At 70.7% G+C, this 55426-nt stretch carries 58 protein-coding genes (2 of these 58 only partly in view); 41 read left to right on the plus strand and 17 right to left on the minus strand.

From position 1 onward, the window contains the following. Positions 1-293: the beginning of an ATP-grasp domain-containing protein gene (locus JYK02_RS24130; protein WP_207054355.1), read on the minus strand. The gene continues 727 nt to the left of window position 1, outside the view; 293 of the gene's 1020 nt are visible here — the first part of the coding sequence; it begins with the start codon at positions 291-293; the stop codon falls past the left edge of the window. Positions 294-370: 77 nt separating this feature from the next. Between JYK02_RS24130 and JYK02_RS24135 the strand changes: the two genes are divergently transcribed. The 8 genes from JYK02_RS24135 (at position 371) to ileS (ending at position 9753) form a co-directional block, all read left to right on the plus strand. Beyond that, a complete protein-coding gene (locus JYK02_RS24135; RefSeq protein ID WP_207054356.1) occupies positions 371-1804 on the plus strand; it encodes a sigma 54-interacting transcriptional regulator in 1434 nt (477 codons plus the stop codon). Positions 1805-1973: 169 nt separating this feature from the next. After that, on the plus strand, positions 1974-2780 hold the full coding sequence (locus JYK02_RS24140) for a TadE/TadG family type IV pilus assembly protein (protein ID WP_207054357.1): 807 nt from the start codon (positions 1974-1976) through the stop codon (positions 2778-2780). Positions 2781-2785: 5 nt separating this feature from the next. After that, entirely contained in the window at positions 2786-4450 is a 1665-nt protein-coding gene (locus JYK02_RS24145) for a pilus assembly protein TadG-related protein (RefSeq protein WP_207054358.1), read from the plus strand. Beyond that, positions 4450-5448 (plus strand): TadE/TadG family type IV pilus assembly protein, encoded by a 999-nt coding sequence (locus tag JYK02_RS24150; RefSeq protein WP_207054360.1) that lies wholly within the window; start codon positions 4450-4452, stop codon positions 5446-5448. The genes JYK02_RS24145 and JYK02_RS24150 overlap by 1 nt, the downstream gene beginning before the upstream one ends. 2 nt (positions 5449-5450) lie before the next feature. Further along, positions 5451-5780: a hypothetical protein gene (locus tag JYK02_RS24155; RefSeq protein WP_207054361.1), complete on the plus strand. Its 330-nt coding sequence runs from the start codon at positions 5451-5453 to the stop codon at positions 5778-5780. A 13-nt stretch (positions 5781-5793) separates the two neighbouring features. After that, the gene (locus JYK02_RS24160; RefSeq protein ID WP_207054363.1) at positions 5794-6483 is read left to right on the plus strand and encodes a hypothetical protein; all 690 of its coding nucleotides are present in this window, start codon (positions 5794-5796) and stop codon (positions 6481-6483) included. A gap of 24 nt (positions 6484-6507) precedes the next feature. Further along, positions 6508-6804: a hypothetical protein gene (locus tag JYK02_RS24165; RefSeq protein ID WP_207054365.1), complete on the plus strand. Its 297-nt coding sequence runs from the start codon at positions 6508-6510 to the stop codon at positions 6802-6804. Positions 6805-6858: 54 nt separating this feature from the next. Beyond that, entirely contained in the window at positions 6859-9753 is a 2895-nt protein-coding gene (gene ileS / locus JYK02_RS24170; protein ID WP_207054367.1) for an isoleucine--tRNA ligase, read from the plus strand. Here ileS and JYK02_RS24175 read toward each other — a convergent pair whose 3' ends face one another. Then, a complete protein-coding gene (locus tag JYK02_RS24175) occupies positions 9754-10482 on the minus strand; it encodes a Mut7-C RNAse domain-containing protein (protein WP_207054369.1) in 729 nt (242 codons plus the stop codon). 244 nt (positions 10483-10726) lie between these two features. On the opposite strand from JYK02_RS24175, the gene JYK02_RS24180 reads away from it, so the two are divergent. Continuing rightward, positions 10727-11884 (plus strand): endonuclease/exonuclease/phosphatase family protein, encoded by a 1158-nt coding sequence (locus JYK02_RS24180; protein WP_207054371.1) that lies wholly within the window; start codon positions 10727-10729, stop codon positions 11882-11884. 61 nt (positions 11885-11945) lie between these two features. Here JYK02_RS24180 and JYK02_RS24185 read toward each other — a convergent pair whose 3' ends face one another. After that, positions 11946-12320: a hypothetical protein gene (locus JYK02_RS24185; RefSeq protein ID WP_207054373.1), complete on the minus strand. Its 375-nt coding sequence runs from the start codon at positions 12318-12320 to the stop codon at positions 11946-11948. Between the two features lie 120 nt (positions 12321-12440). On the opposite strand from JYK02_RS24185, the gene lspA (JYK02_RS24190) reads away from it, so the two are divergent. From lspA (JYK02_RS24190) to JYK02_RS24215, 6 genes are all read left to right on the plus strand, one after another. After that, positions 12441-13073, plus strand: coding sequence for a signal peptidase II (gene lspA / locus JYK02_RS24190; RefSeq protein WP_207054374.1), 633 nt, complete (start codon positions 12441-12443; stop codon positions 13071-13073). Between the two features lie 32 nt (positions 13074-13105). After that, a complete protein-coding gene (lspA, locus tag JYK02_RS24195) occupies positions 13106-13720 on the plus strand; it encodes a signal peptidase II (protein WP_207054376.1) in 615 nt (204 codons plus the stop codon). A 17-nt stretch (positions 13721-13737) separates the two neighbouring features. Continuing rightward, a complete protein-coding gene (locus JYK02_RS24200; RefSeq protein ID WP_207054378.1) occupies positions 13738-15039 on the plus strand; it encodes a prolipoprotein diacylglyceryl transferase in 1302 nt (433 codons plus the stop codon). Between the two features lie 39 nt (positions 15040-15078). Then, positions 15079-16179, plus strand: coding sequence for an MXAN_5187 C-terminal domain-containing protein (locus JYK02_RS24205; RefSeq protein WP_207054380.1), 1101 nt, complete (start codon positions 15079-15081; stop codon positions 16177-16179). Positions 16180-16192: 13 nt separating this feature from the next. Then, positions 16193-16708 (plus strand): KdsC family phosphatase, encoded by a 516-nt coding sequence (locus JYK02_RS24210; protein WP_207054382.1) that lies wholly within the window; start codon positions 16193-16195, stop codon positions 16706-16708. Between the two features lie 159 nt (positions 16709-16867). Continuing rightward, entirely contained in the window at positions 16868-17242 is a 375-nt protein-coding gene (locus JYK02_RS24215; RefSeq protein ID WP_242588870.1) for a hypothetical protein, read from the plus strand. 14 nt (positions 17243-17256) lie between these two features. On the opposite strand, the gene JYK02_RS24220 is transcribed toward JYK02_RS24215, so the two are convergent. Further along, a complete protein-coding gene (locus JYK02_RS24220; RefSeq protein WP_207054384.1) occupies positions 17257-18090 on the minus strand; it encodes an SDR family NAD(P)-dependent oxidoreductase in 834 nt (277 codons plus the stop codon). A 119-nt stretch (positions 18091-18209) separates the two neighbouring features. Between JYK02_RS24220 and JYK02_RS24225 the strand changes: the two genes are divergently transcribed. Genes JYK02_RS24225 through JYK02_RS24235 form a run of 3 tightly spaced genes read left to right on the plus strand, consistent with a single transcriptional unit; the run spans position 18210 to position 20156 of the window. Then, the gene (locus JYK02_RS24225) at positions 18210-18464 is read left to right on the plus strand and encodes a hypothetical protein (protein WP_347402564.1); all 255 of its coding nucleotides are present in this window, start codon (positions 18210-18212) and stop codon (positions 18462-18464) included. Then, positions 18461-19381, plus strand: a complete 921-nt coding sequence (locus tag JYK02_RS24230; RefSeq protein ID WP_207054385.1) for a tetratricopeptide repeat protein — start codon at positions 18461-18463, stop codon at positions 19379-19381. The genes JYK02_RS24225 and JYK02_RS24230 overlap by 4 nt, the downstream gene beginning before the upstream one ends. Before the next feature lie 25 nt (positions 19382-19406). After that, positions 19407-20156, plus strand: coding sequence for an SDR family NAD(P)-dependent oxidoreductase (locus tag JYK02_RS24235; protein ID WP_207054386.1), 750 nt, complete (start codon positions 19407-19409; stop codon positions 20154-20156). Between the two features lie 3 nt (positions 20157-20159). Here the strand turns inward: JYK02_RS24235 and JYK02_RS24240 are convergent, their stop codons facing one another. From JYK02_RS24240 to JYK02_RS24260, 5 genes are all read right to left on the minus strand, one after another. Continuing rightward, positions 20160-21083, minus strand: a complete 924-nt coding sequence (locus JYK02_RS24240; RefSeq protein ID WP_207054387.1) for a DUF6929 family protein — start codon at positions 21081-21083, stop codon at positions 20160-20162. Positions 21084-21104: 21 nt separating this feature from the next. Then, positions 21105-22433 (minus strand): magnesium transporter, encoded by a 1329-nt coding sequence (mgtE, locus tag JYK02_RS24245; protein ID WP_207054388.1) that lies wholly within the window; start codon positions 22431-22433, stop codon positions 21105-21107. A gap of 212 nt (positions 22434-22645) precedes the next feature. Continuing rightward, positions 22646-23032, minus strand: coding sequence for a lactoylglutathione lyase (gloA, locus tag JYK02_RS24250; RefSeq protein ID WP_120525014.1), 387 nt, complete (start codon positions 23030-23032; stop codon positions 22646-22648). Between the two features lie 7 nt (positions 23033-23039). Next, complete coding sequence (locus JYK02_RS24255; RefSeq protein WP_207054389.1) at positions 23040-23903, minus strand: hypothetical protein; 864 nt, start codon at positions 23901-23903, stop codon at positions 23040-23042. Beyond that, a complete protein-coding gene (locus JYK02_RS24260; protein WP_207054390.1) occupies positions 23893-24921 on the minus strand; it encodes a hypothetical protein in 1029 nt (342 codons plus the stop codon). The genes JYK02_RS24255 and JYK02_RS24260 overlap by 11 nt, the downstream gene beginning before the upstream one ends. 235 nt (positions 24922-25156) lie before the next feature. Here JYK02_RS24260 and hemL point away from each other — a divergent pair, with 235 nt between their 5' ends. Further along, on the plus strand, positions 25157-26452 hold the full coding sequence (gene hemL, locus JYK02_RS24265) for a glutamate-1-semialdehyde 2,1-aminomutase (RefSeq protein WP_207054391.1): 1296 nt from the start codon (positions 25157-25159) through the stop codon (positions 26450-26452). Then, positions 26436-28967, plus strand: coding sequence for a serine/threonine-protein kinase (locus JYK02_RS39870; protein ID WP_242588871.1), 2532 nt, complete (start codon positions 26436-26438; stop codon positions 28965-28967). Before hemL ends, JYK02_RS39870 begins: the two co-directional genes overlap by 17 nt. Before the next feature lie 12 nt (positions 28968-28979). Here the strand turns inward: JYK02_RS39870 and JYK02_RS24275 are convergent, their stop codons facing one another. Next, positions 28980-29825, minus strand: a complete 846-nt coding sequence (locus tag JYK02_RS24275; protein ID WP_242588872.1) for an outer membrane protein — start codon at positions 29823-29825, stop codon at positions 28980-28982. A 105-nt stretch (positions 29826-29930) separates the two neighbouring features. Further along, entirely contained in the window at positions 29931-32609 is a 2679-nt protein-coding gene (locus JYK02_RS24280) for a GAF domain-containing protein (RefSeq protein ID WP_242588873.1), read from the minus strand. Positions 32610-32853: 244 nt separating this feature from the next. Between JYK02_RS24280 and JYK02_RS24285 the strand changes: the two genes are divergently transcribed. From JYK02_RS24285 to JYK02_RS24315, 7 genes are all read left to right on the plus strand, one after another. Beyond that, positions 32854-33132 (plus strand): PqqD family protein, encoded by a 279-nt coding sequence (locus JYK02_RS24285; RefSeq protein WP_207054392.1) that lies wholly within the window; start codon positions 32854-32856, stop codon positions 33130-33132. A gap of 572 nt (positions 33133-33704) precedes the next feature. After that, positions 33705-34325 carry a hypothetical protein gene (locus JYK02_RS24290; protein WP_207054394.1) on the plus strand — a complete coding sequence of 207 codons (621 nt, stop codon included), beginning with the start codon at positions 33705-33707 and terminating at the stop codon, positions 34323-34325. Then, entirely contained in the window at positions 34322-35638 is a 1317-nt protein-coding gene (locus JYK02_RS24295) for an MFS transporter (RefSeq protein WP_207054396.1), read from the plus strand. Before JYK02_RS24290 ends, JYK02_RS24295 begins: the two co-directional genes overlap by 4 nt. After that, positions 35635-37764: a carbohydrate binding family 9 domain-containing protein gene (locus JYK02_RS24300; protein ID WP_207054398.1), complete on the plus strand. Its 2130-nt coding sequence runs from the start codon at positions 35635-35637 to the stop codon at positions 37762-37764. The genes JYK02_RS24295 and JYK02_RS24300 overlap by 4 nt, the downstream gene beginning before the upstream one ends. 20 nt (positions 37765-37784) lie before the next feature. Further along, the gene (locus tag JYK02_RS24305; protein WP_207054400.1) at positions 37785-38627 is read left to right on the plus strand and encodes a class I SAM-dependent methyltransferase; all 843 of its coding nucleotides are present in this window, start codon (positions 37785-37787) and stop codon (positions 38625-38627) included. A gap of 4 nt (positions 38628-38631) precedes the next feature. After that, positions 38632-39462 (plus strand): DUF692 domain-containing protein, encoded by an 831-nt coding sequence (locus JYK02_RS24310; RefSeq protein WP_207054401.1) that lies wholly within the window; start codon positions 38632-38634, stop codon positions 39460-39462. Next, a complete protein-coding gene (locus JYK02_RS24315) occupies positions 39459-40055 on the plus strand; it encodes a hypothetical protein (protein WP_207054402.1) in 597 nt (198 codons plus the stop codon). The genes JYK02_RS24310 and JYK02_RS24315 overlap by 4 nt, the downstream gene beginning before the upstream one ends. An 18-nt stretch (positions 40056-40073) precedes the next feature. Here JYK02_RS24315 and JYK02_RS24320 read toward each other — a convergent pair whose 3' ends face one another. Next, a complete protein-coding gene (locus JYK02_RS24320; protein WP_207054403.1) occupies positions 40074-40580 on the minus strand; it encodes a YbhB/YbcL family Raf kinase inhibitor-like protein in 507 nt (168 codons plus the stop codon). A gap of 386 nt (positions 40581-40966) precedes the next feature. Between JYK02_RS24320 and JYK02_RS24325 the strand changes: the two genes are divergently transcribed. The 6 genes from JYK02_RS24325 (at position 40967) to ychF (ending at position 44918) form a co-directional block, all read left to right on the plus strand. Next, positions 40967-41233: an AtpZ/AtpI family protein gene (locus JYK02_RS24325; RefSeq protein ID WP_207054404.1), complete on the plus strand. Its 267-nt coding sequence runs from the start codon at positions 40967-40969 to the stop codon at positions 41231-41233. After that, positions 41230-41643, plus strand: a complete 414-nt coding sequence (locus JYK02_RS24330; RefSeq protein WP_207054405.1) for a hypothetical protein — start codon at positions 41230-41232, stop codon at positions 41641-41643. Before JYK02_RS24325 ends, JYK02_RS24330 begins: the two co-directional genes overlap by 4 nt. Next, on the plus strand, positions 41643-42695 hold the full coding sequence (atpB, locus tag JYK02_RS24335) for a F0F1 ATP synthase subunit A (protein WP_207054406.1): 1053 nt from the start codon (positions 41643-41645) through the stop codon (positions 42693-42695). Before JYK02_RS24330 ends, atpB begins: the two co-directional genes overlap by 1 nt. A gap of 145 nt (positions 42696-42840) precedes the next feature. Next, entirely contained in the window at positions 42841-43071 is a 231-nt protein-coding gene (locus JYK02_RS24340) for an ATP synthase F0 subunit C (protein ID WP_120529618.1), read from the plus strand. A gap of 143 nt (positions 43072-43214) precedes the next feature. Beyond that, positions 43215-43763 carry a F0F1 ATP synthase subunit B gene (gene atpF, locus JYK02_RS24345; protein ID WP_207054407.1) on the plus strand — a complete coding sequence of 183 codons (549 nt, stop codon included), beginning with the start codon at positions 43215-43217 and terminating at the stop codon, positions 43761-43763. A 45-nt stretch (positions 43764-43808) separates the two neighbouring features. Next, the gene (gene ychF / locus JYK02_RS24350; protein ID WP_207054409.1) at positions 43809-44918 is read left to right on the plus strand and encodes a redox-regulated ATPase YchF; all 1110 of its coding nucleotides are present in this window, start codon (positions 43809-43811) and stop codon (positions 44916-44918) included. Between the two features lie 7 nt (positions 44919-44925). Here the strand turns inward: ychF and JYK02_RS24355 are convergent, their stop codons facing one another. Together JYK02_RS24355 and JYK02_RS24360 are read right to left on the minus strand one after the other, a co-directional pair. After that, positions 44926-45213, minus strand: coding sequence for a hypothetical protein (locus tag JYK02_RS24355; RefSeq protein ID WP_207054410.1), 288 nt, complete (start codon positions 45211-45213; stop codon positions 44926-44928). A 78-nt stretch (positions 45214-45291) separates the two neighbouring features. Then, a complete protein-coding gene (locus JYK02_RS24360) occupies positions 45292-46593 on the minus strand; it encodes a citrate synthase family protein (RefSeq protein ID WP_207054411.1) in 1302 nt (433 codons plus the stop codon). Between the two features lie 101 nt (positions 46594-46694). On the opposite strand from JYK02_RS24360, the gene JYK02_RS24365 reads away from it, so the two are divergent. From JYK02_RS24365 to agmC, 3 genes are read left to right on the plus strand one after another with little or no spacing between them, the layout of a single operon-like run. Beyond that, positions 46695-47474 (plus strand): class I SAM-dependent methyltransferase, encoded by a 780-nt coding sequence (locus JYK02_RS24365; protein WP_207054412.1) that lies wholly within the window; start codon positions 46695-46697, stop codon positions 47472-47474. Positions 47475-47507: 33 nt separating this feature from the next. Then, the gene (locus JYK02_RS24370; RefSeq protein ID WP_207054413.1) at positions 47508-48008 is read left to right on the plus strand and encodes a hypothetical protein; all 501 of its coding nucleotides are present in this window, start codon (positions 47508-47510) and stop codon (positions 48006-48008) included. Positions 48009-48060: 52 nt separating this feature from the next. Next, positions 48061-50472, plus strand: a complete 2412-nt coding sequence (agmC, locus tag JYK02_RS24375) for an adventurous gliding motility protein AgmC (protein WP_207054414.1) — start codon at positions 48061-48063, stop codon at positions 50470-50472. Positions 50473-50477: 5 nt separating this feature from the next. Here agmC and JYK02_RS24380 read toward each other — a convergent pair whose 3' ends face one another. Continuing rightward, on the minus strand, positions 50478-50855 hold the full coding sequence (locus JYK02_RS24380) for a DUSAM domain-containing protein (protein WP_207054415.1): 378 nt from the start codon (positions 50853-50855) through the stop codon (positions 50478-50480). 7 nt (positions 50856-50862) lie between these two features. Next, positions 50863-51141, minus strand: coding sequence for a hypothetical protein (locus tag JYK02_RS24385; RefSeq protein WP_207054416.1), 279 nt, complete (start codon positions 51139-51141; stop codon positions 50863-50865). Positions 51142-51373: 232 nt separating this feature from the next. Here JYK02_RS24385 and JYK02_RS24390 point away from each other — a divergent pair, with 232 nt between their 5' ends. From JYK02_RS24390 to JYK02_RS24410, 5 genes are all read left to right on the plus strand, one after another. Beyond that, the gene (locus tag JYK02_RS24390; RefSeq protein ID WP_347402565.1) at positions 51374-52612 is read left to right on the plus strand and encodes a metallophosphoesterase; all 1239 of its coding nucleotides are present in this window, start codon (positions 51374-51376) and stop codon (positions 52610-52612) included. A gap of 122 nt (positions 52613-52734) precedes the next feature. Further along, positions 52735-53163, plus strand: a complete 429-nt coding sequence (locus tag JYK02_RS24395; protein WP_347402566.1) for a hypothetical protein — start codon at positions 52735-52737, stop codon at positions 53161-53163. Continuing rightward, positions 53123-53947 (plus strand): DUF4157 domain-containing protein, encoded by an 825-nt coding sequence (locus tag JYK02_RS24400; RefSeq protein ID WP_242588874.1) that lies wholly within the window; start codon positions 53123-53125, stop codon positions 53945-53947. Before JYK02_RS24395 ends, JYK02_RS24400 begins: the two co-directional genes overlap by 41 nt. Before the next feature lie 19 nt (positions 53948-53966). After that, positions 53967-54575 carry a putative glycolipid-binding domain-containing protein gene (locus JYK02_RS24405; protein ID WP_207054418.1) on the plus strand — a complete coding sequence of 203 codons (609 nt, stop codon included), beginning with the start codon at positions 53967-53969 and terminating at the stop codon, positions 54573-54575. 347 nt (positions 54576-54922) lie between these two features. Beyond that, the gene (locus tag JYK02_RS24410) at positions 54923-55297 is read left to right on the plus strand and encodes a helix-turn-helix transcriptional regulator (RefSeq protein WP_167497754.1); all 375 of its coding nucleotides are present in this window, start codon (positions 54923-54925) and stop codon (positions 55295-55297) included. Here the strand turns inward: JYK02_RS24410 and JYK02_RS24415 are convergent. Continuing rightward, positions 55294-55426, minus strand: partial view of a hypothetical protein gene (locus JYK02_RS24415; protein ID WP_207054419.1) — the 3' portion only. It continues 281 nt past the right edge of the window; 133 of the gene's 414 nt are visible here — the last part of the coding sequence; the start codon falls outside the window, past its right edge — the gene reads right to left on this strand; the stop codon is at positions 55294-55296. The two genes, JYK02_RS24410 and JYK02_RS24415, sit on opposite strands and share 4 nt — an antisense overlap.

The following is a 55426-nucleotide window of genomic DNA, read 5'->3' on the forward strand; positions in this document are numbered from 1 at the left end:
CGCGGAATCACCACGTCCACGCCCTTCACCTCCGCGCCGCGGTAGGTCATGCGCGGCTTGCCGCGGGCCAGCAAGAGGCAGCAGCGCAGCGTGTCGAAGACGAGCGGGCGGTGGCCCCGGGCCTTGATGGCCTCCACCAGCCGGCGCGTCGAGTACAGCGAGCGCTTGCGGGACAGGATGGCCACGGTCTTCTTCGCGCGGGGCCGCTTGGGTCGCGGCGCGTCACCGCGCTCGGGTGCCTGTGCGCCAGGCGGGACTGGCGCCTTCTTCGGCTTGGCTTTTCGGGGGGGCATGCGGGGCGCGGGACACTAGCACGCACGGGCGGGGAGGCACGGGAGGTGGGAACCCTTTGCTATCCTCGCGTTCACTGATGACCGCACCGAACCCGCATCCCGACGACATCCACACCAATCCAGGAGATGTCGGACTCGAGTTGTCCTCCCAGTCCTCGCTGCTGGGGGAGACGCAGGTGGTGGATCCGCGCGCCACCGTGAAGCTGCACAAGTGCCGGCTCCTGGTGACGCAGGGGCCGGACACCGGGCGCTCCATGGCCAGCGACAAGGAGCGGCTTCGCTGCGGCGCCCACCCGGGCAACGACCTGGTGCTGGTGGAGGACCGCACCGCCAGCCGCCACCACTTCGAGGTCCAGTACACCGAGCGCGGCTACCTCCTGGTGGACCTGAACTCCACCAACGGCACCTTCCTGGACGGCCGGCGCATTGAACGCGCCTACCTGTCCCCGGGCTCGCAGATCCGCGCCGGCTCCTCCGTCATCACCTTTGCCCCCCTGGACGAAGAGGTGGCGGTGGAGCCCGACCGCGAGGGCGAGCTGTGCGGCATGGTGGGCCAGAGCGTGAAGATGCGGCAGGTGTTCGGGCTCATCAAGCGCATCGCGCCCATGGACGTGTCCGTCATCATCCAGGGGGAGACGGGCACGGGGAAGGAGCTGGTCTCCAGCGCCATCCATGAGCTGTCCGGCCGCAAGAAGGGCCCCATGGTGGTGCTGGACTGCGGCGCCATCCCGCCCAACCTCATCGAGAGCGAGCTGTTCGGGCATGAGAAGGGCGCCTTCACCGGCGCGACGTCCAGCCGCCCCGGCGCCTTCGAGCGCGCGCAGGGCGGCACCATCTTCCTGGACGAGCTGGGCGAGCTGCGCCTGGACCTGCAGCCCAAGCTCTTGCGCGTGCTGGAGAACCGCGAGGTGCGCCGGGTGGGCGGCAACGACGTCATTGAAGTGGACTGCCGCGTCATCGCCGCCACCCACCGCGACCTGGTGAAGGAGATCGCCGCGGGCAACTTCCGCGAGGACCTCTACTTCCGACTGTCCGTCATCCACATCCAGTTGCCGCCCCTGCGCCAGCGCCGGGACGACATCCCGCTCATCCTCAAGCGGGCCCTGGCGGAGCCGGAGGTGGTGGACACGCACGGCCGCAAGCGCTTCTCCGCGGAGGCCCTGGGGCTGCTCATGGCCTACGCGTGGCCGGGCAACGTGCGTGAGCTGATGAACGTCCTCTCCCACGTGCTGACGTTCTCCGAGGGCGAGGAGATCCTCCCGTCCCACCTGCCCCCGCGCGTCCGGGGCCAGGCCCGCGAGGGGCCGCTGCCCTTCAACGAGCACCTGGCCTTCAAGGACGCCAAGGAGCAGCTGCTGGAGAACTTCGAGCGCGAGTACGTGACCAGCGTCCTCACCCGCTGCGAGGGCAACCTGTCCCGCGCCGCACGGGAGAGCGGCCTGCACCGCAAGTCCATCGAGCGGCTGGTGAAAAAGTATCAGCTCGACGCCAAGGGGCTGAAACCGCGCTGAAACATCGCCGTGGCATGGTTTTCACGGACGGTGCGGTTTCCCTGGGAAGTTTCCAAGGGAGGCCGACCTCTGCGACAATCCAGGCCCCCCTTCGGACCCCGACGCGGTGTGTCGGCGGTCACTTGACGGATACTGCGAGATTCCCCCGTCCCGCAGGATGCGCCTCTGTATGACCACACGATCCCCCCGTGAAGCAGGCGAGTCCGGCCAGGCCCTGGTGGAGGCCGCGCTGTCGCTGCCGCTGGTCGTGTTCCTGATTCTGGGCGCGCTGCAGCTGTTCCTGATGATGCAGGCGCGGGTGATGACGCACTACGCGGCCTTCCGCGCGACGCGCGCGGGCAGCGTGGCGCACGGGGACTGCGAGCGGATGACCCACGCGGCCATCCTGGCGCTGATCCCGACCTTCCACTCCTTCATGGGGCAGGGGACGGGGTCGCTCAACGGTCCCTTGGGCCGCGGCGCCGGCTCGGATGCGCCCCGGCTGCTGGCGGAGGCGTTCGCGGCGCGGGCGAACAACCGCTACGCGGGCACCGGCACGCCGGGCCCCGGTCTGGACGGCGCCCACAACCGCAGCATCGTGTGGATCCAGCGCGACATCGCCGGCGGCGGCGTGGACAGCCCGGAGGACAGCGACTTCGACCGGCCGGGGCACCTGCGGCGGCTGGAGGTGCAGCTGGTGTTCTGGTACCCGCTGCGCATCCCGTTCGCCAACTGGGTGATGTCGCGCATGTTCCTGGCGCACTTCAGCCTGCGTCCCTACACGGACGCGAACCCGCTCATCGTCGCCGAGCGCGATGCCGCCTGGAACGGCACCGACGTGACGGCGTCACACGTGCTGGACGGCGAGCTGGGCGCGGAGCTGGCGGAGCGCGTGAACAACCGGCAGTACGTCTTCCCCATCATCACCACGTTCACCATGCGGATGATGACGCCCGTGAAGTCGCGTTTCTTCGCCACCATGGCCTGCCCCCGGTGAGAACCATGAAGCGCTCCTCCCTCCAGCGCGGTCAGACCCTGGTGCTGTTCGTCCTCAGCATGCTGCTGCTGTTGCTGATGGTGGCCCTCACGCTGTCGTTCACCATGAAGGTGCGAGAGCGCATCGAGGTGCAGACGGTGGCGGACGCGGCCGCGTACTCCAACGCGGTGGCCACGGCGCGCACGTTCAACACCATCGCCGTGTCCAACCGCGCGGAGATCGCCCACATGGTGGCGAACGCCGGCGCGGCCAGCCTCCTCAACTGGGCCAGCCTCTACCGCGGCGAGTTGAACGCCGCGAAGCTGGGCTACGCGGCGTGGCTGCCCACCTACCAGGCCTTCGCCGCCGCGGGGTGCCCCTGCGCCTGGAATGGCTTCTGCGCCCGCATGTGCCAGTGCGGCCTGCGCGGGGTCGGGGACCTGAGCATGCTGATAGGCAAGCTGCAGGCGGAGGACGCGCGCGTGGAGGCGGTGTTCCAGACCTATGACCCCCTGGTGGGCCTGCAGATGCGCCTGCACCAGTTGGCGGCGGGCGCGCTGTATGCCTCCTCGTATGAGGACTTCAGGAGCCTCAAGGACAAGGTGAACGACCAGGGCTTCGCCAACGACATCCTGGGAGACCTGGCTCCGGGGAGGAACCCGCGCGACGCGGGATGGCTGGCGCCATCCGCGGGCAACATCTCCAAGAAGGAACTGTCGGACAACACGGCATGCCTGGGTGGCGGCGCGGCCTGTGATCCGCTCCCGTTGACGGTGGCCCATGCCGTGGACGCGGCCATGGGCAGCCGCGGCTTCACCTTCGTCACGTCGCGCACCATCGAGCAGTACATCGCGCACGAGGCGAACCTGGCCTTCGTCATCATGCCGCCGGACATCGTCACGCTGCCGTTCGCCGCCGGCACGTCCCACTTCGGCAAGCCCATCCTCCAGTACGGGCTCTTTCCCCCCTATGCGCCCGCCGTCACGGCGGAAGACCAGAGCGAGGTGGCCTTCATCTACAACCACATCGCGCATGGCGGTGGGCCGCCGTGCCCGGTGATGGTGGGAGGCGTCGTGCCAACCCTGGCCCTGTTCGCGGCTTCCGGCGGCATCATGCCCACGCCCACGCATATGTGGCTCGGTGGCACGGACCCCGCGCCCTTCGCGCGGCACATGCTGGCGCCGTGTCTGGGAGGCCCGTCCAGCTGCCCGGGCATCTGGCCGCCGTTCCTGGACTACAACCTGACGGAGCTGTGGCCCAACGGCGAGGGCAACAACTTCGGCCAGCCGAAGAACTTCGCCGTCATCCAGCGCGACCGCAGCAACATGCCCGCGGCGCAGCAGGACCCGTGGAACCTGGCGTTCCGCTTCCGCTTCGAGGCGAACAACCCGAACCCGGACGCGGGCAAGTTCGACAACCGCAGCGCCACCATGGCGGACGGCACGCCGCTGGGCATCCAGACGGCGCTGTCCACGGGCATCGCGTACTACCACCGCGGACGCAGCGCGAGCTTCTCCCACTGGAGCGAACCGCCCAACCTGCTCAACCCGTACTGGCGCGCCACGCTGGTGCCGGTGGACACGGACGACTCGGGTCTGGATGACGCCATCAACGCGCTGGGTGTCAGCTCCCCGGCTTCCGCCGCGACCATCCAGGAGCTGCGGCGCGTGGGCTTCAAGGGGTTCCAGTGATGAACAGCCATCCTCGTCGTCACCGGCAGGCCCGGGGCCAGTCCATCGTGGAGGCGGCCCTCGGCGTCACGCTGTTCATCACCATCCTGGTGTTCGGCATCCACTTCGCGGAGGTGGGCTTCCTGTCGCTGAAGGTGCAGGAGGCCGCGGTGTCCGCGCTGTGGAACGGCACGCACGGTGACATGCACGACATCCCCGTGTCCTACGGCTCGGCGCATGACTCCATGCGGAACGCGGGCGAGGACGCGCAGGCGCGCTACGCGGACTTCAATGGCTTGTCGTCCGTCAACCACGGCGACACCATCACCCAGGTGTTCACGCAGGGCTCGGGCCTGCGCGTGAGCTGCAGCCGCAATGGAGGCCTGGGCTGGAATGGTCCCGTGCTGACCCGGCTCATCTACCGCGACGAGGGCGGCACGTCGTGCACGTCCCAGGCGAGCCTCAGCGCGTGGAACATCCCCAGCCAGTTCCTGGACCAGACGCCGGAGACCGGGCTGTACAACGAGCAGCACCTGGAGGCCGCCAACGCCGCCATCCAGGTGTGTGGCATTGGCCGCGCGGTGGGGGGGACCTGCCGGGGCCGCTTCTCCATGCTCGTGGATGACTGGGGTCTGTCCAACGAGATCGAGTCCTCCACCTGCGTCCTGTTCCAGGACTATGCGCTGCCGTGCACCAACGTTCCGTTCTACACGGCCACGAAGGGCGTCTACGAGCCCACCACGCTGCCCATTCCCACCTTCGCCAGCTTCCTGGCGACGGGAGCGCTCTACATGAATCCGCTGCCGCCCCTGGTGCTGATGCAGCGCGAGAACACCTTCTGGATGAGCGCGGCGGGGGAGGAGACCAACTTCATGCAGTACTGGTTCAAGCCGTCGCCCCTGGGCAACCTGTGGAACACGACGCCCGGCGCGATGATTGGCATCACCACACCCCATTACGGTCTGGGCTATCTGGACCGCACCGGCAATGGCGGCTGTTTCCTGGGAAAGGATTGCTGAAGATGAAGATGCGAAGCCTGCTGTCGGGCGGAGTGCTGGCGTGGGTGCTGGGCGTGTGCCTGATGGCGTCTCCCGCGCGCGCGGACAGCAACTCGTGCAACACCGACTGCGCGACGAAGAACGGGGACACGCTCAACGCCTGCATCACCGCCTGTCCGGCGCCCAGCAGTCCCGGGTCGGCGAAGGACAGCAGCCGCACGTGCGCCGCGCGTTGTGCGCAGAAGTTCCAGACCCAGTTCAACCAGTGCAAGGCCCGCTGCCCCAAGCCGGAAGGGGACACGGGGCCGAAGTCGGGCAAGTCGGTCAAGGCCGCGCGTTCGCACCAGCAGTAGGGAGGAACCGTTGATGACGCGCGGAATCGGGCGCTGGGCCCTGCTGCTGGCACTCGCGGGCGCCTCCCCTGTGTGGGCGCAGCGGGCCAACTTCACCTGGGACATCCCGAAGACCGTCAGCGTGGTGGACGTGCCGGGCCAGGTGGACGCCAACGGCGTGCCGGTGAAGCTGCGCGCGGTGCGCAGCAAGGAGAAGGCGCAGATCATCCTCCAGAGCGTGGTGGACCGCTGGCTCTCCTGGGGCTTCGTGGTGCCGGAGGCGTACAAGCAGCCGCAGCTCCTGCGCGAGCCGATGGTGACCGCCGTCGACACGCGCAACTTCATCTCCTACACGGCCATCCTCCAGGTGAACCCGGACAGCACCACCACGGTGTTCCTGGGTGAGGCGAACCTGGGCGCGGCGAAGGCCCCGCAGCCCGCCGGGCTGCCCGTCTTTCCCGGCAGCTCCAGGGTGCTGACGGCGGAGACGGAGGGCTCGCGCACGGTGAGCTACTCGGTGAAGGGCAAGACGGTCGCCGAGGTGGAGGGCTTCTACCGCGAGGCATTCACCAAGGCGGGGTTCAAGGAGATCCAGCCGCGCGTGTTCAAGTCCGCGACGGAAGAGGTCTCGCTCAACCTGAGCGTCACCAAGGAGGGGCCGGTGGCGGTGCGGCTGGTGCGCCGGGCGACGGCGCCGGACGATGGATTGACCCCGGGCGAGTGACGCCCGCGGGAAGACAGGAACGACATGACGACGCGAATCGCGGTGCGAGGCTGGCTGGGATTGATGGCGATGGGCGCGATGCTGGTGGCGCCCCAGGCGCTCGCGCAGACGTGCGACGAGAAGTGCTCCATCAGCGCCGGTGCCACGGTCCAGGCCTGTGTGAGGAAGTGCCCCGCGAAGGACAAGTCGTGCAACGAGAAGTGCACGAAGGCGTTCCAGGCCGCGAAGGCCAAGTGCTCCAAGAAGTGTCCCAAGGGCAAGGGCAAGTCCACGCCCCAGCCGCACTCGCACGACCACGGCGACGAAGACCACGACGAGTGAGTCCGCGCGTGTGATTGAAGGACCGGCGGGAGGGTGTTACGGGCGCTGGAAGCCATGAGCGACGCCCCCTCCCGCAAGGACCTCGACGCCACCGTCCACCTGCCGCGCACGGAGTTCCCCATGAAGGGGAACCTGGGCCAGCTCGAACCGCGCCTGCTTGCCTGGTGGCGGGAGCAGGACGTGTGGAAGCAGTTGCTCGCGAAGAACGCGGGCCGTGAGCCCTTCGTGCTGGCGGACGGGCCGCCGTACGCCAACGGCCACCTGCATGCCGGGCATGCGCTCAACAAGGTGTTGAAGGACATCGTGGTGAAGTTCCGGAACCTCTCCGGGCGCCCGTGTGACTTCATCCCCGGCTGGGACACCCACGGTCTGCCCATCGAGCAGGCGGTGGAGAAGCGGCTCAAGGAACAGAAGCTCGACAAGCGCACGCTGTCGCGCGACGCGCTCCTGGAGCGCTGCCGCGAGTACGCGCTGGAGTTCGTGGACATCCAGCGCGCGGAGTTCCAGCGGCTGGGCGTCTTCGGGACGTGGGACGCGCCCTACCGGACGCTCGACTTCAGCTACGAGGCGCAGGAGGTGCGCGAGCTGGCCGCGTTCGCGCGCCGGGGCATGCTGTACCGGCGCAAGAAGCCCGTGGCGTGGTGCCTCCAGGACCAGACCGCGCTCGCGGAAGCCGAGGTGGAGTACGCGGAGCACACCTCGCCGTCCGTGTACGTGGCCTTCGACGCGGGGCCGTCGCTGCTGGAGAAGTTGCCGCAGCTCAAGGGACAGCGCGTGTCCTTCGTCATCTGGACCACGACGCCGTGGACGCTGCCGGCCAACCTGGCCATCGCGGTGAACCCCTCGTTCGAATACGTCTTCTACCGGCTGGAGGACCGCGTCCTCTGCGTCGCGAAGGACCTGCTGGCGAAGGTGCTGGCGGAGGTGAAGTCGGACGAGCTCGCCGTGAAGCACGTGCAGCTCCCGACGGGCGAGGTGTCGTCTCCGGCGCTGGTGGATCCGTCACGCATCCTCGCGTACGCGACGGGCGAGGACCTGGAGCACGTGACGTATCAGCACCCGTTCTATGAGCGGCAGGGGCGCGTGGTACTGGGCGAGCACGTCACGCTGGAGGCCGGCACGGGGCTGGTGCACACGGCGCCGGGGCATGGCCAGGAGGACTACGAGGTCGGCCTGAAGTACGGCCTGGACATCTACAACCCGGTGCGCGCGGACGGACGCTACGACGACACGGTGGGCGAGGTGCTCGCGAGCCGGCGCGTGTTCGACGCGAACCCGGTGGTGCTGGACCTGCTGGTGCAGCGGGGCGCGCTGCTCAATGACACGTCAGACACCATCACGCACAGCTATCCGCATTGCTGGCGCTGCCACCAGCCGGTCATCCAGGCAGCGACCTACCAGTGGTTCATCCCCATGGATGCGCCGTTCCATGGCACGCAGACGTTCCGGCAGGTGGTGCTGGAGCAGGTGGACAAGGTCCAGTGGGTGCCGTCGTGGGGACAGTCACGGATCCGCGGCATGCTGGAGGGCCGTCCGGACTGGTGCATCAGCCGGCAGCGCAGCTGGGGCGTGCCCATTCCCATCGCGTACTGCGACGGGTGCGACGACGCGGTGGTGTCCCCGGAGGTGATGGAGCGGGTGGCGGCGGCGGTGGAGAAGGAGGGCGCGGGCGTGTGGTACCGCACGCCGGTGAAGGAGTTCCTCGGGGAGGACTTCAAGTGCCCACGCTGCGGGAAGGAGGAGTTCCACCGCGAGACGGACATCCTGGATGTGTGGTTCGACTCGGCTTGCATGGCGCCCGCGGTGCTGGAGAAGCGGCAGCGCGTGCCGGCGGACCTGTTCCTGGAGGGGAGTGATCAGCACCGGGGCTGGTTCCATTCCTCGCTGCTGGTGTCGGTGGGCACGCGCGACGTGGCGCCCTACAAGGCCTGCCTCACGCATGGCTTCGTGGTGGATGGCCAGGGCGAGAAGATGTCCAAGAGCCGGGGCAACACGGTGGCGCCGGACAAGGTCATCCAGCAGTACGGCGCGGAGGTGCTGCGGCTGTGGGTGGCGGCGAGCGACTACCGCAACGACGTGCGCCTGTCGGACGCCATCCTCAAGGGGCTGTCGGAGGGCTACCGGAAGATCCGCAACACCCTGCGCTACGCGCTGGGCAACCTGCACGACTTCGACCCGGCGAAGGACGCGGTGCCCGGGGACAAGCTGCTGCCCCTGGACCAGTGGGCGCGAGGCCGGCTGGCACAGGTGGCCGCGCGCGTGCGCCAGGCGTACGAGGACTATGAGTTCCACCTCGTCTACGCGACGGTGGTGGACTTCTGCGCCAATGACCTGTCAGCCGTGTACTTCGACATCCTGAAGGACCGGCTCTACACGGCGAAGCAGGACGGGCCCGCGCGGCGCGGTGCGCAGACGGTGCTGCACGAAGTGCTCACGGTGCTGCTGCCGCTCCTTGCGCCGGTGATGAGCTTCACGGCGGAGGAGGCCTGGCAGCACCTGCCGGGTGAGCGCGCGAAGAGCGTGTTCCTGGCGGGCTTCACGGAGGTGAAGGCCGGGATGCCGCCGGAGCTGGAGGCGCGCTACGCGAAATTGTTCGCGGTGCGCAGCGCGGTGCAGGGCGTGCTGGAGGTGGCGCGGCGGGACAAGCGCATCGGAGCGTCGCTGGAGGCCCGCGTGGTGCTGAGCGCCACGGGCCCGATGCGGGAGCTGCTGGAGGCACACCTCACGGAGCTGCCCGGGCTGTTCATCGTGAGCCAGGTGGAGCTGGCGGAGACTCCGTCCGACGCCGCGAAGACGCTGGAGGTTTCACAGGCCTTCGGTGACGGCGCATTCCTGGCCGTCGAGGTGTTGCCGGCTCAAGGCCAGAAGTGCCCGCGCTGCTGGGTGTATTCCGAAGCGGTGGGGCAGGGCGACGAGGTCTGTCTCAAGTGCCGTGAGGCCTTGGGCTGATCAGGGACTGGCTTCCAGTCTGCGCAGCGTGTCCACCAGGTTCTGCATGCGTTCGTGGTGCGTGCCGGGCCAGAAGACGCGCTGGCAGCCGGGGCACTGTTGGAATTGGCGGTGACGCTGGGCCACGCCTTCCGGGATGCGGCCCTGCACTTCGTCGGGTGTCGCGGTGGACAGCGATGCGTTGCACGCGAGGCAGCGGGAGAAGGGCCGCATGCGCGACGTCAGGCCGTACCGCCGCACCACCTCCACCAGTTGGTGCGCGGGGTCGGTGGCTCTGGGGTAATAGCCCTGCACCACCTCCGAACGCTTCAGCAGGCCCAGGTCTCGCGTGAGCAGCACTCGCGACTCCTCGCGGGACAGGCGCGCCAGCAGGGCGTCCGCGGAGTCGTTGCGCCAGAGCGTGTCGAAGCCGAGCATCCGCAGGAAGCCCGACAGCCGCCCCAGGCCCACGTCCAGGACGAAGCGCGGCTGCTCCGGGAGTGGCACTGGAATAGAGGCCGGATGCACGTCCACGTGCGTGCCGGCTTCCGCGCGGTGCCCCAAGCCCACCGGCTGGCCGTCCACAAACACCCCGTCCACTTCCGGATGCGGCGGCCCCAATGACTCGATGAGGTCCTTCACCGAAGGGCTGCCTTGCAGCTCGTGCGTGAACACCCGGTCCCGGCGCTCCGGTGCGACGAAATCGTTCAGTGCGCCGTGGAACCGCACCGTGAGCTGCCGTGCCGACATCCTGGACTCCTCGCGTCCTGCTGCGTCGTGGCTGGGGCCCGTGATGCCTTTCTTCGAATCCGCGCCTTGCCCATCTCTGGGGCGCCAGAACTCTCGGATTCTTGAAAGGCGGAGGATGCAATCCTCACGGGCCGTCAGGGGACAGCCTTCCTGCAAACTTCTATAATCACGCGCCAGTCGGCGCGCCGAAGCCGGTGGAACACCCCCCCTCGACCCCCTCGGAAGCAAGGATCCAGGTCCCTGTATGGCCATGAAGTTCCCCCCGTACCTCCGCCCGCTCGTGGCGCTGGGTTTCCTGGCGCTCGCTTGCGGCGAGGGTGAAGAGCCTGTCGCGCCTGCTGACTCCGGGACCTCGTTTGATGCCGGCACCCGCACCGACGCGGGCACCACCGTGGACTCGGGACAGCCCACGGACGACGCGGGCACCGCCGTGGATGGCGGATCCGGTGTGGATCCGGGCACGGAGGATGCCGGCACCTCGGACGACGCGGGCACGACCGTCGACGCGGGTACGACCGTCGACGCGGGCACGACGACCGATGCCGGTTCGGCGACGGACGCGGGCACGACGACCGACGCGGGCACGATTGACGGCCCGGACTCCGATGGTGGTGTCACGCAGATCCGCCTGATGGCGGCCAATCTCACCAGCGGCAAGAACCAGAGCTACGACCCGGGCCACGGCATCCGGCTGATGCAGGGCGTGGATCCCGACATCGTGATGATCCAGGAGTTCAACTACAAGTCGAACTCCGCTGCGGACATCCGAGCCATGGTCGACACGGCCTTCGGCACGGGCTTCTACTACTACCGCGAGACCGGCGCGCAGATCCCCAACGGCGTCATCAGCCGCTACCCCATCATCGAGTCGGGTGAATGGACGGACACCCAGGTGTCCAACCGCGACTTCGCCTGGGCGCGCATCAACATCCCGGGCCCGCGCGACCTCTGGGTCGTCAGCGTGCACCTGCTCACCAGTGGCTCTGGCGTCCGCAACACGGAGGCCACCAACCTGGTGAAGTTCATCAAGGCCAACATCCCCGAGAGCGACTACCTGGCCATCGGCGGCGACTTCAACACCGACACCCGCTCCGAGCAGTGCCTCACCACCTTCAAGCAGGTGGTCGACACCGCGGGGCCGCACCCGGTGGATAAGTATGGCGAGGACGGCACCAATGCCAGCCGCAGCAAGCCGTATGACCACGTCCTCGTGGACGTGGACCTGCGCAAGTACCAGGTCGCCACCGTCATCGGGACCAGTACCTTCGCCAACGGGCTCGTCCTCGACAGCCGCGTCTACACGCCACTTGCGGACATCTCCCCTGTGCAGTTCGGCGACAGTAACGACCAATACATGCAGCACATGGGCGTCGTGAAGACGTACCTCACGCCCAACTTCTAGCGGGCGCGCAGCTCACGCGGGCCGGTCATCGGGAGTCTCCCGGTGCCCGGCCCGTCGCTTTTCAGAAGCTCCACTTGTGCTTGTTCTTCTCGATGAAGCGCCCCACCGGCGGGATGCGCGCGATGAGCGGCGTCAGCACGAACACCGCCGCCAGCCGGATGGGCTTCACCGCCTGCGACGCGATGTACGCCGCGCCCCACGCGCCCGCCTGCGCCCCCGTGCCTTGCGGCTGGAAGCCGGCCCGGATGGCCGCCCAGAAGCCCACGATGACCAGGCCGAAGATGAGGTAGTTCACCGCGATGGCCAGCGGGCCGTACTCCACCAGCAGCGTCTTGAAGCGCGCCATCAGCGACGGCTTCGCCGCCGGGGTCGTGGTGGTTCCGGGTGGGGCAATGTCGGGAGCGGAGGGCTTCACGTCGGGCTCAACAGGCGCCATGGGCGCACCATGCCCGAAACGGGCGGACTCCGGGAGACAGAGGACAGGCGGGCTGGCGGGCCCCGGCCCGGGTCCGGGTTGTCAGGGCTCCCGGGGGCACGATAGAGGTTCAGGCACCGCATGAAAGCCTCCCTCCGCCTCCTCCTCGTGGTGGTCCTCGCCGTGCTGGCGGCGGATCAGGTGACCAAGTACCTGGCCGTGTCCCGGCTGACGGAAGCGCTGGATGGGCGCAGCGGCCTGTCTCGCGTGTCCGGCTTCCTGAGCGAGCAGAACCTGGACAACGACCCGCCGGTGGAGGGCGTGTTCCGCAAGAACACCCGGCCGTACCGCTTCATCGAGGACTACTGGCACTTCCGCTACGTGGAGAACCCGGGCGCGGCGTGGGGCATGTTCTCCAACCTGCCGGACGCGGCTCGCAAGGCGTTCTTCCACGTGGTGAGCCTGGTGGCGCTGGGCTTCATCCTGGTGCTGTACCGCAAGACGGAGCCGTCGCAGAAGATGGTGCGCGTGGCGCTGGCGCTCATCACCGGCGGCGCGCTGGGCAACTTCGTGGACCGGCTCATCCGGGGCTACGTCATCGACTTCATCGACTGGCACTGGCGCAACCAGCCGGGCATGCGCTGGCCCACGTTCAACGTGGCGGACGCGGCCATCTGCGTGGGCGTGGGGCTGATGCTGCTGGACTCCTTCCGCGTGCGCCGGCCGGAAGCCGAGGCCTCGCCGCTGCCCCAGGGCAGCAGTCCGCAGCCGTGACGCGCGGGGGTGGGCTGGTATAAGCCCTCTCCGTGCCGCGCAAATACGCCATCCTCCTCGCCCTCACGCTGGGCGTCATCGTGCTGGACCAGTGGACGAAGTACCTGGTCGTGCGGGACCTCACCACCCGCTTCGACGGGGCCACCACGCTGTCGGAGCGGCTGGGCGCGTTCTATTCGCCCGCCGAGGAACCCGGCCGCCGGGGCCTGCACTTCCAGCCGAAGACGCACGTGGAGGTGGCGGAGAACTTCTTCCGCCTGCGCTACGCGGAGAACCCGGGCGCCGCGTGGGGCATGTTCAAGAACCTGGCCCCGAACGTGCGCGGCCCGCTCTTCCACCTGGTGAGCATTGGCGCGGTGGTGCTCATCGTCTTCTACTTCCGGAAGCTGTCCGGCACGGACCCCGCGGAGGTGTGGGCGCTGTGGGGCCTGCCGCTGGTGCTGGGCGGCGCGCTGGGCAACTACATCGACCGGGTGGCGCGGGCCTTCGTCATCGATTTCCTGGAGGCCCATTGGTACGACAAGGCCGCCTGGCCGTCGTTCAACGTCGCGGACATGGCCATCTGCATCGGCGTGGGCATGCTCGTGGTGGACGCCTTCGTTCGCAAGGAGAAGCCCCAGGCTTCCGCCCCCGCGAAGGCTTCGTGAAAGCCTAGAGGTCCCCCATGCTCCCCGTCCTGCTGCGCCTGAGCTTCACCAGCCTGTGGATGCAGCTGCTGCTGTACGCCGCCGCGGTGGGCGTCGTGGCCTCCGTCGCCGTCAACGGCTGGAAGGGCACGCTGGGGCCGGTGGATGAGAAGACGGGCAAGGAGGGGCCGGCGCCGCTCCAGGACAAGCTGCTGCGCGCGGCGGGGTTCGCGTTGGTGGGCGGCTTCCTCGCGTACTTCGGGCTGAAGTACGCGCTGCCCGCGGAGGCCTTCCCGGGCGGCAAGGGCGAGGGCATCCCGCTGCACACCTACGGCGTGCTCCTGGCGCTGGGCTTCATCACCGCGGTGTCCGTGGCGGGCCGGCTGGCGCAGGACGAGTGGCGCCGCGTGTCCTTCGTGGAGGGCCGGGGCCAGGTGGACACGGAGGGGCCCCAGAAGCGCGAGCAGGTGATGGACCTGGCGTTCTGGGTGCTGGTGGGCGGGCTCGTGGGCAGCCGCGTGCTGTTCGTGCTGGTGAACTGGCAGGACTACGCGCGCGACTGGACCCAGGCCTTCTCCCTGGGCGGCGGGCTGGTGTTCTACGGCGGCCTCATCGGCGCGGGGCTGGCGGCGTTCCTCTTCGCGCGCAAGCACGACCTGGACTTCCTGCGGCTCGCCGACGTGTGCATCCCCACGGTGTCGCTGGGGCAGTGCCTGGGGCGCCTGGGGTGCTTCTCCGCCGGGTGCTGCTGGGGCGACATGGCGGGCAGCCACTCGCACACGGGCGTGACCTTCCCGGGCTCCGGGCTGGCGCAGGACCTGTTCGGCCGGCTGGGGGGAGCATCCAGCCTGGCGTACGGCTCGCAGGCCGGGGATGACCGCTTCGTGGTGGAGGCCACCGGGCAGGTGCTGCACCAGGCGGCGCCGGGCGCGGTGCGCATCTCCGACTGGGTGGCCCAGCACGGCACCACGCTGCCGGTGTACCCCACGCAGCTCTTCGAGTCCGTGGGGCAGCTGGTGCTCTTCGTGGCGCTCCTGTACGCGCGCCGCTTCCGCCGCTTCCACGGGCACATCTTCGCCCTGTGGCTGATGGCCTACGCCGTCCTGCGCACCACGGTGGAGCTGTTCCGGGGCGACGTGGAGCGCGGCACCCTGCACGGCCTGCTGGAGTCGCTGGGGGCCCAGGGGCTGGCCGGGGCGGTGCCCCTGGAGGCCTGGTACAACGTCTCCACCAGCCAGTTCATCTCCCTGTGCATGTTCACCTTCGGTGCGCTGCTGATGGCCCGCCACCGCCCGGCGGGTGAGGCGGCTGGCCTGGGGCCGACACCGACGGCGGCCTGAGGTTGCGAGCCGCGCCCGGGTTGGGGACACTCCCGGAACATGCCGCCGCCCGACAACGCCCGGCCCGCCGCCAAAGGTGGGGCCCGGCCCGCGCAGGACGCCAGTTCCTCCAGCGAAGCCGCCCTTCACGAATGTGAGGAGCTGGAAGCGGCCATCGCGGAGCTGCGCCACAGCTACGAGCAGTACTTCATGGGCATGGAGCGCCAGGCGCCCGTCCGCGCGCATGAGGACTTGAAGAAGCGGATGTTGAAGCTCAAGGGGGCCTTCATCCGCAGCACGTCGGTGAAGTTCCGCGTGCAGAGCCTCCACAACAAGTTCCTCACCTACGAGCGGCTGTGGACGCGCACGCTCCAGGAGATTGAAGCCGGCACCTACCGCCGCGACCTGGCCAAGGCCCGCCGCCGCGCCGGGACGAAGCAGGCCGGTGCCTCCGGCGAGCGCCAGAAGGGCGTGGTGGAGCTCACCGAGGAAGTCGACGACATGGACTTCGAGGAGGTGGAGGAGCTCACCGGCCGCCGCCCCATCAACGAGCCGAAGCTCGCCTCGGAGTACCTGGCGGAGCAGCAGTCCGCGGGCGGGACGCCCTTCCGGGGCACGCCCACCGTCGCTCCTGTCGCGGCGCAGCCGGCCGGTGCGCCCCGGGGCACGCCCGCGGGGCTGGTGCCTCCGGCGAAGAGCATTCCGGCGGTGGCGCCCGTGGGTGGGCTGCCGTCCATCGCGCCCGTGGGGACCCCGGCGATGGGGACCTCGAAGCTGCCCTCGGTGACGCCGGCGGTGGCTCCGGGCGGGACTCCGGCGGCGGGGCGTCCGGCGGTGCCTCCGGGCATGGCCGCCAAGGCTCCGGCCGCTCCGCAGCAGCCCGCGCGTCCGGCGGCGGCTCCGGTGGCGGCGGCGCCCCGTCCCGCGGCGGCGGGCCCGGGTGGCGGCATGTCCGACGACAAGCTGCGCGCGGTGTACGACGCGTACGTCACCGCGAAGCGCCGCTGCCAGGAGGACACGTCCAAGCTGTCCTACGAGTCGGTGGCCGCCACGCTGCGCAAGCAGGTGCCGGAGCTGCTCAAGCAGCACAACGCGAAGGCCGTCGAGTTCAAGGTCGTCATCAAGGACGGCAAGGCCTCGCTCAAGGCCGTGCCCAAGTAGCGGAAGGCACGGCATGAACCAGGACCTGGAGTCGCTCAAGGCGCGGGTGGCGCGCCTGTCGGTGATGATCTTCGACATCGACGGCACGCTCACCGACGGCCGCATCTTCTGGGTGCCCAACTCCGGCTGGACGCAGATGTACAGCGTGCGCGACGGCATGGGCATCAAGCGCCTCCAGGAGGCGGGCATCGAGGTGGCCGCCATCTCCGGCGGCGACAGCCTCTCCGCGCAGATGCGCATGCAGTCGCTGGGCTTGCGCCACGTGCACTTCGGCAGCCAGGACAAGGTGGCGCACTTCGAGAAGCTGCTCGGCATCCTCAACGTGTCCGCGGAGCACTGCGGCTACATGGGCGATGAAGTCGTGGACCTGCCGCTGCTCAACGCGGTGGGCTTCTCCGCCACGGTGCCGGAGGCTCCGGACGAAGTGCGCGCGCAGGTGCACTACGTGGCCCAGCGCGCCGCCGGCTTCGGCGCCGCGCGCGAGGTGTGCGAGTTCATCCTGAAGCACCGCGCGCGCTTGGCCCCATAAGGGCTTCTTCACGAGCGCGCCCAAACGTTCGCTCCTGGAAACGCCTACCTCCCTGCCCTGCGTTCGGGTTGTCGCTCCCCGGGCCCGTTCCTACCTTGCGCTGCCTGAAGGCCGGTGGACGGCCCGAGACACGCGGGAGGCGACGTGGGGATGCGGCGGATGTGGCTCGGACTGGCAGCGGCCGTGGGGCTCGCCGTGTCCACCGGATGTGGACAGTCCCCCGAGGATTCCGAAGCGCGGCTCGCGGCCCTGGAGGCCGAGGGCAAGCAGATGGACCAGGCCCTGGACGCGGTCGAGGACCGGCTCCTGGGCAGCCAGGGTCGGCTCGCCATGTGGAACGAGCTGGGACGGCGTCACCAGGAGGTCAGCGCCATCCAGTGCAAGGTGGCTGACGCCCACATCGCCGCCATCCTGAAGCACGAGGACAAGCAGAACCAGAAGGCGCGCATCGTCAAGCAGCGCAACTCCATGGCGTCCGTGGACACCGCCGTCCTCACCTCCGGCAAGGCGCCCGCGCAGCAGCGCAGCAACTGAAGAAGCCGCGCGGCCTAGCCGGGGATGCGCGCGGTGCGCTCGCGCATGCGCTTCTCCACCGCGATGACGCCCTTCAGGAAGAAGCCGGGCGCCAGCCGCCGCAGCCGCCAGAACCAGCGCGCGTCCGCCATGGGCAGCACGTGCGGCGCGTCGCGGTCCACCGCCTTGAGCAGCCGCTCGGCGACCCACTCCGGTCCAATCTTCGACTGGTCCACCAGCTTCACGCTCATGCGGCGCGTCTCCGGGTCGGAGTAGGGCGCCGCGGCCGAGGCGATGTTGGTGCGGAAGAACGTGGGGCACGCCACCGTGACGCCCAGCCCCAGCGGGTGCAGCTCCGCGTAGAGCGTCTCCGACAGCGCGACGACGGCCGCCTTGGACGTGTTGTAGGCCGCGAGGTTCGGCGCGTACACGAGCCCCGCCGCGGACGCGATGTTGAGCACGTGTCCGGAGCCCTGCTTCTTCAGGCGCGGCACGAACGCGTGGCAGCCGTGGATGACGCCCCACAGGTTCACGTCCAGCACGCGCTTCCACTCGGACAACGGCAGCGTGCCCACCGCGCCGCCCGTGGCGACGCCCGCGTTGTTCACCACCAGGTCCACGCCGCCGAACGCCTCATCCACCGCGCGCGCCAGGCCCTCCACCGCGTCCGCGTTCGTCACGTCGCACGCGTGCACGCGCGCCTCGCCGCCCAGCGCGGTGACGCGGCGGGCGGTCTCCTCCGCGCTGGCCACGTTCATGTCCGACACCATCACCCGCGCCTGACGTGCCGCCAGGGCTTCACACAGCGCACGGCCAAGTCCACTGCCGGCGCCCGTCACCACCGCGCGAGGACGAGAGGGAAGGCTCATGGTTCCGGGACTCCTGGGAGAGGAAGGGAGGGCGTGACGCAGGCAGGGCTAGCATGACAGGCGGGCAGGCGGGCGCACGGTTCGTGACCCGGAGTCGGAAGTTGGCTAGAACCCGGGCCGTGCAACGCGCCTTGGTGGCAGCAATGGCGGTCGTGGCGGCGGGGCTCCTGGGCTGCAACGACCTGGAGAACTGCGGCTCCACGCCGGTGGACATCACCCGCACCGACGGGGGGCTCTACCGTTGTGTGACGTCCGAGGACTGCCCCCGGACCTCACGCGTCTCCGTGTGCGTGACGGACGTCTCCTCCGAGCGTGAGTGCGTGCGCTGCGAAGAGACGCACTGCGTGCGCCTCATCCCGGAGTCCTGTCAATGAAGCGTGGGGGGGCGCGTTGGGCGTGCGTGCTCGCGGTGGGGGCGCTCGCCGTCACCGGGTGCCGCGACAAGCCGGTGGACCACATGCAGCGCGCGCGCGACGCCATCTTCGAGAAGCGTCCGGACGAAGCGCTGGTGGAGTACCGCAAGGCCTACGACCTGCTGCTGCGCGACGAGTCCCCGGAGGCGCTGGTGATGCGCGCCCGGGCGCTCAAGGGCGCCGCCGACGTGTACTGGCTGGAGCAGCGCAAGGTGAAGGAGGCGGTGAGCGTCTACCGCCAGCTCATCCAGCAGTGCCCGGAGGCGCCGGAGTCGCTGGACGCGCGCATCATCCTGGCGGAGCTGTTGCGGGTGCACTACCGCGACCTGCGCGGCTCCATTGATCAGCTCACCGCCGCGCTGCACCGCAACCCGCCGCAGAGCGCGGAGCTGCAGTACCAGGTGGCCAAGACGTACTTCGAGCTGCAGGACTATCCGCAGTGCGAGCTGGAGGCGAAGAAGCTGCCGGACCGCTTCGCCACCAGCCCCTACGTGGACGACGCGCTCTTCCTCCAGGCGCAGGCGCTGGCCATGGTGGAGGGCAAGCGCCAGGAGGCGCTGCGCACCTACGCGGACCTGCGCACGCGCTTCCCGGACTCGGAGCTGGCGCCGTACGCCCTCTTCGAGATGGGCAAGCTGCGCGCCGACGCGGGCGACAACGAGAAGGCCATCGAGACCTGGGTGGAGTGCCTGAAGACGCACCCCGACCCGTCGCTGGTGCAGGACGCCATCGCCCGGGCCCGCCGCCGTCTGGCCAACCTCACGGTGGAGGGCATTGGCAAGAAGGAGGTGGCGTTCGACCGCAGCAAGCAGGCGCGCACCTCCGTGGAAGCCATGGGCGGCAGCGCCGAGGAAGCCGCCCGCGACCGCGGCGACTGACTTCTCTCTCGTGGAAGGCATTCACATGAACGTGCTGGTGACAGGGGCCACGGCGGGCATCGGGCAGGCCATCGCGCGCCGCTTCGTGAAGGAGGGGGCGCGCGTCATCGCCACCGGACGCCGGAGCGACCGGCTGGAGGCCCTCCACGCCGAGCTGGGCGAGCGGCTCTTGCCCGTGACGCTGGACGTGACGGACAAGGCGGCGGTGAAGGCCGCGTTCGCGTCGCTGCCGGCGGACTTCGCGCAGGTGGACGTGCTGGTGAACAACGCGGGGCTCGCGCTGGGGCTGGAGCCCGCGCAGACGGCGCGGCTGGAGGACTGGGACGTGGTGGTGGACACCAACGTGAAGGGCCTCCTGTACTGCACGCGCGAAGCGCTCACGGGCATGGTGGCGCGCGACCGCGGGCACGTCATCAACATCGGCTCCATCGCGGGCGAGTTCCCGTACCCGGGCGGCAACGTGTACGGCGCGACGAAGGCGTTCGTGCATCAGTTCACGCTCAACCTGCGCGCGGACCTGCACGGCACCTCGGTGCGCGTGACGGACATCCAGCCGGGCCTGCTGGGCGGCACGGAGTTCTCCAGCGTGCGCTTCCGCGGCGACACCGCGAAGGCCGCCGCGCTCTACGACAAGACCCAGCCGCTCACGCCCGACGACGTCGCGGACACCGTGTACTGGGTGGCCACGCGCCCCGCGCACGTGAACATCAACGTCATCTCCATGATGCCGGTGGTGCAGGCCTTCGGGCCGCTGCCGGTGAAGCGCGGCGGCTGAGCGTCACCCCGGCACGGGCAGCGCCGCTTCCAGCAGCGGCGCGGGCACCGACGGGTCGTCCGCGTCCGCCACCAGCAGCACGTGGACGCGCCCTCCCTCCACGCGCGCGTCCACGCCCTCCAGCTTCACGGGCACGTCCACCGCGTCCAGGTACACGGGCGTGCCGTCCGGCGCGAGCACGCCCACCGCCGAGCCCGCCACCGGCCCATCCGCCACGCGGTCCTTCGAGGCCTCCGCCGTGGCGGTGAACACCACGCGCCCGTCCGGCAGCGGCGACGCGTCCGTGAAGGACAGCCGGACGCCGTTGGCCTCGCCCAGCTCCCAGCGGCGCACGGTGCGCACCGCCTCCGGGCCCAGGACGCCCGCGTCCAGGCTGGCCAGCACGCGGTCCAGGTCCAGGTCCACCAGCGCGTCCACGCCGCCCTCGCCGTTGCCCCGGTTGAGCAGCCGCAGCCGCTTGCCCGCCACCGCCGCGCCCTCGACGTTGAGCGCCACCAGCTCGCGCTCCAGCTGCACGTAGAGCGCCGTGCAGTCCACCGTGCGCGGCCCACCCGCGAGCGTGCCGTCCGCGTTCAGGGGCAGCACCGACGCCCGGCGCCGCGCGGGCGTGGACCCCGAGGGCAGGGCCACGAGCGCCCCGTGCGCGAAGGACGCGGACGGGCCCAGCCGGCACAGCGCCTCCAGGTCCGGCTTCGCCGCCTTGCGCTCCGCGTGCCCTTCCGGAAGCTCCCCGGGGAAGAGGCGCACGGTGTGGCCCGGCGCGTCTCCCACCGCGGGGAACACGGCGAGGTGGAGCGCGTCGTCCGCGACGACGTAGAGCCAGTCCCCCGCGCGCACCAGGCCGCTGGCGGCGGAGACGTGCGCGGGGCGGCCCGGGGCTTCGGGCGCCGCGAGGGTGAGCGTGCGGCGGCGGGTGGTGGGAATCATGGGAGCCTTGAGCGTCGCCGACTACAGCAGCGTGCCGCGCAGGAAGAGGCTGGCCGCCGTGAAGTAGATGACGAGTCCGGACACGTCCACCAGCGTGGCCACGAAGGGCGCGGACGCGCTCGCGGGGTCGAAGCCCACGCGCCGGAGGATGAACGGCAGCATGGAGCCGGACAGCGTGCCGAACATCACCACGCCCACCAGCGACACGCCCACCGTCAGGCCGATGACGAACGCATGGTCGCCGTAGCTGTGGAACAACGCCTGCCACGCCATCACGCGCAGGAAGCCCACCAGCCCCAGCACGCCTCCCAGCGCCAGGCCCGTGGTCAGCTCCCGCCGCGCCACGCGCCACCAGTCCTTGAGCCGCATCTCCGACAGCGCCAGCGACCGGATGATGAGCGTGGTGGCCTGGCTGCCGGAGTTGCCGCCGGAGCTGATGATGAGCGGGATGAAGAGGCTCAGCACGACGGCGCGGGCAATCTCGTGCTCGAAGTAGCCCATGGCCGTGGCGGTGAGCATCTCTCCCAGGAAGAGCACCATCAGCCAGCCGGCGCGCTTCTTGAGCATGGCCATGAAGCCCACGTCGAAGTAGGGCGCGTCCAGGGCCTCCATACCGCCGACCTTCTGGATGTCCTCCGTGGCCTCTTCCTGGACCACGTCCACGATGTCGTCCACCGTGACGATGCCCTTCATGCGCCGCTGCTCGTCCACCACGGGCATGGCCATGAAGCTGTGCTCGGAGAAGGTACGGCTGACCGCCTCCTGGTCCGTGTTCTCCGCCACGGTGATGACGTCGCGAATCATCACGTCCGCCACGCGCTTGTCCGGCGCGGCCTGGAAGAGCTGGCGCAGGGACAGCACGCCCTGGAGGCGCTGCTCGGCGTCCAGCACGTAGGCGTAGTAGACGGTCTCCACCTTCTCGCGCGCCTGCTTGCGCAGGTACCCGATGGCCTCGTCGATGCTCATGTCCGGGCGCACGCGGGCGAAGCGCGGGTTCATCAGGCCACCCGCGTCGTCCTCCGAGTACGCCAGGAGGACGTTCACCTCGCGGCGGCTGGCGTCGTCCAACTGGGACAGGATGGCGTCCACCTGCTCCGGCTCCACGGCCTGGACCAGGTCGGCCAGGTCGTCCGGGGGGAGCAGCCGGACCCAGGTGCGGCGCTCGGCGGGGGGGAGGCTGAGGATGAGCTCGCCCTGTTCGCGCGCGGTGAGGCCCAGGAAGAAGTCGTCCGCCACCGCCGGGGGCAGCAGCCGGAACCCCTCCAGGCGCTCGTCCGCGGAGAGCACCGCCCAGGCCTCGTGGAGCTCGTCGGGGGACAGCGCGTTCTGGCTCTGGGGACTCTCCACCATGACGACGGCCTCGGAAGAAGAGGGGGAGGGTGCGCGCCTCGCTGCGACGCGCGCGGGCCTCTCTACACCCCTGCCGGGGGCGCGGCGAGCGGAAGGCGCGAAACATCGCAAGGAATTCGCGTTCGCCTGCCTGCCCACGCTGGCCGTGTCCGGGGGTGCACGGATGGGGGCAGGCATCCCCGGAGCCTGGGAGCCCGGGGGCCGGGGGCGGGTCAGGCCTTCTGCTGGATGAGCTCCACCTTGTAGCCGTCCGGGTCCTCCACGAAGGCGATGACGGTGGTGCCGTGCTTCATGGGGCCGGGCTCGCGGACGACCTTGCCGCCGGCCTGGCGGATGGCGTTGGCGGTGGCGTGGATGTCGCTGACGCCCAGGGCGATGTGGCCGTAGGCGGAGCCCAGCTCGTACTTCGCCGTGTCCCAGTTGTGGGTGAGCTCCAGCGCGGGGTGGGTGTCCTCGGGGCCGTAGCCGACGAAGGCGAGCGTGAACCGGCCGTCCGGGTAATCCTGGCGGCGCAGCAGCTTCATGCCGAGCACGCGGGTGTAGAAGTCGAGCGACTTCTCCAGGTCGCCGACCCGGAGCATGGTGTGGAGGATGCGCATGCGGTGGCTATAACCGCGGCGCCACGAGCTCCGCCAGCAGCAGCTTCACCGCGCCGCTGGCGTGCCGGGCGGATTGATCCGCATCGACACCCGGGGCCGCCACGAAGCGGGCGTACTTCCGCGCGCCCGCCGCGTCGAGGTCGGCGAATTCCTGCGCCAGGGCGACGAGGGCCTGCTGGAACAAGGGATCCGCATGAATGGGGCTCTCCCGGATGACCGGAGCGAGTCCCGCCTGTCCTCCGGGCCAGGACTCGACCAGCCAGACGATGTCGTAGGCATCCTTGTTCTTGGGCCGGTTCCGCAGGGCATCCACCTTGGCCGCGAGATAGGCGGCGGGACCGGCGACCCTCAGCCGTTGATGCGTGCGGCCGCCGCCTCCCGGAAGCTCGACGACGACCTCCTTCTCGATGAAGTCCCGGTCGATGAGGGTCCCGGTGGACAGGACCAGCGCGGAGAGCCTTCCTCCCACGACGCCTCCAGGCCGGTACAGCCGGCCTGCCTCGCGTCCGGGCGCCAGGGGGCAGAAGAACTCGACCGTGAGGGGATGGGTGACGCCCCCCGTCCAGCGCCAGCTCGAATGGGGAAGCGGGCAGAAGCCCGCGGACTTCAGGGTGCGCTCCAGCCGCTCGTAGTGGCCCACCTCGCCTTCCACGAGCGCGACCCGCAGACAGAGGTCGAGGTCCTGCGTGCCGATGTGGGGCTCGAGGCCGGGCCCTGGCTCTGGCACGAGCAGGGAGGGAACGAGTCCCCCGATGACGACGACATGGGCGCCCGCGAAGCCGAAGGCACGGACGACATGCACGGCCTCCGCGAGCAGGGCGGACCGGACCGAAGGGTCGTACTCGCCCAGGTGTCCGCCTTCAGTAACCAAGGACCTCCTCGCGGAACCGCCGCGCGAGGTCCTCGCCCCGGCGCTCCGACTGGACATCCAGGTAGATGCGCACGTGTGGCGCGAGCAGGACGCCATCCCGGGACGTGGACGCCCAGCTGCCGACCTTGCCCGTGTCGTGGATCAACATGAGGTTCGCTCCTCGCTCCGTCACTTCCGCATCCAGGTGCTTCGCCGCCTGCGCCAGGGGCACCTCGGGTGAGATGCGAAGGCGCGACATGGGAACGCTGGTGGGCCCGACGCCGAACATGCTGACCGCGGCGGCTCCCGTGAATGCATGGGCGATGCCTGCCTTGCCGAGCCGCGTGCTGGTCTGCAGCCACAGCTCCTCGGGACGCCGCGCGTAGAGGGCCACGTGCAGGGAGCGCTCCCAGCGCGTGGCGCGGGCCTGTCGCTCGAGCCAGTCGAGCAGTCCGGTCCGGTCCCGGACGGTGCGCCGCTTCGCGGGACCCCGGCCCTCCGCGCGGACCAGCTCCAACTGTTCGAGCCAGGTCAGGAGCTTGTGGGCCTGCCCCAGGGACACCGCGGCCTGCTCCGCGAACCGGGAGACGGAGAAAGGCTGCTCCTCCTGGAGGAGCACCTGCACGGCTCGGACGCCGTGGACACCAAGGATCGCGGAGCCCGCGGTCTTCTCCGGAGCGACGGTGCGGTCCTCCTCGAAGTGGAGCAGCACTCCCCGGGCGCGCAGGTGGAGATGTCCGCGCGAGTCCAGATAGCCCACCCCTTGCGCTTCCAGCGCTTCGCGAACGTCCTTCTTGAGCCAGGGGCCAACGACGAAGGGGAGGTCCCGGGACTGTCGCGTTGTCGCGGGACGGTGCGCCCCGAGCAGCAGCGGCAGCTGGTCCACACGGAGGCCGGAGGCGGCTTCCAGCAGGGTGAACGTCGCCACTTCGCGGCCCTCCAGCTCCAGGAAGGGGCGGGACGCGCCGCGGGCCTGGAGCCAGGACCGCGCTGGCAGCCAGCGAATCAGCCTGGGCGGAAGATGGAGGATGGCAGGCATCTTTCACTCGGGGTGGCCCGTGGAAACCCAGGAAGGCCAACGGGTTGGAATCCGTATCTTCATCCTCAACGAAGATTCATTCACGAGTGAAAATGGATTTCAGATGAAAATACACCCGGCGTACCCCATGCCTGGCCGTGCCCCAAGGGCCTGGACGTCATGTGGGGGGCGCTAGCGGCCAGGCGGACGAAGAGCGGCGGCGAGGCACGGCGGACCGCGTGTTATGGAACCCGCCATGAAACACGCTCAAAGCCAGGCCCTCTTCGCCCGTGCGCAGGCGCGCATCCCGGGTGGCGTGAACTCTCCGGTGCGTGCCTTCCGTGGCGTGGGAGGCGACCCCGTCTTCTTCAAGGAAGGCTCCGGCGCGTGGCTCACCGACGTGGACGGCAACCGCTACGTGGACCTCGTCGGCAGCTGGGGCCCGCTCATCCTGGGCCACGCGTACCCGCCCATCGTGGAGGCCATCCTGGAGGCCGCGCGGCGCGGCACCACCTTCGGCGCCCCTGTCGCCGCGGAAGTTGAATTCGCGGAGCTGCTCTGCGCCACGGTGCCCTCCGTGGAGAAGGTGCGCCTCGTGTCCTCCGGCACGGAGGCCACGGTGGCCGCCATCCGCGTGGCCCGCGGCTTCACCGGCCGCGACTCCATCCTCAAGTTCGAGGGCTGCTTCCACGGCGCGGGTGACCCGTTCCTCGTGAAGGCGGGCAGCGGCGTGGAGACGCTGGGCCTGCCGGACTCGCCGGGCGTGCCGGCCGCGCTGGCGTCGCTCACGCTCACCGCGCCCTTCAACGACCTGGAGGCCGTGGAGCGCATCTTCAGCGAGAAGGGCAAGGACATCGCCTGCGCCATCATCGAGCCCGTGGTGGGCAACATGGGCGTGCTGGTGCCGCGCCCCGGCTACCTCGAGGGGTTGCAGAAGCTCTGCCAGAAGCACGGCGTGCTCTTCGTGCTGGATGAGGTGATGACGGGCTTCCGGCTCGCGCGCGGTGGCGCGCAGGAGCTGTACGGGCTCAAGCCGGACCTGACCACGATGGCCAAGGTGGTGGGCGGCGGCATGCCGCTGGGCGCGTACGGCGGCCGACGCGACATCATGGCGAAGGTGGCGCCGGAGGGGCCGGTGTACCAGTCCGGCACGCTGTCCGGGAACCCGGTGGCGGTGGCGGCGGGCATGGCGTGCGTGAAGGCGCTGGCGGCGCCGGGCACGTACTCGCGGCTGGAGCACCTGGGCCTGCTCTTGGAGGAGGGCTTCCGCGCGGAGGCGAAGGCGGCGGGCGTGCCGGTGACGGTGAACCGCGTGGGCAGCATGCTCACGGTGTTCTTCACGGCGGAGCCGGTGTTCGACTACGCGTCCGCGAAGAAGGCGGACACGGCGAAGTTCGGGCGCTTCTTCCACGCGATGTTGCAAGAAGGGGTGTACCTGCCGCCCAGCCAGTTCGAGGCGGCGTTCGTGTCGCTGGCCATCGGCGAGCCGGAGGTGGCGCACGTGCTCGCCGCGGCCCGCAAGGCGTTCCGCGCGCTTGGCGACGCCCGTTGAACCGGAGGCCCTGACCGGGCCCGTGCGCTTTGGCCCCTACACCCTCGTGCGCCGCATTGGCGCCGGGGGGATGGGGGAGGTCTTCCTCGCGCGCGAGGAGGGCGTGCGGCGCGCGGTCGTCGTGAAGAAGGTGCTGCCCGGGCTGAAGGACACCGGGCAGTTCGTGGGGCGCTTCCGCGACGAGGCGCGCGTGGTGGTGCGGCTGGCGCACCCGAACATCGCGCGCGTGTACGCGATGGGCGAGGTGGACGGGCAGCTGTTCCTCGCGATGGAGTACGTGCTGGGCAAGACGCTCAGCCGGCTCGCGTACCGGCTGCGGCAGCGTCAGCGGATGATGCCCCTGGGGCCGCTGCTGCAACTGGGCATCCGGTTGTGCGAGGGCCTGGCGTACGCGCACGACGCGACGGATGAAGAGGGGCACCCGCTGCACCTGGTGCACCGCGACCTGTCCCCCGCGAACGTGTGCGTGAGCTACGCGGGCGAGGTGAAGATCATCGACTTCGGCGCGGCGCAGTCCACGCTGAAGGAGCAGCAGACGGCGCCGCGCGTGGTGATTGGCAACCTCACGTACATGGCGCCGGAGCAGGCCCGCAAGCGCACGGTGGACCGGCGCGCGGACCTGTACGCGGTGGGCGTGGTGCTGTGGGAGTTGTTCGCGTGGAAGCCGCTGTCGCAGCGGGGGGACCCGTTGGAGCGCTGGCGGCGCGCGGCCTATCCGCAGTGGGAGCCGGCGGGGCGCTACCGGCCGGACCTGCCGCGCACGGTGGACGCGTTCCTCGCGCGGGCGCTCGCGTCCGAGCCGAACGACCGCTTTCCGACGGCGACGGCGATGGCGGAGGCGCTGGGCGCGCTGAAGGAGAAGCTGGCGCCCAACGTGACGGATCAGGACCTGGTGCGCCTGATGTCGGCGGCCTTCCCGCGCGAGAAGGTGATTGAGCAGCAGGTGCTGGACGACCTGTTGCGCGAGCAGCCCGAGCGCGCGAGCACGCGGCAGGAGTTCCCGTCGGTGCTCGCGCCGTCGGGAGCGCAGGACGTGGCGGAGGCGCTCCGCGCGCAGGAGGACATCGCGACGGAGGCGCTGGACGCGGCGAAGCTGCGGCAGGCGGAGCGAGCCGGGGCTGGCCAGGAGACCGAAGCGCTCGAAGCCGTGAAGCCGCCGCCGGAGTACGCCAGCGTGGGTGAGCGGACCGAGGCGCTGGACGCGGCGAAGGTCGAACAGGCGCTGCGCGCCGCCGCTGCCCAGCGGGCCGCTGAGGACTCCGGGCTGCCACGCAAGGCGCCTCCGGCGCGGCTGCACAACCTGGAGATCACCATGGATGCCTGGCTCCCAGGCATCGGCGCCGCGGAGCCCACCGCACCGGGACTCCCGCCCCTGGCTCCGGGGCCGGGCTCGGGCAGCGGAGAGGCCACCGCGCCCGGACAGGCGCCCCCGTCCTCGTGGACTCCTGGTCCGGGCGAGGACGAACCCACCCCCCGGGAGCCTCCCGCCCTCCAAGGCTCCCCGGCCGGTCCGGGCTCCGAGGACTCCACCGACCCGGGGGCGGAGACCCGTGAGGGGCCGGATTCGCTTCCGGGCAGGCAGGCTCCGGTCGAACATCCGTCCCAGCCGGATTGGAATCTTCGCCCGGACGCGGAAGACTCCATTCCTCATCTTCGAGCGTTTCACCGTGACGGGCCCCCCCCGGCCCCGGAGGACTCACCCATGCAGAACCGCCCCTCGCGCCCGGGCTGGACTCCCGGCGCAGGCAGTGAGGACTCCACGACCAACGAGCGGCCCACGCGCAAGAGCGCGACGGGCCTGCCCGCCACCGGCAACTCCGGCTGGACCCCGGGCTCCGGAGAGGACGACGCCACCGAGGGCGCCGGCCCCATGGCCATGCGCCCCGACACCGACGACGCGGACGACGAGAGCACCGACGTCGAAAAGCCCGGCCGCGCCAAGGCAAACCCCGCACCGCGCGCCGCCCCGCAGTCGCGTCCCCCCGAGGCCTTCCCGGACGCCACCCGCCCCATGTCCCAGGACGAGCTGCCCGTCCCCTGGAAGCCCCAGGGCGCGGGCGAGGCCACCGAGGCCCTGGAGGCCGCGAAGATCTTCGGCGCCCTCTCCCAGACGACCGGCAGCATGCCGGCCTACCTCGAGGAGAAGGCGGCCCCGTACGTCCCGCCCAAGGAGGTCCCGCGCCGCAAGGCCCCCGTCGTCGACGAGCGCCCCCACGAGACCCGCCCCATGCAGGTGCGGACCAAGACGCGTGAAACGCTCGTGGGCTACGACATGGACATCTCCGCCGCCCTCAAGGAAGCGGAGCTGAAGCGCCGCGAGGCCGAGCTCGCCGAGCAGAAGCGCAACAAGAACAAGAAGAAGCCCGCGAAGCCCACGGGCGGCAACCCGCTCGCGGGCCTGTGGCCCATCCCGCCCCAGTACCGCTTCTGGGCCATGCTCGTGGTCGTCGCCCTGGCGTGCGCCCTGGGCTTCGGCGTGATGTGGCTCTTCCTCAGCGCCGACAGCGGCGCCTGACCCCCGGGGCTTTCAGTCCAGCGCCGGCAGCCGGTACTGGAGGCCCAGCGACACCGTGGCGGTGTTCAGCCAGTTGCTCGTGAAGCCGTCGCTGAACTCCTCCTCGTTGTCGTCGGACGTGCCGCGCGCGCCGCCGCCCAGGTAGCGCAGGTTGAGGAACACGTCGACGGTGTCCGTGATGCGCACGCCGCCGCGCAGGCTCGCGTCCAGCAGCGCTCCCTCCGTGGCCGAGTCGTCATCGCCGTTGATGATGGCCGTCGGCGCGTAGCTGCCATCCGCCTCCAGGCCCACCCACCAGTTCTGGCTCAAGGGCCACCGCACGCGCACCTTGAGCAGCGGCACCGGCCCCACGTCCCGGTTGGCCCGCCGCAACGTCCCGTCCGCGGACGTGAAGACAAACGTCGCGTTGCGAAGCTGGAGGGACGCGCCCACCGACAGCTCCCGCTCGGGGTCGTCCAGCAGGTCGTAGAGGTAGCTGGCCCGGTAGAACGGGAACGCGTAGCGCACGTCCAGCGGCGTGTTCTGCGGGAACGTCAGCCCATCAATCGTGACGTCCCGCCGCAGCACCACCTGCGTCTGGATGTCCAGGGGCTGCACCAGGAACACCAGCGTGTGCCGCCCGCGCAGGGACAGCTCCGCGCTCAGGCGCACGAACGTGTAGAGGTTGTCCTGCCCGCCGTCCTCGGGGAAGCGGAAGAGGGTCCCGTCGCTGCCCTCCCGGATGCTGTGCGAGAGCACGTCCAGGAAGCCCAGCTCCGCCACCGCGCGCAGCTCCACGCGCGGCTCCTCCGCGCGAGCCGGGCCCGCCATCCCGAGCAGCCCCGCCACCACGCCAGCCGTCATCTGGAACCGGTTCATCGTCCCTCTCCGGAAAGTGCGTCCTTGAGGCCGGGAGAAGACACGAGCCGGGAGCACGGAGGGAGTCCGCGCGAGGGAACTGTTCAATCCCTGCTCACGCGTCTGTCATGCGCCCGTCAGGGGCACGGGCGGCGCCACGGGCGGCTCCAGCGGGAGGAAGAGCCGGAAGATGGTGCCCTTGCCCGTCTCCGGCGTGTCCAGCGACACCTGGCCCAGGTGCGAATCCATGATGCGCTTCACCAGCGCGAGCCCCAGCCCGGTGCCCTGCGCCTTGGTGGTGAAGAAGGGCTCGAAGACGCGCGCGCGCAGCTCCGCGGGGATGCCCGGTCCCGTGTCGCAGATCTCCACCTGGACGCCGGCCCGGTCCATCCACGCCTTGCGCGCCACCACGCGCAGCGTGCCGCCCTGGGGCATGGCCTGCACGGCGTTGAGCGCGATGTTGAGGAAGCACTGGCGGATGAGCCGCTCGTCCACCGTCACCGGCGGCACGTCCTCCTCCATCATCCACTCCACCCGCACCGGGTGCGGCAGGGTGGCGCCCACGTCGGAGAGCGCGCTGCCCACCGCCTCCTCCAGGAGCTGCGACACGGACACCGGATACGGGTGCGGCGACGGAGGCCGCGCGAAGGTGAGCAGGTCCGCGACCATGCGGTCCAGCCGGTCCGCCTCCTCGCCCACGATGTCCAGCAGCGCCGTCGCCGCGCTCTCCGGACCGACGATGCGGCGGATGGTGGCCACGGAGTTGAAGATGGCGCCCAGGGGGTTTCGCACCTCGTGGGCCACCACCGCGGACAGCTCGCCCAGCGCGGCCAGCCGCTCGCGGTTCACCAGTTGCTCCTGCGTGCGCGCCAGCTTCGCGTAGCTCTGCTTCAGGTCCTCCACCAGCCGCGCGCCCTCCAGCGCCAGCGACAACTGGTTGGCGATGGCGTCCGCGCGCTCCAGTTCCGCGGGCGTGAAGCGGCGCTGCCGGCGCGTCTCCACCATCACCGCCACGCCCACCATCTGGTCGTGCACGGCGAGCGGCAGCACCATGTACGACATGCCCTCCGCGGCCTGGCGCAGCTCGTCGTTGAGCCGCACCTCCGTGCTCGCGTCCTCCACCCGCAGCGGCTGGCGCGAGCGGAACACCTGGCCCGCCAGCGAGCTCGACGACAGGTCCAGCGGCACCTCGCGCCCCAGCAGCTCCGGGTGGCTGCCCGTCGCGGCGCGGATGGCCAGACGCTGGCCTTCCGCGTCCGGCAGCAGCACGTACGCGTCCGGCACGTCCACGATGCGCGCCAGGCTGGTGACGCCCGTGGCCAAGAGCCGGTCCAGCTCCAGCGTGGCGGCCAGCGCCTTGCCCACCTCGTGCATCAGCGCCAGGTCCTCCGCGCGGCCGCGCACCTCGTCCAGCAGCCGGTGGGACTCGATGGCCGCCGCGAAGTGCGTGCCCATGGCCTGGAGCGTCTCCACCTCCAGCGCGGTGAGCCGCCGGCGCGCGTGGAACAGCACGCTCAACGTGCCCACGCCCCGCGAGCGCACCCGCAGCGGCACCGACACCAGCGTCTGGAACGCCAGGGCCCGGAGCGCGTCGCGCGTGGGCGCGGGACACGCCTCCGCGTCCAGCACCTGCACCGCGTCCGGCATCCCGCCCGGACGGGGCAGCGAGCCCAGCCGCGCGCGGCGCACGCGCGCCACCGCGTCCTCGGACAGGCCTCGCGAGTAGACCAATTCCAGCGGCTCGCCCGGCTCGTGCCGCGTGTCCGCGGGCAGCAGCAGGCACACCGCGTCGCAGCCCAGCAGGCCGGAGATCTCCTCCGTGCCGGAGCCGAAGAAGGCGCGCGGGTGTGGCGCCGCCGCGGCCTGCGCCGCCAGCCGTCCCAGCGCGGTGAGCGCGGTGGCGCGCACGCTCAGCCGCTGGATGGTGCGCGCCGCGTCCAGCGCGGAGGACACCTGCTGTCCGAACAGCCGCACCGCGGCCACGTCCTCCTCGCTCAGCCACTCCGAGGCCAGCACCAGCATGGCCATGGGCGCGTTCTCCACGTCGATGCGCACGCCCACCGCCCGGTGCGTCTCCGCGCGGCGGAACACCGCCAGCACCGCGTCCATGCGCGCCTCGGACACGAAGCGGGACGCCTCCACGCCCAGGTCCTCCACCCACGCGTCGCCGTCGCGCCAGGTGCGCACCAGCGCGGGCGCCCAGCCGCCGGGGGCCTCCGCGCGCACGCGGCCTCCCAGCGCCGGCGCGTGCGGCACCAGCCGGGGGGACAGCCCCGCCACGGACAGCTCCACGCCCACGCCCCGGGGCGTCAGCCACGCGAAGCCCAGCTCCAGCGCCTCCAGCCCGCGGAACACCTCCTCGCGCACCGCGTCCTCGGAGTGCAGCGCGCGCACCGCGCTGCCCAGCTCCGCCAGCCGCCGCAGCACCATGCGGCGCCGCACGCGCGAGGTCACGTCGCGCACCTGCACCACCCAATCCCGGGCGTGCGGATGCACCGTCAGCTCCACGCGCACCCCGCTGCCCGCGACGTGCAGCCATGCCTCGTAGGTGCCCGCCACCGGAGACGTGCCCAGCCGCCGCGCCAGCCGGTCCGCCGGGTCCTCCAGGGGGCCCGGCTCCCACAGCAGCGACGTCACCGGCTGGCCCACCAGCAGCTCGCGCGCGACGCCCGTCAGGCGCGACATCGCGGCGTTGGCGTGCACGAGCAGACCGTCCCGAAGCACGAACACGCCCAGGGGCATGTCGTCGAAGAGGCGGTACACCGCCCCCGGCTCCTCGGAAACCGTCCCCACCCGACGGTTCATGCGCTCTGTGCTCCTCACCGCTCCACCTTCGCACCCCTCGCGCCCGCGGTGAAGCCACCCCCGCCGGTCAATCGCCCACCAGCGCACAACACTGGCCCCCCTCTGGCCCGGCGCGTCGTCGCGAGACCCGGCACGTCCGCAAACCCTCTCATGGTCCCCCAACCCAAATCCTTGCATGTGTTGACAGTGTTGGTGAGAGCCTTTAGAAACATGGAAATGTAACAACGCAAGGAAAGGGGATGTCTTGAACCTGCCCCACGCGACTTCCGGCGTCATCGTCCAGCAGCAGGACGGGGCCTTCTTCCTCCTGGACACCGAAGGGGGAGAGGTCTTCCGGGTGAACGAGACCGCCGCGCGCATCTTCGAGCTGTGCCAGGGCGGCACGTCCCTGGAGGGGGCGGTGGCGTCACTGGCGCAGCGGCTGAACGCCACGGGTCAGGAGGAGGCCATCCGCGCGGACGTCCAGCGCACCGTGGCGCAGTTCCAGGAACTGGGGCTGTGCCAGCCCTCGCGTCCCGTCTGATTTCCGCCGTCCGCTGAGCTGTCTTTTGCCCCGCGTGAGGGGACTGGCCGGGTCATGTCCTGGTCATTGGGAATCCCGTGTGCCCGGGTCGCCCCGGGTGCGCGTGATGCCAGACGTGAGACGTCTTTTCACGGCTGGAACGAAGCACGGTGTGTCGACAGGCAATGTCAGACCCCCTGTCCACACTCCGCCATGTTTCACCGCAGTGGCTGTGAATGCAGCAATCCATCCCAGGAGAAACACACCATGTACATCCAGTCCGAGATCGTCCGCGTTTCCGCCGCCACCGACAAGTGCACCTGCTCCATGGGCATGGGCGTCCTCACGACGACCACGAGCGCCGAGTAGTCACGGCCGCCGTTTCCCAGGCCTCAACACCCATCTCAGGAGAACCACCATGTACATCCAGTCCGAGATCGTCCGCGTTTCCGCCGCCACCGACAAGTGCACCTGCTCCATGGGCATGGGCACCGTGATCGTCAACGCGGAGTAACGCGTTTCATGGCCGGGAGGAGGGCCTCGGTCCTCCTCCCGGCTGTGTCTTTCCTCGAGCGCGCCGACACGCCCCGCCCATGCTGCCCGCATCCACGCAGTTGCTGCTCTTCACCCAGGCGGACGTCGGCGGACACGCGCTCTTTCGCGTCGTGCCCGTGGAGGTGTCCGTGCGCCCCGGCCAGGGACGGCTGTGGACGGACGTGTCACGGGGCAATGCCTTCACCCCCGCGTGGCAGGACCATGCGCGCCACCTGGCGGCGGTGGGCCGCGAGCGCTACGCGCTGCCGTGGGATGAGACGGACCTGCACGTCTCTCCGCGCGGCCGCAACGTGACGCTGGATGGCCGGAGCGCGTCGCTGCCGCTGTTCGTCGCGTGGGTGGCGCTGCTCTCGGGCGTGCCGCTGCCGTCGCCCTTCCTGGGCACGGGCGTGGCGCTGGAGGCGCATGGGGAAAAGCTCGCGCCCGCGCCGCGCGAGTTCCTCCAGGGAAAGCTGGGCGTGGCGCAGGCCTATGTGACGCAGGTGTTTCCGCGAGCGGGGCGGGTGGCGGTGTTCGTGCCGGAGGGCAGCGGGTTCGACCCGGCGCCCCTGACGGCGCTGGACGTGCGGCCGGTGCCCACGCTCACGCGGGCGGTGGACGCGGTGCTGGGGCTGAAGCGTCACGCGGATGAGGCCGGCGCCGGAGGGGTGGGGGGATGATCCGCCAGGGCGCCGGTGCCATCCGGGAGATGTACGGGCTGACGCGGGGGCTGGGAAATCTCAGGGTGATGCTGGGCTCGGGGCTCCTGGGCATGGCGGCCTCCGGCCTGCTCAACCCGGTGATGCCGCTGTACCTGCGCTCGCGCGGGCTGGGCTTCCAGGAGATTGGCGCGCTCTACACGGTGGGGGCGCTGCTGCCCATCTTCGTGCAGCCGGTGCTGGGGGCGCTGTCGGACCGCCATGGGCGCAAGCCCTTCGTGGTGGGGCTGTCGCTCGTCACGTCGCTGATGGTGCCGGCGGTGGCGCTGGTGGATGACCCGCAGCCGCTCGCCGCCGTGATGATCCTGAAGATGCTGCTGTCGCGCAGCGCGGCGCCGGTGTCCAACGCGATGGTGGCGGACTTCGCGCCCGCGAAGCAGCGCGCCACCCTCTTCGCGCTGCTGGACGCGACGTCGAACCTGGTGTTCGTCGCGGCGCTGTTCGCGTCCTCCGCCGTCATCCGCGCGCTGTCGGTGGCGGGCACCTTCTTCCTGGCGGGCGGCCTGTTCCTCGCGGGCAGTCTGCTCCTCCTGGGGCTGGATGAACCGGCGCGGCCGCCGCGCGCGGAAGCGGGACGGGCGAGCGCGGGCGCGGGGTGGGGGCTGGCGTTCCGGGGGCTGCTGTCGCCGTTCACCTACGTGAAGGACCGGCCAGGCGCGGCGGCGCTGTTCCTCTGGCAGTTCTTCTTCACCTTCGCGCTGGCGCTGTTCCCCACGTACCTGCCGCTGTACGCGGTGGAGCTGGGCGCGCCCCGCGAAGCGGTGGGCCCGCTGGTGGCGGCGTCGTGGCTCACGTACGCGTTCGCGCAGCCCTTCGGTGGGCGGCTGTCGGACCGGATGTCCCGGCGCGTGGGGCTGATCGCGCCGGGCCTGGCGGGCATGGCGGTGATGGCCGCGGTGCTGGGGGCCTGCGGGTGGCTGCCGGACGGCGCCGCGCTGCTGACGCTGGTGGCGGCCTGGGTGCTGCTGGCGGTGCCGGATGGCCTGCACCGCTCCTCCGCGTCCGCGCTGGTGGTGGAGCAGTCCCCCGGCCCTTCCGAGCGCGGCCGGTTCATGGGCGCGCTGGGCTCCTGTTCCGCGGTGGCGTCCGTGCTCGCGCCCGTCACGTATGGCTTCGTCGCGCAGGCCGCCGGCATCGGCTGCGCGTTCCTTCTTTCGTCGGTGTCCCTCGTGCTGGCGCTCGGCTGTGTGTCGCGCGTGCGCGAGGCGTCCGCCCACGCCCCGTCTGAACCGGCCCCCGTGGCCGCCCTCACCCCCACCTCGGAGCCCGGATGAGCCCCCTTCGCCACGTCTGTCGCTGGGGCACCGCGCTGTTGGCCGCGCTGGTGCCCACGCTGGGACACGCTGATTCAACGTACAAGGTCACCGCGACGCGCACGCAGGAAACCATCACCATCGACGGCAAGGGGGATGAGCCCGCGTGGCAGGCGGCCCCGGAGATCTCCGGCTGGTACCTCACGCGCGTCAACTACGGCAAGCCCGCGCCGGACGACACGAAGGTCCGCATCCTCTACGACGAGGACAACCTCTACTTCCTCTTCCACTGCCTGGACACGAAGCCGGAGCGCATCACCGGCTACACGGTGCAGAACGAGGGGTTCCTCCACCAGGAGGACAACATCACCATCATCCTGGACACGTTCCTGGACCACCGGAACGCGTACTACTTCTGGACCAACCCGCTGGGCGTGCGCACCGACGGGCGCATCGTGGATGACGGCGAGGCGTTCTCCACCAACTGGCGCGGTGAGTGGGAGACGAAGTCCACCATTGTGAAGGACGGATGGATTTCGGAGGTGCGCATCCCCTTCGCCAACTTCCAGTTCGAGACGAAGGACGACATCTCCTTCGGCATGCTCCTGGACCGCGAGCAGTCCCGCAACCAGGAGTGGAGCAACTGGACGCCCGACGGCGTCAACAGCGCGAAGGTGAGCCGCTACCCGCACCTGGAGGGGTTGAAGGGCATCAAGCCGCGCTCCATCTTCAGCATCACCCCGTACGTGGCCACCACGGTGGCGCTGAAGACGACGGACGACCGGGGCACCTTCCGTCCCAACGTGGGCGCGGACGCGCGCATCGACCCGACGCCCTGGCTGTCGGTGAAGCTCACCGCCAACCCGGACTTCAGCGACGCGGAAGCGGACCAGAGCTTCCTCCTGCTGGACACGGATCAGCCGCTGCTGCCGGAGCGCCGCTCGTTCTTCACGGAGAGCGAGCACCTCTTCATCGCGCCCATCAGCATCTTCAGCTCCCGCCGCATCGCGCTGCGGCCGCATGACCGGGTGTGGGGCGGCCTGCAGCTCACCGGCAAGGTGAGCGGCCTCAGCTTCTCCATGCTGGACGTGCAGCACCGCGACCTCTCCGGCCGCGACGCGCAGGGGCGCGAGGCCTTCGAGAACGTCAACTCCGGCGTGCTGCGGTTGCAGCAGGACATCGGCAAGCGGTCGATGATTGCCCTGGTGGCCATCAACCGCAGCGGGCGGGGCGGGCTGTACGGGGACTCGGACTTCCAGACGGTGGGCGTGGACGGCAACTTCCACCTCTTCGAGGAGTTCTTCATCCAGGCGCAGGCGCTGAAGAGCTGGAGCCCGCTGGGCAACGAGGACTCGGACGCGTACCACGTGGGCCTGCACCGCTTCGACACGCTGTCGGAGGTCTGGCTGCAGTTCGAGGACATCGGGAAGAACTACGCGAACCCGTTGGGCTGGACGCCGGTGGTGGACAAGCAGGGCTACAACTCGCGCGTGTTCCTCAACCCGTTCCCCAAGTGGCGCTTCCTGCCGCGGCTGGACGTGACGTGGGACTCGCTGTGGCGCCGCAACCACGAGCACGAGCGCACGCGCTGGCGCAACCGCCTCAACGTGCAGCCCTACCTGCACCACGACTTCGCGCTCTACCTGGAGGGCATCTACGACGACAACCTGGGCTTCCGCGACCGGCTGGGCACGTTCGGCTTCACCCTGTTCCCGCACGACTGGCAGAGCTACACGCTGACCGCCGTCGCCGGCCGCTTCCTGGGCGGGGAGATCCGCGGCTTCAACGGCTCGGCGAACATCAAGATTGGCCCGCACATCGTCGCGCGCTTGAGCGGCTTCTACACGCGCAACTTCAACGTGCCCACGAACAGCGACCTCTACGGCACGTCCGGAGACGGCTACAGCTTCTCCGGCTACGCGCAGCTTCGCTACCACTTCAGCCCGGACCTCTACGCGCGCGTGACGCTGCAGAAGGGCGGCGTGTACGAGCTGGCGGACTACAACGCCGTGAAGGGCACGTTCCTGGACGCGATGGTGGGGTGGCACTACCGCCAGTGGAGCGACATCTTCCTCGTCTACACGGATCAGCCCTTCGGCGGCTCCCAGGAGCGGCGGATCCTCTCGAAAATCTCCTTCAACTACTGACCTGCCCGAGGGCTTCTCGCATGACCGCCGCCGATCCGCAGAGCCTCAAGCGCCGCTACGACGAGGTGTCCCCGAAGTACGACCAGGGCGCGCCCAACGCCATGGCCATCAAGCTGTTCTGGCTGACCTACGAGCACCTCACCTGGAAGCCCGTGGAGGCGCTGCTGCCGGAGGACGGCACGGCCTGGCGCGTGCTGGACGCGGGCGGCGGCGGCGGCAAGTTCGGCACGCGCTTCGCGGAGAGAGGGCACCACGTCACCGTGCTGGACATCTCTCCGGGCATGCTGGACGGCGCGAAGGCGCAGTTCGCCGCGAAGGGGCTCCTGGACCGCGCGGCCTTCGTGGAGGGGAACGTCGCGGCGCTGGAGCTGCCGGACGCGGCCTTCGACCTGGTCTTCTGTGAAGGCGACCCGGTGTCGTACTGCCTGGACGCGTACCCGCGCGCGGTGAAGGAGCTGGTGCGCGTGGCGAAGCCGGGCGCGCCGGTGGTGCTGGGCGTGGACAACCGCTACGAGGCGTTCTCCGGCTACCTGAAGCAGGGCAAGCCGCAGGAGGCCTTCCGCACGCTCCACGACGGCCGCACGACGTGCCCCTACGGCCTGCCGGTGCACGCCTTCACCGTGCGCGAGCTGGAGCGCGCGGTGGCGGACGCGGGCGCGGAGTTGATCGAGATTTTCGGCAAGCCGGTGATGTTCTTCGACATGCTCCACGCGATGACGGCCGCGCACGGCGGCACCGCGGAGAAGCCGTGGGACGCGTGGTCCGCGCGCGAGGAGATACTGGCGCTGCAGGAGAAGCTGGCGCACGAGGGCTTCGCCGTCCTGGGGCAGCACCTCCAGGTGATGGCGCGGCGGAAGGCCTGACGCCATGGGCCTTCCCTTCCTGGGCGTGGGGCTCAGCTACCGCTGGGACCTCAATCCGCACCTGGCGCGAGGCAACCCCGGCGTGGACTGGCTGGAGGTGACGCCCGAGCACTTCCTGCCGCTCACGCCGGACTCGGAGCGGCGGCTGGAGCTGCTCGCGAAGCGCTATCCGCTGGTGGGCCACAGCCTGGAGCTGTCGGTGGGCTCGGACGGCGTGGACGCGCCCGGCTACCGCGAGGGCCTGAAGCGCATCCGCCACGTCACGAAGAGCGTCTGGCACGGGGACCACCTGTGCTTCACGCGCGTGGGGAACGTGCCCCTGCGCGCGCTGACGCCGGTGCCGCTGACGGAGGAGGCGGTGGCCACGTGCGTGCGCAACCTGAAGGCGGCGCGGGCGGACCTGGACGTGCCCTTCGTGGTGGAGAACATCGCGTATCTCTTCCACACGCCGCTCAACACGCTGGACGAAGCGCAGTTCCTGCGCCGCGTGGTGGAGGGCGCGGACTGCGGCCTGCTGCTGGACCTGCACAACCTGTATTGCAACGCGGTCAACCACGGGTTCGACCCGTATGCCTTCCTGGACCGTCTGCCTTTGGAGCGCGTGGTGCAGGTGCACCTGGCGGGCGGTGTCACGATGGAGGGATTGAGATTGGACAGCCACTCCGCGCCGTCGCCGGAGGAGGTGTGGCGCCTGCTGGAATACGTGGCGCCACGCAGCCCGGTGCGCGGGGTGAACTTCGAGATGGACAGCGGCTTTCCTCCCTTCGCGCGGCTGGTGGAGGAGCTGGCCCGTGCGCGCGCCATCCTCCAGCGCTGCGGTGCGAGCGCGGCATGAGCTACCCACGAACGTTGGAGGTCCTGGCGCGGCTGCACGTGGATCCGCGCTTTCGTGAAGCGTGGCGCCACGATGCCCGCGCGGCCCTGGCCCCGCTGGACCTGACGCCGTTGGAAGCGCAGGCCCTTCAACGGGTGGAGCCCGTGGTGGTGGAGCGCGCCGGCCGGATGATGGACTTCCACCGCACCGAGCGCGTGCGCGAACAGCTCCCCTGGGTGGACGAAGCGAAGCGGCCGGAGCTGGCCCCGCTGCGAGCGCGCTTCCTCCAGGACGTGCCGCCGGAGGTGCTCAACCGCGAGGAGGCCATCGCGTACTGCCACTTCCTGGAGGCAGGGGAGCACGCGCAGCGGCTGCCCGCGTACGTGCCGCAGTTGGCGCGGTGTGAACGGCTGCGCCTGTCGCTGGCGTGGGGCCTGGTCCCCCTGCCGGCGTCAGGCCCGCGCGTGGAGTCCTTCGATTATCCGGTGCTCACGCTGCTCGCCGCGCTGGACGCGCCGGGCTGGCCCCCGGTGGCGCCGAAGCCCACGCGCGTGGAGTACCTCAAGGTGCCGAACCTGCCCGCCGTGATGCTGCGCGAGCTGCCGTCACCTTGAGGGCTCCAGGACGCCTGTTCAGTGGGGGTGCTCCGCCCGCCGGTGGTGCGTCTTCTCATAGGTGCCCATGAGCTGCGTCTCCCCGACGATGTGGCCCTCCATCGCCTGGAGCAGCTGCGTGCGGGTGGGCTGCTTCAGGTCCGGCAGCACCGTGTCCAGGGCGTACAGCTTGAAGAAGTACCGGTGGTTGCCGATGGGGGGCATGGGACCGCCGTAGTCCTGCCGGCCGAAGTCGTTGCGCCCCAGCTTCACCCCCTCCGGCAGCACGTCCAGGGTGGCCCCGTCCGGCAGGCTCTGGGCGTTCACGGGGAGGTTGTAGAGGACCCAGTGGCAGAAGGTGCGCTGGGGGTTCGCCGGGTCCGGCGCGTCCGGGTCCTCCACGATGAGGGCCAGGCTCTTGGCCCCGGCGGGCAGGTTCTCCCAGTGCAGGGGCGGCGCCCGGTCTTCCCCCTCGCCGGTGTAGGCGATGGGGATGGGCGTTCCGTCCTTGAACTTCGGCGAGGTGAGTTCGAGCGGCTTCGGCATGCGTGGACTCCTTGGGCATGAGTGGCCAACGTGCCCCCTGCCAAGCTGGCGATGCCGTCCGCCCGGTGCTGAGAGGCAGCGGGCGCGACGCCCGGCCGCCCGTCACCCCCGTTCGTGCCTCCCCCGTCGCTGATCCACCGGGCGCCCCCCGGGCCGCCTGCTACAGGACCCCATCCCTTAGAGGAGAAACACCCCCCATGGACCCCTCGAGGTGGTAGCTGCGCTTGCGGGTGCCGCAACCGCTGCTGGCACCCTGGAGCCCCGCGTCCCCGTACCGGTTGCACGCGCCGCGCATTCGGTGCTAAGCGGCGCCCGCGCGTGTATGGGCGGGGTCGGGGTTGGTGAAGGAAACCCAAGACTTTCCCGGGGTTTGGTGAGGCGTCCGCATGGCAGACCAGGAGCCTCGCAAGCAGGAGGACGCGCCGGGCAGTGAGCTGGGCGAGACGGCCCGGCAGATGCGGGCGGCGGAGCCGTACATCTCCGCGGTCTGGAAGCTGGTGGGCGGGGCGGTGGTGGGGGTCCTGGGAGGGTACTTCCTGGACAAGTGGCTGGGGACTGCGCCCTGGCTGCTCCTGGGGCTGAGCCTGGTGGGGATTGGCGTGGGGTTCTACGGCTTCCTCCACGCGATGAGCCAGCTGGGGAAGCGCAAGTGACGGGGAAGGGTGGGCAGCCGAAGCGGGATGCGTTCTGGACGCACGCGGGGCTGGCGGCGGCGGTGATGGGCGTGGGGGCGGTGGTGGCGGCGGCGCTGCCCAAGGAGACGGACGACCGGGTCTCAGCGCTGCTCGGAGTGGGGATCGCGGCGGTGACGGGCGTGCTGGCGCTGGTGCTGAAGCGGCGCGCGGCGATGCAGGCGGATTTGAAGGCGGCGTTGAAGGTGGTCGGTGTGGTCTTCGCCCTCAGGGGCGTGGGCGTCGGGCTGGGGTTGGCGTGGGTGGTGTCCCGGGGTTTGAGCGCGATCGCGTTCGTGGGCGGCTTCTTCGGCGTCTACTTCGCGCTGCAGTGGATTGAAGTCAGCTACGTGATGGCCACGTCGAAAGACGCGGCGGGCGGAGACGAGTGATGCGCAAGGCAATGGTGCTGTTCGCCTGTCTGTTCGCGGGCACCGTGTGGGCCTCCAGTCAGGCCGGCGAGCACGGCGTGGCGAACGAGGACAAGGACGCCGAGGGCGAGGACGTCGCCGGCTACATCCTCCATCACGTGTCCGACTCGAACGAGTACGAGTTCGAGGTCCCCCTCAGCCACAACCACATCCCCATCCACCTGCCGCAGATCCTCATCCCGTTCCACGAGGGTGCCTGCACGCCGGTGGCGGATCCGCACGGCGGCCACGGTGAGGTGTACCCGGGCCTGGGCCAGGGCTGCCTGGACCTCTCCATCACCAAGCACACGGTGATGATGTGGCTGGCGGCGCTGCTGCTCATCGGCGCGCTCATGATCTGGAGCAACCGCGACAAGACGAAGCTCGTGCCGCGCGGCGCCGGTGCGAACCTCTTCGAGATGCTGGTCCTCTTCGTTCGCGACGAGCTGGCCATCAAGAACATCGGCAAGGAGGAGGGTCCCCGCTACGTGCCCTACCTGCTGACCGCGTTCTTCTTCATCCTCTTCATGAACCTGCTGGGCCTGTTCCCCTGGATGGCGACCGCCACGGGCAACATCGCCATCACGTGCGGCCTGGCGCTGTGCACCTTCTTCGTCACGCAGGCGGCGGGCATCCGCGCGGCGGGCATCGGTGGCTACCTCAAGCACCTGACGGGCGGCGTGGCCCCCTGGCTGTGGCCCATCATGATTCCGGTGGAGTTCCTGGGCCTGTTCACCAAGCCCTTCGCGCTCACCATCCGCCTCTTCGCCAACATGCTGGCGGGCCACATCGTCATCTTCTTCCTGCTGGGCCTCATCTTCATGCTCCGCAACCCCGCGGTGGCCCTGGTGAGCGTGCCGTTCGCCTTCGGCATCTACCTGCTGGAGCTGTTCGTGGCCTTCGTGCAGGCGTACGTGTTCACCATGCTGTCGGCGCTGTTCATCGGGATGAGCGTGGCCATGGGCCACCACCACGATGACCACCACGAGGGTGGCGCCAGCCACGACCACGGCAAGGCCCACCACCTGGGCTGAGACAAGTTGACGGGGCGCCCGCCGGAAACGACGGCGCGCCCCGGTTGAAGACCCGGCGGTTCGAAAGGCCGCCGGAGGTTGTCCAAAAGGGCCCCCACGACCCCCCCACAAGCGGGTCCCGCCTCACGAAAGAAGACGTGCTCCCATGACCAACCTCGCTCTTGCCTTCCTCGCCGCCGGTATCGGCGCTGGCCTCTCCATCATCGGCGCCGCCCTCGGCATCGGTAAGCTGGCCGCCGCCGCCATGGACGCCACGGGCCGTCAGCCGGCCGCTGGTGGCGACATCCGCACCACGATGATCATCGCCGCGGCCCTCATCGAAGGCGCCACGCTGTTCGCGCTGGTCGTCTGCATCCTGCTCGCCATCAAGGCTTAAGGCCGGCAGGTCGCAACGGGAGCCGGCGTCCTCTTCGGGAAGAAGGGGCGCCGGCGTTCCGGCTTCACCGCCTCACGCTGTCCCTGTCTCACCTGAAGTCTCCCGCATCCTCCCTCTGTCTTTCCGTTTCACCGGGACCCGCCATGTTCCTGCCCTCTGTCCTCGCCGCCAGCAGCTTCGTGGAGGTCCGTCCGGGCCTCATCTTCTGGACCATCGTCACCTTCGTCATCGTCCTGCTGGTGCTGCGGGCGAAGGCCTGGGGGCCCATCCTGTCGCTCGTGGAAGAGCGCGAGAAGCAGATCTCCAACGCCATCGAGAGCGCCAAGCGTGAGCGCGCCGAGGCGGAGAAGCTGCTGGCCGACCAGAAGACGGCCATCGCCGAGGCCCGCCGCGAGGCCGCGGAGACCACCCGCCGCGTGCAGGCGGACATGGAGAAGTTCCGCGACGAGCTGATGGCCAAGAGCCGCAAGGAGGCGGAGGAGCTGAAGCTGTCCGCCCGCCGCGAGATCGAAGACCAGAAGGCCAAGGCCATCGCGGAGGTCCGCTCCATGGCCGTGGACCTGGCCATGGAAGTGGCCGGCAAGCTCATCAACGAGCGCATGGACGACACGAAGCACCGCGCCCTCGCCGAGCAGTTCGTGCAGGGCCTGCCCGGCGCCACGAGCGCCTCGGCGACCCGCCGCTCGGCCTAACGGCCGGGAGTCTTCCGCCGCGCCCGCCTGTTCCAGGAATCCATCATGGCTCTCTCCATCGGCATCGTCGGTCTGCCCAACGTGGGCAAGTCCACCCTGTTCAACGCCCTGTCCGCCGCGGGCGCGCAGGCCGCGAACTATCCGTTCTGCACCATCGAGCCGAACGTGGGCGTGGTGCCGGTGCCGGACGACCGCCTGGACCAGCTGTCGGCGCTCGTCAAGCCGCTGAAGAAGATCCCCACGTCGCTGGAGTTCGTGGACATCGCCGGCCTGGTGCGCGGCGCGTCCAAGGGCGAGGGCCTGGGCAACCAGTTCCTGGGGAACATCCGGCAGGTGAACGCGGTGCTCCACGTGCTGCGCTGCTTCGAGGACGACAACGTCACCCACGTCGAGGGAGGCGTGAATCCGGTGCGGGACCGGGACGTGGTCGACACGGAGCTGTGCCTCAAGGACCTGGAGACCGTGGAGAAGCGCCGCGAGCGCTCGCTGAAGAACACCAAGGTGGGCGGCAAGGCGGGCGAAGAGGCCAAGGCCGAGGTCGCGCTCCTGGAGCGCATCAAGGCCAGGCTGGATGAAGGCATCACGGTGCGCGCGCAGAAGCTCACCGACGAAGAGAAGGCGGCCATCCAGGACCTCTTCCTGCTGACGGACAAGCCCGTGCTGTACGTGGCGAACATCAGCGAGAAGCAGATTGGCAAGGAGGACGCCGACCCGCGCGTGCAGCAGGTGCGCGAGATGGCCGCCAAGGAGGGCGCGGGCGTGGTGGTGCTGGCGGCGGCGCTGGAGTCTGAAATCCAGCAGCTCCCCGAGTCCGACCGTCCGGGCTTCCTGGCGGACTCCGGCCTGACGGAGCCGGGCCTGCACAAGGTGGTTCGCGAGGGCTACAAGCTGCTGGGCCTGTGGACGTACTTCACGGTGGGCGAGCAGGAGTGCCGCGCGTGGACCATCCACAAGGGCTTCAAGGCGCCGCAGGCGGCGGGCGTCATCCACTCCGACTTCGAGCGCGGCTTCATCAAGGCGGAAGTCTTCTCGTGGACGGACCTGGTGAAGCTGGGCAGCGAGTCCGCGGTGAAGGAGAAGGGCCTGCTGCGCGTGGAAGGCAAGGAGTACGTCGTGCAGGACGGTGACTGCATGCACTTCCGCTTCAACGTCTGACCCGCTTCTAGCTGGGGCCGCTCATCCACGTGTAGCCCCAGAGGCCCACGGCGAGCACGGCCACCACGGTGGAGAGGATGGCATGGCGCTTCGTGCTGCCCGCCGGGTCCGGGTGGCTCAGGGCGTACTTCCACGTGCCGCCCACGCGCAGGGCCAGGAAGAGGGCCAGGAGCACGGGGCCCACGACCTGCCAGCCTTCCGGGCGCTTGAGGATGACGATCCACGAGGCGACGAAGGCCACGTTGCCGAGCAACATCAGGGCGGGGTAGGGCAGGGCCGGGCGCGGGGTGTTCACGGGCCGCCAGTGTGTGCACGGGGCGCCAGGGTGCCAAACGGAAACCCTCACGGCGTGCACGGCATGTAACAGCCGGTGTTATCGGGGCGGAGGCTCCACGTAGCGGGCGCGCGGACGGAGCAGGTGGCCCTGCTCGCGCTGCTCCAAGACGTGGGCCACCCAGCCCGCGGTGCGGCCCAGGCTGAACAGCACGATGGCGGCGCCGGAGGGCAGGCCCAGCGCGTCCGCGAGCATCACCAGGCCCCAGTCCAGCGACGGGGGCGGATGGCCGGCGTCGCGCATGGTGTCCATGACGGCGCGGGCCACGCGGACCTTCGGGGACTCGGGCTTCACGCTCAAGGCTGCGTCGATGAGCGGCGGCACGCGCGGGTCGCCCTTGGCGTAGAGGCGGTGGCCGAAGCCCGTCACGGCCTCGCCCCGGCGCAGGCGGCCGTGGATGACCTGCGCGGCGCGCTCGGGCCGGCCGACCTCCGCGATGAGGGCCTCCACGCGGTCGCAGGCGCCGCCGTGGCGGTGGCCGGAGATGGCCGCGAGCGCGGCGCTCATGCACGCGTACAGGTCCGCGCCGGAGGAGGCCGTCACGCGGGCCGCGAAGGTGGAGGTGTTCAGTTCGTGGTCCGCGCAGAGCACGAGCGCCAGGTTGATCAGCGACTCCGTCCGCTTCGGCTTCGCGTCCCAGGCCGTGGCGAGCGAAGCGGCCATCGTGGGTTCCTTCAGCGCCCGTGACACGCGGCCGGGCGCCTGGGCCACGCAGACCCACGCGCCCAGGTAACGGATGAGCCTGCGCGCGCGGGCCATGTCCTGCTCCGGAGGCGCGGAGAAGCGGCCCGCGTCGCCCGCAGCGAGCAGGGGCACCAGCGCCGCGAGCGCGGACAGGGGCGGGGTGTCTCGCGGCAGCATGGCGGCCAGCGAAGCGGGGGAGAGTGGCGCGCCCTTGAGGGGTGTTTCCGACGCGGGCCAGGGCGTGGGCTCCAGCGGCAGTTTGCCGGTCCACAGCAGCTCCGCCACGTCCTCGAAGCGGTGGCCTCGCGTGGCCAGCTCCACCGCGTCGCGGCCCCGGTATTCGAGTCCAGCTTCGCTGATGCGAGACACCGACGAGTCGATGACGGGCTCACCCCAGCGCAGCGCTCCGGACGCCACCGCCGCGTGGCCCGCGCGGGCGTCGTGGCGCGTCTTCAACCGCTCCACGTCCGAGCGCAGGTAGCGGTTCTCCTTCGTGCCCTTCTCCGGCACGCACCGCACGAGCCCCCGGCTCACGTACGTGTACAGCGTCGACCGCTTCACGCCCAGGAGGGTGGCTGCCTCATCCGCGCGCAGCAGCTCCTCCTCAACTGGATGGTCGAATCGAGATTGAGAACGACCCCCTGCACGACGCACCATGTTTCACGTGCCTCCCTGGAGCGGAGTCTCGACTCGACTGGACCTTCCTGTCGAGTTGAACCACCCATGGGCGAGGTCACATCCCGCGAAGGAGAGCGACCATGAACGTGGACTTCGGACGGACGTCGTCGGACTACGCGAAGCACCGGGCTGGCTTCCCGGACGCCTTCTACACACGGCTGGAACAGGACGGCGTGCTCACGCCCGGCCTGCGCATTCTCGACCTGGGCACCGGCACGGGCACCGTCGCGCGCAGCCTGGCCCGGCGCGGCGGCCACGTCACCGCCCTGGACGTGTCCGCGCCGCAGCTGGAGGCCGCCGCGCGGCTCGCTCGCGACGAGGGCCTTGGCATCGACTTCCGCGAGGCGCCCGCGGAGAACACCGGCCTGCCGTCCGGGTCCTTCGACCGCGTGTTCGCGGGCCAGTGCTGGCACTGGTTCGACCGCGCCGCCGCCGCGCGCGAGGTCTTCCGCCTGCTCAAGCCCGGCGGGAAGCTGATCCTCTGCCACTTCGACTGGACGGCCCTGCCCGGCAACCTGCTGGAGGCCACCGAGGCGCTGGTGGAGGAGTTCAGCCCCCGCGTCAAACTGGACGTGGAGCGCTTCAGCCAGGGCCTGGGCATCTACCCGCAGTGGTTCCGCGACGTGGGCGTGGCCGGCTTCCAGCACCTGACGTCCTTCACCTTCGACACGCTCACGCCCTACACCCACGAGGCGTGGCGCGGACGGATGCGCGCGAATGCCCGCGTCGGCGCCATGCTCCCGCCCGACGAGGTCGCCCGCTTCGACGCCGCGCTGGGCGCGATCCTCGCCGCGCGCTTCCCCCAGGAGCCGATGGCCGTTCCCCACCGCGTGTTCGCGCTCGTCGCGGAGCGCCCGTGAAGTTGCCGGGAGGCCTGATAGGGTGCGCGGCCCATGGTCTCCCTGCTGGATGCGCTCGACCGCGAGCGGCTGCTCAAGGACTCCGCCGCCGCTTCCGGTCTGCTGCCGAAGGGTGAGCCTCCCTACGTGTCACTGCTGCGGCTGTGCGAGGCGGGCCTGCTCGTGGGCGGGCTCACCGTGGGGTACGGCGTCCGGCCGGATGAGCTGGTGGGGCCGCTCACCGCGGCCATGGGCGGCGCGGCCCGGCGGCTCAAGGTCGTGGACGTGCGCGAGCGTCCCGCGCTGGAGCTGCACGTCGCGGCGGGCGACGTCACGGAGCGCTGGGAGGTGGAGGACGTGCCCGCGCTCGTGCACAACCTCAACGACCTGTACCGCGACGCGGCCGACGTGCGCGCGGTGGCGGTGCTGGGTGAATGGGAAGACTCGCTCCAGCTCTTGTGCGTCGAGCGCCGCGCATTGGGCCGGCTCCTGCGGCAGCCCTTCTTCGCGCCCGTCAACGCGCGGGGGCTCCAGGACCTGGTCGCGTCGCGCTGAAGCGGCCTTTGCCTCCCTCGACCCCGGACGCCCGGTGGGGCACCATGGGGGCATGCGCATCACGCTGGCCCTCATCGTTGGATTGCTCCTGGCGCAGGTCGCTCGCGCGGAGCCGGATTCGTTTGGCCTGGGCACCGGCCGTGACGGCACGCTGACCGTCGTCCCGGGGAATCCGCTCCCCCTGTCCGTGGCGTCCCCGCTGGGGAAGAACGCCGTGGCGGGGGACCAGGAGCTGGTGGTGTCCAGCGCCATCGTCTCCTCGGGCGACCTGGTGATGATCCACGAGAGCAGCGGCCTGTCGCCCGCGCCCGACGTGGGCAATTCGAAGGGCGTGTCGCTGACGGGGTCCATCGCGCTGGGGCGCTGGGAGCTGGCGCGGGTGGAGGCGGTGACGACCAGCGCGCCCCCCACGCTCGTGCTGACCGCGCCGCTGCGGTACGCCTACACCGCGAGCCGGGCGCAGGTGGTGCGCGTGGCCGAGTACGCCGACCTCATCGTCCAGCCGGGCGCGCGGCTCACCGCGTCGCCGTGGACCGGCAAGGCGGGCGGCATCCTCGCGATGCTGGTGACGGGCAAGGTGATCAACGAAGGCCGCATCGACGCGGACGGCATGGGCGCCCAGGGCGGCTCCTTCCAGGTGGGCGCCGACCTGATGGGCTGCACCGGACTGGAGCTGGAGCGTGCGAAGGGCGGGTCCTCGCGCGGCGAGGGCGTGGCGGGAGTTTCCTCGAGGACGGGCATCTCCAGCGGGCGCGGCAACCTGGCCAACGGTGGCGGCGGTGGCAACTGCTCCGCTTCGGGCGGTGGCGGTGGCGGTCACGGCGGCGTCGGAGGCCAGGGCGGGCGCACGGCGACGGCGGATGGGCAGCGCGACGAGGGAGGCCTGGGCGGCGCGGCGCTGAACTACTCCGTGTTCGAGCGCTTCGCGTTCGGCGGTGGCGGCGGCGCGGGCCATGGCTACGACACGTCCGGCTCCGGCGGCGCGGCGGGGGGGGGCGTGGTGTTCATCCGCGCCTCCGCGTTCGACGGCAAGGGCGTCTACAGCGCCTCCGGCGCGGCGGCGGTGGCCTCTTCGGGCAATGACGGCGCGGGCGGCGGTGGCGCGGGCGGCGCGGTGATGCTGCGCGCGGCGGACATCCTGAACTGCGGTGCGGTCGAGGCACGGGGTGGCGCGGGCGGCGACGTGAGGATGGACAAGGAGCCCCTCGGGCCGGGCGGGGGCGGTGCTGGCGGCCGGGTGTTGCTCCAGGCCAGGGGCGTCTCGTGCCTCGCCAACGTGAGCGCGGGCAGCGCGGGCGTGTCCGCCTATCCGGGCGCGGGTTCCTACGGCGCGACGCCGGTCTCCACCGCGTCGGACGCGGGCACTCCGGACGGCGGCCCGTTGCCTGACGGAGGCACGTCCTCGGGCGGCACGTCCGCCGGGACGGTGCAGCAGGTGGATGGGGCGTTCCAGGTCCCGGTCACGCCGGTCATCACGGCGCCCGCGTCGGGTGAGACGTCCACCAGCACGCGCCCGCGCTTCGAGGGCACCGCGGGCACGAACGGTCCCATCGTCCACATCGTCGTGGACGGGCGGGAGATTGGCGCGGTGGTGCCGGGGTCGGACGGCCGCTTCACCTACGACCCCACCACGCCGCTGGCCGCGGGGGCGCACCAGGTCGTCGCCTGGGCGGAGTCGCTGGGCGTGGCGAGCAGCGCGTCCACGCCGGTGCGCTTCACCACGCCCGCGGTGGTGCTCGCGGACGGCGGTGTCGTGCAGATGGCGGTGCTGGTGGTGCCGGGCAACGGGGACACGGTGGGGCCCACGCCGCTGTTCGCCGGCACCGCGCCCAATGGCGTGAACGTGGGCGTGGTCATCGACGACGGGCCGGACATCATCGTGCCGTTGGACCTGCTGGGGCGCTTCCGCTACCAGGTGCCGGAGTCGGATCCGCTGAGCGTGGGCCCGCACAAGGTGACGGTGCACTCGCACAACGAGGCGGGGGATGACGGGCCGTACTCCGACGTCGTGGGCTTCGAGGTGGCGGTGCCCGGAGCGGACGGCGGAACGAATGGCGACGCGGGCACGGTGGATCCGGCGGTGCCCATGGTGCTGGTGCCCGAGCAGGGCGCGACCGTGGATCCGACGTTCATGTTCGTGGGCGTGGCGCTGCCGGGCACGACCGTGCGGCTGGAGGTGGACGGCACGGCGCTCGCGCTCGCCACGGCGGATGACGAAGGCGTCTTCCGCCACGTGCTGACGGCGGACACGGCGCTCGAGATGGGCGCGCACAAGGTCGTCGCGCAGGTGGTGACGGAGGAAGGCGAGGCGGGGCCGATGTCTCCGGAGGTGGGCTTCCAGGTGCGAGGCCCCACCGACCTGGACGTGGGCTGCGGCTGTGGCACGGCGCCCGCGGGGATGATCAGCCTCTGGGCGCTGGTGGGCCTGGGCGCCCTGGCGCGCCGCCGCCGCGCGCGGAGCTGAAGCACTTAGGCTTCGTCCAGGGCTTCCAGTTGGATTTGAGCGATGTCGCGGTAGAGCGGCACCACTTCGTCCTCCACGATGTCGCGGAGGACCTGCCGCGCGCCGTCCATGTCGCCCGCCTCCTGGCGCTTCGTCACTTCGCTGAGTGCGCGTGACAAGCGGTTGGACCCGTCACGAATACGCCGTGCGATCTCGGTGAGCAGCGTCGCGGCGCCAGCCTCGCTTTGGATCGCCTGCTGGACATCCGCGACTGGAATGCCGACCTGGGGCCCCGTGCGCTGGAGGATGGCGCGCGACTCGGCCGTGAGCGTGAAGGGCTCACCGGCCGAGACCCGGCGTGAAAGGTCCCGAACGTCGTCCCAGTTCAAATCCTGTCCGGTCATGAGGTTCCTAGTTGCGGCGAGGACGGCAGAGGTCGAACGGCCACTGCTTCTGGCCCTCGCAGTTTCGCAGGCAGGCGTAGCAGTCGCCCACCCAGCGTGGCTTCTTCGAGTCCCTGCACTGCACGTAGCGGTCAATGCAGTGCTGTCGCCATCCCTCGTCAGGATCATCCACGTCCTTGAGCGTGGCGCCGACCGCTGCTGCTCCGATGGCCGCGGTCCCCGCGAGGGCAGCGGCTTCGGCATCCGTGAGCCCACACGCGGCGGGATTGCCCGGGTGGGCTTCCACACAACATGTCTCACTGTCGATGCACGTCGCGGTCGCACAGCCCAGGGACCCTCCCGTCCACAGCAACCACGCGAGCCAAAGAGCTTTGGAGGGGATTTCCATGGGTGTCGTGGAATCCTAATCCAGAGGGCCCGGCAGGCGTCCCACGGGGTCGGCGGGCGCGGCGGGGGAGGGGCCGTTATCTTCCCGCGCTCGAAGGCGTCCCGGCTCCCGGGACGACAGGGTGGCGCGCGTGACGACGGACGTGTCCTCGGAAGAAGCTCCCTCGCGGCGGTCCCGGCGCTCGGCCCGGGCTCCGGGGTGGCGGTGGGTGCTGTCGCTGCTCCTGGGGCTGGGCCTGCCCACCCTGCTGCACGTCTACATCGGCCTTCGCCTCTTCACCGCGCCCGGCTGGCCTGCTCCCTGGGCCGCCCTGGGCTGGGGCCTGCTGGGCCTCTGCTACCTCGTCCTGCTGGCGGGCTTTCGCGCCGCGCGCCGTGAGGCCGCCGGCTTCTCCCGCGTCATCCAGTGGGGCGCTTACGTCTGGCTGGGCGCCTTCGGCGTGTTCCTCACCGCCGTGCTCGCCTCCGACGTCGTCGGCGCCGCGCTGTCGCTCTCCGGCACCGTCACCGACATGCACGCGCTCGCCCGGGGCCGCGCGGCCGTCGTGCTGGGCACCGTCGTGCCCGCCGTGGCCTTCGCCTTCGTCACCGCGCGCGGCAGGGCCCGCGTGGAGCGCACCACCGTGGCCCTGAAGGACCTGGGCCCGGGCCTGGACGGCCTGCGCGTCGTGCAACTGTCCGACGTCCACGTGGGCCCCACCCTGGACGGCGTGTGGCTCCAGCGCGTGGTGGATCAGGTCAACGCCCTGAAGCCGGACATCGTCGCCATCACCGGCGACCTGGTGGACGGCTCCGTGGACCAGCTGCGCGACCAGATGACCCCGCTCGCGTCCCTCCAGGCCCCGCTCGGCGTCTACTACGTCACCGGAAACCACGAGTTCTACCATGGCGCCCGCGCCTGGATGGCCGAGGTGGCCCGGCTGGGCATCACCGTCCTCACCAACGAGCACCGCGTCGTGGAGCGCGGCGGCGCCCGGCTCGTCGTCGCCGGCGTCACCGACCACGACGCGGGCCACATCGATCCGCCGCTCAAGAGCCGCCCCGACCTGGCGCTCGCCGGCGCCCCGCCGGACGTGCCCCGCCTGCTGCTGGCCCACCAGCCCCGCACCGCCCTGTCCCTGGAGGGCCTGCGCGTGGACCTCCAGCTCTCCGGCCACACCCACGGCGGGCAGATCTTCCCCTTCATGTTCTTCGTGAAGCTCCAGCAGCCCGTCGTGCAGGGCCTGGCCACCGTCGCCGGCACCCGCGTCTACACCCACCGCGGCACCGGCTACTGGGGCCCCCCCTTGCGCCTGGGCCCCGCCCCGGAGATCGCGGCCCTCACCCTGGTAGGAGCTCCCCGTTCTGACGGTGATTCAAGCCAAGCTTGATATTTCCGTTCTTGCTGCTTATTGTTCGGGACGTGGCTACCGCACCGTCTTCCCTCCTTGTCCCGGAATTCGCCTTCAGCCGTCCCACGGCCCCCGCGGTCCCGGGTGCGCGTCGCGGGGCGGTGGTCCCGATCGCGGCGCCCCGGACGGGGCGGGCGGCGCCGGTGCTGCTGGTGGTCTCCGAGTCCCCCGAGGTCCGGCTGGCGGTGGCGCGGGAGGTGGGGCTGGGGTGCCGGATGGTGACGGCGCTGGGCGCGACGTCGGCGGACCGGCGGCTGGACCTGGGCGTGGCGGTGGACGGGCTGGTGCTGGACCTGGACGCGGATCGCCGCGTCGTGAGCGACTTCCTCTGCCGGCTGGTGGACCGGGGCTTCCATGGCCCGCGCATCCTCCTGTCCTCCGGTTTCCGTCCCGACGCGAGCGCCACCGTCCCGACAGGCTGCCACACCCACTTCGCACTCGGCCGGCCCTGGCGCTCCGGTGAGTTGCGTTCGCTCCTGGAGAGGGTCCTTGGGGTCTCCCACCTCGCTCAATCCGCAAGCCGTCCGTGACTCCCGCCGTGACGCTCCCCGCCTCGCTCCGTTGACGGCGCGGGTGGCGGACGCGGGCCACGGGCTGTTCACCGGCATCGCCGGGGCGTCCGCGGGCGCCGCGCGCAGCGCGTACCTGGCGCTGGCGCTCTTCGCCAGCGGGATGGCCCGCTGCGCGACGGGGCGCTCGCGCGACGGGCTGCCCCAGCTCAAGCGCTGCCTGTTCCGCGTGGCGCAGGTGCCGGTGGACCTGGTGCTGATGCTGGGCGGGCGCGTGCTGTCCGCCGTGCAGGTGGTGACGGGCCTGGAGCCCGTGGGCCGCCGGCTGACGGACGCGGAGGTGGAGCGGCTGCGCCCCATCTTCGGCGACAGCCTGGACTACGGCTGCGTGCGCGTGAAGGAAGGCGCCCTGGGCCTTTTGGGCCTGCCGGGCCGCGCGTTCGCGCATGGCGACGTCCTCTTCATCCCCCCCGGCTACGGCGCGGTGGGCTTCCGGCTGCTGGTGCACGAGCTCACGCACGTGTGGCAGCACCAGCACGGCGGCACGGGCTACCTGAGCGGCGCGCTGGCGGCGCAGTACCTGGGGGACGGCTACGACTGGCGCAAGGCCGTGGGCCACCGGCGCTGGGCGGAGCTCAACGCGGAGCAGCAGGCGCAGTTCATCGAGGACGCCGCCGACGCGCAGCTCATCCCCCACGTGGGCCGCCCCACGCCCCAGCAGCGGCTGCGCGGCTGGAGCGACGCCGCCCTGTGCCTGCTGGACGAGGCCCTGGACTGCCTCTACGCCGGACGGGGCGCCCCGTGAGGCCGTCCGTCCCCGTTCCATGACGGCGCGCACCGCCCGGCCCGGCGGGACGCCCGAGGGCCGCTGCCTCCAGGCCCTCACCTGGCGGCGCCTGGAGTCCCCCGGCACGGAGCACTTCGAGCTGTGGGAGTCCGCGCAAGGGCCCCTCTTCACCGGCACCGTGGTGCTGGTGGCCGAGGGGCTGCCGCTGCTCGTGCGCTACACCGTGGCGTGCGACCCGGACTGGCACACGCGCGAGGCGCGGCTGGCGCTGCACCAGGGCGGCACGCGCCGCACGCTGGTGCTCCAGGTGGACGACCACCAGCGCTGGTGGCGCGACGGGCGCGAGCTGCCGGAGCTGCGCGGGTGCGTGGACGTGGACCTGAGCGTCACCCCCTCCACCAACACCCTGCCCATCCGCCGGCTGGCGCTGGAGATGGGCCAGGCCCGCGACGTGACGGCCGCGTGGGTGCGGCTGCCGGACCTGTCCCTGGAGCGGCTGGAGCAGCGCTACACCCGGCTGTCCTCCACCCGCTACCGCTACGAGAGCGCGGGCGGCGCCTTCGTGGCCGAGGTGGACACCGACGCACTGGGGCTCGTCACGCACTACCCGGACGGCTGGGAACGCGTGGCCACGTCCGACGGTTGAGCCCGGGCGCAACCCTCGCGCCCCAACCCGGACAATCCTTCACGCCTCCCGGGATTGCGTGTCGTTTCATGTGGGCTTATGGAGCCGTGAACGACGCCCTTCCCGTGGACGGGGGAATGCAGGACTACCTGTCATATAGGGATGGGCCCGGGTGACGTGGCGGGTTATAACGACCTCTGAACCGTTCCGGCGGTGGAGGGGCCGCGAACCCTACGTCCACCCCACCGGACGTCACGTGCAAGGTTGATGTGGTGAAAACCCACCCCCGAGGTCCTCTCGCTTCCGGCCGCGTCCGGAAGAAGCCCCGTGTGGCGCCCGCGTCGGCGGCGGCGCTGTCGCGGCGGCAGTTGGAGCGCAAGCTGGCGGTCAGCGTGGGGGCGGCGGCCCGGGCCGCGCGGCTGCGGGCTGGCCTCACGCAGGCGGACGTGGCGGACCGCGTCGGCATCGCGTCGGAGGTCTACGGCCGGCTGGAGCGCGGCAAGATGATGCCCAGCGTGCCCACGCTGTTCCGCCTGTGCCTGGCGCTGCAGCTGTCCGCGGACGCGTCGCTGGGGCTGGCGGTGGCGGCGGCGGCGGGCGCGGGGCTGTGGGAGGAGGACTCCACGGACAAGGACGACCTGCCGGAGATGCGCCGCCTGCTGCGCGCCGTGCGCCGGCTGCCGCGCCCCCAGCTCAAGCTGATGAGCCTGGTGGCCAGCGCCATCCTGCCCACGCGCCGCTAGCGCGCGGACGCGGGAGGCCGGGCCGTGGCCGCGCCGGGTTCCGTCACCCGCCACACCCAGCCGGACGGGGTGGGGTCGCGGTGCGCGGTGTTCACGTCCACCGCGTACACGTCCACGGTGTGCTCGCCC

The sequence above is a fragment of the Corallococcus macrosporus genome (genome assembly GCF_017302985.1).
In the GTDB taxonomy this organism is placed as follows: Bacteria; Myxococcota; Myxococcia; order Myxococcales; family Myxococcaceae; genus Corallococcus; species Corallococcus macrosporus_A.

What these genes read in the sequence shown, in the direction of transcription:
- JYK02_RS24135 (WP_207054356.1), top strand. Translation starts at nt 371, where the DNA reads ATGACCGCACCGAACCCGCATCCCGACGACATCCACACCAATCCAGGA.
- JYK02_RS24140 (WP_207054357.1), top strand. Translation starts at nt 1,974, where the DNA reads ATGACCACACGATCCCCCCGTGAAGCAGGCGAGTCCGGCCAGGCCCTG.
- JYK02_RS24145 (WP_207054358.1), top strand. Translation starts at nt 2,786, where the DNA reads ATGAAGCGCTCCTCCCTCCAGCGCGGTCAGACCCTGGTGCTGTTCGTC.
- JYK02_RS24150 (WP_207054360.1), top strand. Translation starts at nt 4,450, where the DNA reads ATGAACAGCCATCCTCGTCGTCACCGGCAGGCCCGGGGCCAGTCCATC.
- JYK02_RS24155 (WP_207054361.1), top strand. Translation starts at nt 5,451, where the DNA reads ATGAAGATGCGAAGCCTGCTGTCGGGCGGAGTGCTGGCGTGGGTGCTG.
- JYK02_RS24160 (WP_207054363.1), top strand. Translation starts at nt 5,794, where the DNA reads ATGACGCGCGGAATCGGGCGCTGGGCCCTGCTGCTGGCACTCGCGGGC.
- JYK02_RS24165 (WP_207054365.1), top strand. Translation starts at nt 6,508, where the DNA reads ATGACGACGCGAATCGCGGTGCGAGGCTGGCTGGGATTGATGGCGATG.
- ileS (WP_207054367.1), top strand. Translation starts at nt 6,859, where the DNA reads ATGAGCGACGCCCCCTCCCGCAAGGACCTCGACGCCACCGTCCACCTG.
- JYK02_RS24175 (WP_207054369.1), bottom strand. Translation starts at nt 10,482, where the DNA reads ATGTCGGCACGGCAGCTCACGGTGCGGTTCCACGGCGCACTGAACGAT.
- JYK02_RS24180 (WP_207054371.1), top strand. Translation starts at nt 10,727, where the DNA reads ATGGCCATGAAGTTCCCCCCGTACCTCCGCCCGCTCGTGGCGCTGGGT.
- JYK02_RS24185 (WP_207054373.1), bottom strand. Translation starts at nt 12,320, where the DNA reads ATGGCGCCTGTTGAGCCCGACGTGAAGCCCTCCGCTCCCGACATTGCC.
- lspA (WP_207054374.1), top strand. Translation starts at nt 12,441, where the DNA reads ATGAAAGCCTCCCTCCGCCTCCTCCTCGTGGTGGTCCTCGCCGTGCTG.
- JYK02_RS24200 (WP_207054378.1), top strand. Translation starts at nt 13,738, where the DNA reads ATGCTCCCCGTCCTGCTGCGCCTGAGCTTCACCAGCCTGTGGATGCAG.
- JYK02_RS24205 (WP_207054380.1), top strand. Translation starts at nt 15,079, where the DNA reads ATGCCGCCGCCCGACAACGCCCGGCCCGCCGCCAAAGGTGGGGCCCGG.
- JYK02_RS24210 (WP_207054382.1), top strand. Translation starts at nt 16,193, where the DNA reads ATGAACCAGGACCTGGAGTCGCTCAAGGCGCGGGTGGCGCGCCTGTCG.
- JYK02_RS24215 (WP_242588870.1), top strand. Translation starts at nt 16,868, where the DNA reads ATGTGGCTCGGACTGGCAGCGGCCGTGGGGCTCGCCGTGTCCACCGGA.
- JYK02_RS24220 (WP_207054384.1), bottom strand. Translation starts at nt 18,090, where the DNA reads ATGAGCCTTCCCTCTCGTCCTCGCGCGGTGGTGACGGGCGCCGGCAGT.
- JYK02_RS24230 (WP_207054385.1), top strand. Translation starts at nt 18,461, where the DNA reads ATGAAGCGTGGGGGGGCGCGTTGGGCGTGCGTGCTCGCGGTGGGGGCG.
- JYK02_RS24235 (WP_207054386.1), top strand. Translation starts at nt 19,407, where the DNA reads ATGAACGTGCTGGTGACAGGGGCCACGGCGGGCATCGGGCAGGCCATC.
- JYK02_RS24240 (WP_207054387.1), bottom strand. Translation starts at nt 21,083, where the DNA reads ATGATTCCCACCACCCGCCGCCGCACGCTCACCCTCGCGGCGCCCGAA.
- mgtE (WP_207054388.1), bottom strand. Translation starts at nt 22,433, where the DNA reads ATGGTGGAGAGTCCCCAGAGCCAGAACGCGCTGTCCCCCGACGAGCTC.
- gloA (WP_120525014.1), bottom strand. Translation starts at nt 23,032, where the DNA reads ATGCGCATCCTCCACACCATGCTCCGGGTCGGCGACCTGGAGAAGTCG.
- JYK02_RS24260 (WP_207054390.1), bottom strand. Translation starts at nt 24,921, where the DNA reads ATGCCTGCCATCCTCCATCTTCCGCCCAGGCTGATTCGCTGGCTGCCA.
- hemL (WP_207054391.1), top strand. Translation starts at nt 25,157, where the DNA reads ATGAAACACGCTCAAAGCCAGGCCCTCTTCGCCCGTGCGCAGGCGCGC.
- JYK02_RS24275 (WP_242588872.1), bottom strand. Translation starts at nt 29,825, where the DNA reads ATGAACCGGTTCCAGATGACGGCTGGCGTGGTGGCGGGGCTGCTCGGG.
- JYK02_RS24280 (WP_242588873.1), bottom strand. Translation starts at nt 32,609, where the DNA reads ATGAACCGTCGGGTGGGGACGGTTTCCGAGGAGCCGGGGGCGGTGTAC.
- JYK02_RS24290 (WP_207054394.1), top strand. Translation starts at nt 33,705, where the DNA reads ATGCTGCCCGCATCCACGCAGTTGCTGCTCTTCACCCAGGCGGACGTC.
- JYK02_RS24295 (WP_207054396.1), top strand. Translation starts at nt 34,322, where the DNA reads ATGATCCGCCAGGGCGCCGGTGCCATCCGGGAGATGTACGGGCTGACG.
- JYK02_RS24300 (WP_207054398.1), top strand. Translation starts at nt 35,635, where the DNA reads ATGAGCCCCCTTCGCCACGTCTGTCGCTGGGGCACCGCGCTGTTGGCC.
- JYK02_RS24305 (WP_207054400.1), top strand. Translation starts at nt 37,785, where the DNA reads ATGACCGCCGCCGATCCGCAGAGCCTCAAGCGCCGCTACGACGAGGTG.
- JYK02_RS24310 (WP_207054401.1), top strand. Translation starts at nt 38,632, where the DNA reads ATGGGCCTTCCCTTCCTGGGCGTGGGGCTCAGCTACCGCTGGGACCTC.
- JYK02_RS24315 (WP_207054402.1), top strand. Translation starts at nt 39,459, where the DNA reads ATGAGCTACCCACGAACGTTGGAGGTCCTGGCGCGGCTGCACGTGGAT.
- JYK02_RS24320 (WP_207054403.1), bottom strand. Translation starts at nt 40,580, where the DNA reads ATGCCGAAGCCGCTCGAACTCACCTCGCCGAAGTTCAAGGACGGAACG.
- JYK02_RS24325 (WP_207054404.1), top strand. Translation starts at nt 40,967, where the DNA reads ATGGCAGACCAGGAGCCTCGCAAGCAGGAGGACGCGCCGGGCAGTGAG.
- atpB (WP_207054406.1), top strand. Translation starts at nt 41,643, where the DNA reads ATGCGCAAGGCAATGGTGCTGTTCGCCTGTCTGTTCGCGGGCACCGTG.
- JYK02_RS24340 (WP_120529618.1), top strand. Translation starts at nt 42,841, where the DNA reads ATGACCAACCTCGCTCTTGCCTTCCTCGCCGCCGGTATCGGCGCTGGC.
- atpF (WP_207054407.1), top strand. Translation starts at nt 43,215, where the DNA reads ATGTTCCTGCCCTCTGTCCTCGCCGCCAGCAGCTTCGTGGAGGTCCGT.
- ychF (WP_207054409.1), top strand. Translation starts at nt 43,809, where the DNA reads ATGGCTCTCTCCATCGGCATCGTCGGTCTGCCCAACGTGGGCAAGTCC.
- JYK02_RS24360 (WP_207054411.1), bottom strand. Translation starts at nt 46,593, where the DNA reads ATGGTGCGTCGTGCAGGGGGTCGTTCTCAATCTCGATTCGACCATCCA.
- JYK02_RS24365 (WP_207054412.1), top strand. Translation starts at nt 46,695, where the DNA reads ATGAACGTGGACTTCGGACGGACGTCGTCGGACTACGCGAAGCACCGG.
- JYK02_RS24370 (WP_207054413.1), top strand. Translation starts at nt 47,508, where the DNA reads ATGGTCTCCCTGCTGGATGCGCTCGACCGCGAGCGGCTGCTCAAGGAC.
- agmC (WP_207054414.1), top strand. Translation starts at nt 48,061, where the DNA reads ATGCGCATCACGCTGGCCCTCATCGTTGGATTGCTCCTGGCGCAGGTC.
- JYK02_RS24380 (WP_207054415.1), bottom strand. Translation starts at nt 50,855, where the DNA reads ATGACCGGACAGGATTTGAACTGGGACGACGTTCGGGACCTTTCACGC.
- JYK02_RS24405 (WP_207054418.1), top strand. Translation starts at nt 53,967, where the DNA reads ATGACGGCGCGCACCGCCCGGCCCGGCGGGACGCCCGAGGGCCGCTGC.